The 56,419-nt window shown below is 64.8% G+C and carries 54 protein-coding genes and 2 tRNA genes (1 of these 56 cut by a window edge); 38 read left to right on the forward strand and 18 right to left on the reverse strand.

All coding sequences use genetic code 11. From position 1 onward, the window contains the following. Nucleotides 1-50 precede the first annotated feature (50 nt). A complete protein-coding gene (locus KTJ89_RS00005) occupies nt 51-764 on the reverse strand; it encodes a GNAT family N-acetyltransferase (RefSeq protein WP_310650264.1) in 714 nt (237 codons plus the stop codon). A 126-nt stretch (nt 765-890) separates the two neighbouring features. Between KTJ89_RS00005 and gdhA the strand changes: the two genes are divergently transcribed. Further along, nucleotides 891-2,237 (forward strand): NADP-specific glutamate dehydrogenase, encoded by a 1,347-nt coding sequence (gene gdhA, locus KTJ89_RS00010; protein WP_139907317.1) that lies wholly within the window; start codon nt 891-893, stop codon nt 2,235-2,237. A 279-nt stretch (nt 2,238-2,516) separates the two neighbouring features. Here gdhA and KTJ89_RS00015 read toward each other — a convergent pair whose 3' ends face one another. After that, a complete protein-coding gene (locus KTJ89_RS00015; protein ID WP_139907318.1) occupies nt 2,517-3,032 on the reverse strand; it encodes a flavin reductase family protein in 516 nt (171 codons plus the stop codon). 31 nt (nt 3,033-3,063) lie between these two features. Here KTJ89_RS00015 and KTJ89_RS00020 point away from each other — a divergent pair, with 31 nt between their 5' ends. Further along, nucleotides 3,064-3,318, forward strand: coding sequence for a DUF3039 domain-containing protein (locus KTJ89_RS00020; RefSeq protein WP_035320920.1), 255 nt, complete (start codon nt 3,064-3,066; stop codon nt 3,316-3,318). Further along, complete coding sequence (locus tag KTJ89_RS00025; RefSeq protein WP_139469693.1) at nt 3,319-5,112, forward strand: DEAD/DEAH box helicase; 1,794 nt, start codon at nt 3,319-3,321, stop codon at nt 5,110-5,112. Nucleotides 5,113-5,224: 112 nt separating this feature from the next. Here KTJ89_RS00025 and KTJ89_RS00030 read toward each other — a convergent pair whose 3' ends face one another. Then, nucleotides 5,225-6,544 carry a nicotinate phosphoribosyltransferase gene (locus KTJ89_RS00030; protein WP_139907319.1) on the reverse strand — a complete coding sequence of 440 codons (1,320 nt, stop codon included), beginning with the start codon at nt 6,542-6,544 and terminating at the stop codon, nt 5,225-5,227. A gap of 52 nt (nt 6,545-6,596) precedes the next feature. Here KTJ89_RS00030 and clpS point away from each other — a divergent pair, with 52 nt between their 5' ends. The 10 genes from clpS to KTJ89_RS00080 all read left to right on the forward strand — a co-directional run bounded on the left by clpS (nt 6,597) and on the right by KTJ89_RS00080 (nt 16,535). After that, nucleotides 6,597-6,902: an ATP-dependent Clp protease adapter ClpS gene (gene clpS / locus KTJ89_RS00035; protein WP_101545203.1), complete on the forward strand. Its 306-nt coding sequence runs from the start codon at nt 6,597-6,599 to the stop codon at nt 6,900-6,902. 3 nt (nt 6,903-6,905) lie between these two features. Further along, nucleotides 6,906-7,484 (forward strand): DUF2017 family protein, encoded by a 579-nt coding sequence (locus tag KTJ89_RS00040; protein ID WP_259356535.1) that lies wholly within the window; start codon nt 6,906-6,908, stop codon nt 7,482-7,484. Further along, nucleotides 7,481-8,302 carry an MBL fold metallo-hydrolase gene (locus tag KTJ89_RS00045; protein ID WP_259356536.1) on the forward strand — a complete coding sequence of 274 codons (822 nt, stop codon included), beginning with the start codon at nt 7,481-7,483 and terminating at the stop codon, nt 8,300-8,302. The genes KTJ89_RS00040 and KTJ89_RS00045 overlap by 4 nt, the downstream gene beginning before the upstream one ends. Nucleotides 8,303-8,360: 58 nt before the next feature. After that, nucleotides 8,361-9,083 (forward strand): ribonuclease PH, encoded by a 723-nt coding sequence (gene rph, locus KTJ89_RS00050; RefSeq protein ID WP_139469689.1) that lies wholly within the window; start codon nt 8,361-8,363, stop codon nt 9,081-9,083. Beyond that, nucleotides 9,080-9,685, forward strand: a complete 606-nt coding sequence (rdgB, locus tag KTJ89_RS00055; protein ID WP_139469688.1) for an RdgB/HAM1 family non-canonical purine NTP pyrophosphatase — start codon at nt 9,080-9,082, stop codon at nt 9,683-9,685. Before rph ends, rdgB begins: the two co-directional genes overlap by 4 nt. Before the next feature lie 126 nt (nt 9,686-9,811). Beyond that, the gene (locus KTJ89_RS00060) at nt 9,812-11,317 is read left to right on the forward strand and encodes an ABC transporter substrate-binding protein (RefSeq protein ID WP_259356537.1); all 1,506 of its coding nucleotides are present in this window, start codon (nt 9,812-9,814) and stop codon (nt 11,315-11,317) included. Between the two features lie 12 nt (nt 11,318-11,329). Next, complete coding sequence (locus KTJ89_RS00065) at nt 11,330-12,277, forward strand: ABC transporter permease (RefSeq protein ID WP_172168611.1); 948 nt, start codon at nt 11,330-11,332, stop codon at nt 12,275-12,277. After that, nucleotides 12,274-13,227: an ABC transporter permease gene (locus tag KTJ89_RS00070; RefSeq protein ID WP_172168614.1), complete on the forward strand. Its 954-nt coding sequence runs from the start codon at nt 12,274-12,276 to the stop codon at nt 13,225-13,227. The genes KTJ89_RS00065 and KTJ89_RS00070 overlap by 4 nt, the downstream gene beginning before the upstream one ends. Further along, nucleotides 13,178-15,067: a dipeptide ABC transporter ATP-binding protein gene (locus tag KTJ89_RS00075; RefSeq protein ID WP_374990240.1), complete on the forward strand. Its 1,890-nt coding sequence runs from the start codon at nt 13,178-13,180 to the stop codon at nt 15,065-15,067. The genes KTJ89_RS00070 and KTJ89_RS00075 overlap by 50 nt, the downstream gene beginning before the upstream one ends. A 49-nt stretch (nt 15,068-15,116) precedes the next feature. Further along, complete coding sequence (locus tag KTJ89_RS00080) at nt 15,117-16,535, forward strand: amidase (RefSeq protein ID WP_259356539.1); 1,419 nt, start codon at nt 15,117-15,119, stop codon at nt 16,533-16,535. Nucleotides 16,536-16,672: 137 nt separating this feature from the next. Here the strand turns inward: KTJ89_RS00080 and KTJ89_RS00085 are convergent, their stop codons facing one another. Beyond that, the gene (locus KTJ89_RS00085) at nt 16,673-18,481 is read right to left on the reverse strand and encodes a hypothetical protein (RefSeq protein ID WP_139469682.1); all 1,809 of its coding nucleotides are present in this window, start codon (nt 18,479-18,481) and stop codon (nt 16,673-16,675) included. 115 nt (nt 18,482-18,596) lie between these two features. Here KTJ89_RS00085 and KTJ89_RS00090 point away from each other — a divergent pair, with 115 nt between their 5' ends. Beyond that, nucleotides 18,597-19,931 carry a cell division protein PerM gene (locus KTJ89_RS00090; RefSeq protein WP_259356540.1) on the forward strand — a complete coding sequence of 445 codons (1,335 nt, stop codon included), beginning with the start codon at nt 18,597-18,599 and terminating at the stop codon, nt 19,929-19,931. 166 nt (nt 19,932-20,097) lie between these two features. On the opposite strand, the gene KTJ89_RS00095 is transcribed toward KTJ89_RS00090, so the two are convergent. Continuing rightward, complete coding sequence (locus KTJ89_RS00095) at nt 20,098-20,550, reverse strand: hypothetical protein (RefSeq protein ID WP_101545186.1); 453 nt, start codon at nt 20,548-20,550, stop codon at nt 20,098-20,100. A 102-nt stretch (nt 20,551-20,652) separates the two neighbouring features. Here KTJ89_RS00095 and purN point away from each other — a divergent pair, with 102 nt between their 5' ends. From purN to KTJ89_RS00115, 4 genes are all read left to right on the forward strand, one after another. Then, nucleotides 20,653-21,276: a phosphoribosylglycinamide formyltransferase gene (gene purN / locus KTJ89_RS00100; protein ID WP_259356541.1), complete on the forward strand. Its 624-nt coding sequence runs from the start codon at nt 20,653-20,655 to the stop codon at nt 21,274-21,276. Between the two features lie 48 nt (nt 21,277-21,324). Further along, nucleotides 21,325-22,869: a bifunctional phosphoribosylaminoimidazolecarboxamide formyltransferase/IMP cyclohydrolase gene (gene purH / locus KTJ89_RS00105; RefSeq protein WP_259356542.1), complete on the forward strand. Its 1,545-nt coding sequence runs from the start codon at nt 21,325-21,327 to the stop codon at nt 22,867-22,869. 1 nt (nt 22,870) lies between these two features. Next, on the forward strand, nt 22,871-23,212 hold the full coding sequence (locus tag KTJ89_RS00110) for a DUF3017 domain-containing protein (RefSeq protein ID WP_259356543.1): 342 nt from the start codon (nt 22,871-22,873) through the stop codon (nt 23,210-23,212). A 136-nt stretch (nt 23,213-23,348) separates the two neighbouring features. Beyond that, nucleotides 23,349-23,531, forward strand: coding sequence for an antitoxin (locus tag KTJ89_RS00115; protein ID WP_139469677.1), 183 nt, complete (start codon nt 23,349-23,351; stop codon nt 23,529-23,531). 189 nt (nt 23,532-23,720) lie between these two features. Here the strand turns inward: KTJ89_RS00115 and KTJ89_RS00120 are convergent, their stop codons facing one another. Together KTJ89_RS00120 and KTJ89_RS00125 are read right to left on the reverse strand one after the other, a co-directional pair. Beyond that, nucleotides 23,721-26,270 carry a UvrD-helicase domain-containing protein gene (locus KTJ89_RS00120; protein ID WP_259356544.1) on the reverse strand — a complete coding sequence of 850 codons (2,550 nt, stop codon included), beginning with the start codon at nt 26,268-26,270 and terminating at the stop codon, nt 23,721-23,723. 121 nt (nt 26,271-26,391) lie between these two features. Continuing rightward, a complete protein-coding gene (locus KTJ89_RS00125; protein WP_139469675.1) occupies nt 26,392-26,784 on the reverse strand; it encodes a hypothetical protein in 393 nt (130 codons plus the stop codon). Nucleotides 26,785-26,848: 64 nt separating this feature from the next. Between KTJ89_RS00125 and KTJ89_RS00130 the strand changes: the two genes are divergently transcribed. The 6 genes from KTJ89_RS00130 (at nt 26,849) to pth (ending at nt 32,116) form a co-directional block, all read left to right on the forward strand. Then, nucleotides 26,849-26,920, forward strand: a tRNA-Gln gene (locus KTJ89_RS00130). A 32-nt stretch (nt 26,921-26,952) separates the two neighbouring features. After that, nucleotides 26,953-28,410, forward strand: a complete 1,458-nt coding sequence (glmU, locus tag KTJ89_RS00135; protein ID WP_139469674.1) for a bifunctional UDP-N-acetylglucosamine diphosphorylase/glucosamine-1-phosphate N-acetyltransferase GlmU — start codon at nt 26,953-26,955, stop codon at nt 28,408-28,410. Beyond that, nucleotides 28,403-29,374 carry a ribose-phosphate diphosphokinase gene (locus KTJ89_RS00140; protein ID WP_025777652.1) on the forward strand — a complete coding sequence of 324 codons (972 nt, stop codon included), beginning with the start codon at nt 28,403-28,405 and terminating at the stop codon, nt 29,372-29,374. The genes glmU and KTJ89_RS00140 overlap by 8 nt, the downstream gene beginning before the upstream one ends. A 144-nt stretch (nt 29,375-29,518) precedes the next feature. Beyond that, nucleotides 29,519-30,535 carry an alpha/beta fold hydrolase gene (locus KTJ89_RS00145; RefSeq protein WP_259356545.1) on the forward strand — a complete coding sequence of 339 codons (1,017 nt, stop codon included), beginning with the start codon at nt 29,519-29,521 and terminating at the stop codon, nt 30,533-30,535. 148 nt (nt 30,536-30,683) lie between these two features. Continuing rightward, nucleotides 30,684-31,328, forward strand: coding sequence for a 50S ribosomal protein L25/general stress protein Ctc (locus KTJ89_RS00150; RefSeq protein WP_139469671.1), 645 nt, complete (start codon nt 30,684-30,686; stop codon nt 31,326-31,328). Nucleotides 31,329-31,516: 188 nt separating this feature from the next. Then, nucleotides 31,517-32,116, forward strand: a complete 600-nt coding sequence (pth, locus tag KTJ89_RS00155) for an aminoacyl-tRNA hydrolase (protein WP_172168632.1) — start codon at nt 31,517-31,519, stop codon at nt 32,114-32,116. 43 nt (nt 32,117-32,159) lie between these two features. Here the strand turns inward: pth and KTJ89_RS00160 are convergent, their stop codons facing one another. Continuing rightward, nucleotides 32,160-32,876 carry a rhomboid family intramembrane serine protease gene (locus KTJ89_RS00160; protein ID WP_139469669.1) on the reverse strand — a complete coding sequence of 239 codons (717 nt, stop codon included), beginning with the start codon at nt 32,874-32,876 and terminating at the stop codon, nt 32,160-32,162. A gap of 122 nt (nt 32,877-32,998) precedes the next feature. Continuing rightward, nucleotides 32,999-34,477 carry an arylsulfotransferase family protein gene (locus KTJ89_RS00165; protein ID WP_259356546.1) on the reverse strand — a complete coding sequence of 493 codons (1,479 nt, stop codon included), beginning with the start codon at nt 34,475-34,477 and terminating at the stop codon, nt 32,999-33,001. Between the two features lie 97 nt (nt 34,478-34,574). Here KTJ89_RS00165 and mfd point away from each other — a divergent pair, with 97 nt between their 5' ends. The 5 genes from mfd to eno all read left to right on the forward strand — a co-directional run bounded on the left by mfd (nt 34,575) and on the right by eno (nt 41,201). Further along, nucleotides 34,575-38,177: a transcription-repair coupling factor gene (gene mfd, locus KTJ89_RS00170; protein WP_259356547.1), complete on the forward strand. Its 3,603-nt coding sequence runs from the start codon at nt 34,575-34,577 to the stop codon at nt 38,175-38,177. A gap of 120 nt (nt 38,178-38,297) precedes the next feature. Beyond that, nucleotides 38,298-38,492 carry a CsbD family protein gene (locus KTJ89_RS00175; protein WP_139469666.1) on the forward strand — a complete coding sequence of 65 codons (195 nt, stop codon included), beginning with the start codon at nt 38,298-38,300 and terminating at the stop codon, nt 38,490-38,492. Nucleotides 38,493-38,555: 63 nt separating this feature from the next. Next, entirely contained in the window at nt 38,556-39,005 is a 450-nt protein-coding gene (locus KTJ89_RS00180) for a MazG nucleotide pyrophosphohydrolase domain-containing protein (protein WP_258041908.1), read from the forward strand. Continuing rightward, nucleotides 39,002-39,844 (forward strand): tyrosine-protein phosphatase, encoded by an 843-nt coding sequence (locus tag KTJ89_RS00185; RefSeq protein ID WP_139907335.1) that lies wholly within the window; start codon nt 39,002-39,004, stop codon nt 39,842-39,844. The genes KTJ89_RS00180 and KTJ89_RS00185 overlap by 4 nt, the downstream gene beginning before the upstream one ends. A gap of 76 nt (nt 39,845-39,920) precedes the next feature. Then, a complete protein-coding gene (eno, locus tag KTJ89_RS00190; protein ID WP_139907336.1) occupies nt 39,921-41,201 on the forward strand; it encodes a phosphopyruvate hydratase in 1,281 nt (426 codons plus the stop codon). Nucleotides 41,202-41,737: 536 nt separating this feature from the next. On the opposite strand, the gene KTJ89_RS00195 is transcribed toward eno, so the two are convergent. Then, nucleotides 41,738-42,745 carry a DUF559 domain-containing protein gene (locus KTJ89_RS00195; protein ID WP_259356548.1) on the reverse strand — a complete coding sequence of 336 codons (1,008 nt, stop codon included), beginning with the start codon at nt 42,743-42,745 and terminating at the stop codon, nt 41,738-41,740. Nucleotides 42,746-43,232: 487 nt separating this feature from the next. Here KTJ89_RS00195 and KTJ89_RS00200 point away from each other — a divergent pair, with 487 nt between their 5' ends. The 5 genes from KTJ89_RS00200 (at nt 43,233) to KTJ89_RS00220 (ending at nt 47,916) form a co-directional block, all read left to right on the forward strand. Further along, on the forward strand, nt 43,233-43,727 hold the full coding sequence (locus tag KTJ89_RS00200; RefSeq protein ID WP_259356549.1) for an FtsB family cell division protein: 495 nt from the start codon (nt 43,233-43,235) through the stop codon (nt 43,725-43,727). Beyond that, entirely contained in the window at nt 43,727-44,254 is a 528-nt protein-coding gene (locus KTJ89_RS00205; protein ID WP_139469661.1) for a DUF501 domain-containing protein, read from the forward strand. Before KTJ89_RS00200 ends, KTJ89_RS00205 begins: the two co-directional genes overlap by 1 nt. A gap of 8 nt (nt 44,255-44,262) precedes the next feature. Beyond that, nucleotides 44,263-45,210, forward strand: coding sequence for a Ppx/GppA phosphatase family protein (locus KTJ89_RS00210; RefSeq protein WP_259356550.1), 948 nt, complete (start codon nt 44,263-44,265; stop codon nt 45,208-45,210). After that, entirely contained in the window at nt 45,207-46,451 is a 1,245-nt protein-coding gene (locus KTJ89_RS00215; RefSeq protein ID WP_259356551.1) for a S8 family peptidase, read from the forward strand. The genes KTJ89_RS00210 and KTJ89_RS00215 overlap by 4 nt, the downstream gene beginning before the upstream one ends. Nucleotides 46,452-46,542: 91 nt before the next feature. Continuing rightward, nucleotides 46,543-47,916, forward strand: a complete 1,374-nt coding sequence (locus tag KTJ89_RS00220) for an NAD(P)/FAD-dependent oxidoreductase (RefSeq protein ID WP_139469659.1) — start codon at nt 46,543-46,545, stop codon at nt 47,914-47,916. A gap of 116 nt (nt 47,917-48,032) precedes the next feature. Here KTJ89_RS00220 and KTJ89_RS00225 read toward each other — a convergent pair whose 3' ends face one another. Beyond that, nucleotides 48,033-48,638: an NAD(P)-dependent oxidoreductase gene (locus KTJ89_RS00225; protein ID WP_259356552.1), complete on the reverse strand. Its 606-nt coding sequence runs from the start codon at nt 48,636-48,638 to the stop codon at nt 48,033-48,035. A 118-nt stretch (nt 48,639-48,756) separates the two neighbouring features. On the opposite strand from KTJ89_RS00225, the gene KTJ89_RS00230 reads away from it, so the two are divergent. Continuing rightward, nucleotides 48,757-49,152: a winged helix-turn-helix transcriptional regulator gene (locus KTJ89_RS00230; protein ID WP_219922142.1), complete on the forward strand. Its 396-nt coding sequence runs from the start codon at nt 48,757-48,759 to the stop codon at nt 49,150-49,152. A 124-nt stretch (nt 49,153-49,276) separates the two neighbouring features. Here the strand turns inward: KTJ89_RS00230 and KTJ89_RS00235 are convergent, their stop codons facing one another. Next, the gene (locus tag KTJ89_RS00235) at nt 49,277-49,720 is read right to left on the reverse strand and encodes a hypothetical protein (protein ID WP_259356553.1); all 444 of its coding nucleotides are present in this window, start codon (nt 49,718-49,720) and stop codon (nt 49,277-49,279) included. A 68-nt stretch (nt 49,721-49,788) separates the two neighbouring features. Beyond that, nucleotides 49,789-49,865, reverse strand: a tRNA-Leu gene (locus KTJ89_RS00240). Between the two features lie 90 nt (nt 49,866-49,955). On the opposite strand from KTJ89_RS00240, the gene KTJ89_RS00245 reads away from it, so the two are divergent. Together KTJ89_RS00245 and ppk2 are read left to right on the forward strand one after the other, a co-directional pair. Then, nucleotides 49,956-51,242, forward strand: coding sequence for an MFS transporter (locus KTJ89_RS00245; RefSeq protein ID WP_259356554.1), 1,287 nt, complete (start codon nt 49,956-49,958; stop codon nt 51,240-51,242). Between the two features lie 66 nt (nt 51,243-51,308). Further along, nucleotides 51,309-52,211, forward strand: coding sequence for a polyphosphate kinase 2 (ppk2, locus tag KTJ89_RS00250; protein ID WP_139469655.1), 903 nt, complete (start codon nt 51,309-51,311; stop codon nt 52,209-52,211). A gap of 199 nt (nt 52,212-52,410) precedes the next feature. Here the strand turns inward: ppk2 and KTJ89_RS00255 are convergent, their stop codons facing one another. From KTJ89_RS00255 to KTJ89_RS00275, 5 genes are all read right to left on the reverse strand, one after another. Beyond that, a complete protein-coding gene (locus tag KTJ89_RS00255; RefSeq protein WP_259356555.1) occupies nt 52,411-53,595 on the reverse strand; it encodes a TIGR01906 family membrane protein in 1,185 nt (394 codons plus the stop codon). A gap of 68 nt (nt 53,596-53,663) precedes the next feature. Next, nucleotides 53,664-54,590: an AEC family transporter gene (locus tag KTJ89_RS00260; RefSeq protein WP_172168657.1), complete on the reverse strand. Its 927-nt coding sequence runs from the start codon at nt 54,588-54,590 to the stop codon at nt 53,664-53,666. Between the two features lie 161 nt (nt 54,591-54,751). Beyond that, nucleotides 54,752-55,069: a hypothetical protein gene (locus KTJ89_RS00265; protein ID WP_229663872.1), complete on the reverse strand. Its 318-nt coding sequence runs from the start codon at nt 55,067-55,069 to the stop codon at nt 54,752-54,754. A gap of 140 nt (nt 55,070-55,209) precedes the next feature. Next, entirely contained in the window at nt 55,210-55,557 is a 348-nt protein-coding gene (locus tag KTJ89_RS00270; protein ID WP_101545131.1) for a DUF202 domain-containing protein, read from the reverse strand. Next, on the reverse strand, nt 55,557-55,949 hold the full coding sequence (locus KTJ89_RS00275; RefSeq protein ID WP_139469651.1) for a YidH family protein: 393 nt from the start codon (nt 55,947-55,949) through the stop codon (nt 55,557-55,559). Before KTJ89_RS00275 ends, KTJ89_RS00270 begins: the two co-directional genes overlap by 1 nt. Before the next feature lie 51 nt (nt 55,950-56,000). Between KTJ89_RS00275 and KTJ89_RS00280 the strand changes: the two genes are divergently transcribed. Next, on the forward strand, nt 56,001-56,419 hold the 5' portion of the coding sequence (locus KTJ89_RS00280; RefSeq protein WP_310650265.1) for a mycothiol transferase. Its footprint extends 208 nt past the window's final position; only the first 419 of its 627 coding nucleotides appear in the window; its start codon is at nt 56,001-56,003; the stop codon falls past the right edge of the window.

The raw sequence follows: 56,419 nt of genomic DNA on the forward strand, positions 1-56,419 counted from the left end.
GTGTGCATTCGTGTGTGTTCACGTGTGGGTGGGATGCCCGGTGCTTATTACTACCTGACGGGGGTACTGCTACCTGGCGCGAGGTAGCTGGGCCCCCGACAGGTAGTAATAGTGAGGAAGGTTCGGAAGGCTTCGGCGCCGGTGACTTGTAGGTCACTGTCTGTGTGGACGTAGTCCTCGGCGCGGAGCACCATGCGGTGTTCGGTCAGGACCGTGCCGTTCTGACCGACAGCGCTTCGATCACCATTGGGGGAGTAGCCGAGCTTCTCCGATACCCGCCGGCTGGCGTCATTGCCGTCGAAGTATGCTGTGTCGAATCGTGCGGCACCGAAGTATCTGGTGAAGGCTTCGATGATCATCCTTCGCATTCTGGTGCCGTATCCGCAGCCCTGTTCAGGCAGCGCCAACCATGATCCTGTCGAGACTGTCCTCGTGAGTGGAAACCGACGTCCGGTCACACCCTGAACTCCGATGGCGCGGCCATTGACCCTGACCGTGAACTCGATCGTCCACTCATCTACGGTGAAGTTCGCTCTAGTGGACCAGTGGTATTGAGCGAGGCTTCGTGCTACCTGCTCATCGGTGCCCGAGTCCCAATTGACGAGGAAGGCTTCGATTCCATCACGTCTCACTCCGCCTCGCGCGATCTGTGCGAGTTCCGGAATATCGGCCTCTCTTACGGGTGAGAGTTCCATATCATCTGATCGCAGATGAAGTGCGAACGGCGGCCAGATCTCCGAGATGTCCATGTGCCTTGTGCCCATTCTTTCGTGTTCAGTGGCCCTGGAACTGCGCGGAAGACTTATATCCCACTTGAAGTGACCGGACAGCGCTGTCCATTATCTGGTCGCTCGGATTGTTGTTATACGGGTCACGGTATGTTTGTGCGCATGAGTCTACATCCATCACTGCAGCCAATCTTCGACACAGTGCTCCAACGTAACCCTGGAGAGTCGGAGTTTCACCAAGCGGTACAGGAAGTTCTCTATTCCCTGGGCCCCGTCGTGGACAAGCACCCCGAATACCTGGAACTCTCCGCGCTCGAGCGGCTCTGCGAGCCCGAACGCCAGATCATCTTCCGGGTTCCCTGGATCGATGACTCCGGAGTCGTGCAGATCAACCGCGCCTTCCGCGTGCAGTTCAACTCGGCTCTCGGCCCCTACAAGGGCGGTCTGCGGTTCCACCCCTCGGTGAACCTCGGCATCGTCAAGTTCCTCGGTTTCGAGCAGATCTTCAAGAACGCCATCACCGGCCTGCCCATCGGCGGCGGCAAAGGCGGATCTGACTTCGACCCGAAGGGCCGCAGCGACCGCGAAGTCATGCGGTTCTGCCAGTCGTTCATGACCGAGCTGTACCGTCACATCGGTGAGTATCGCGATGTGCCCGCGGGTGACATCGGCGTCGGTGGTCGGGAGATCGGTTACCTCTTCGGCCAGTACAAGCGCATGACGAACTCCTATGAAGCAGGTGTGCTCACCGGCAAGGGACTGTCCTACGGCGGTTCCATGGTCCGTACCGAAGCCACCGGCTTCGGCGTCGTGTACTTCCTCAAGGACATGCTCGCCGCCGCGAAGAAGAACATCGACGGTCGCACTGTCTCGATCTCCGGTTCGGGAAATGTCGCAGTATTCGCCGCAGAGAAGGTCACGGCCTTCGGCGGCACCGTCATCACGATGTCCGACTCGGCCGGCTTCATCCATGACCCGGACGGAATCGACACCGAACTCGTCAAGCGCATCAAGTTCGAAGAGCGGGGACGCATCTCCGAATACGTGGAGCAGCGCGGGGGACGCGCGACCTACCACGAGGGTGGAAACGTCTGGGACGTCGAGGTCGACGTCGCACTGCCATGTGCGACTCAGAACGAGCTCGACGGGGACTCGGCTGCGACTCTGGTCAAGAACGGAGTTATCGCCCTCGCCGAAGGCGCGAACATGCCCTGCACGCCGGAAGCCGTGAAGATCTTCTCCGAGGCCGGCGTCCTCTTCGCCCCCGGCAAGGCCGCAAACGCCGGCGGTGTCGCGACCAGTGCGCTCGAAATGCAGCAGAACGCCAGCCGCGACTCGTGGGACTTCGACTTCACCGAGGCGCGCCTGGCCGAGATCATGGGCGATGTCCACGACAGCTGCGCGGCTGCGGCCGACGAGTTCGGCCAGCCCGGAGACTACGTCGCCGGTGCCAACATCGCAGGTTTCATCCGCGTTTCCGAGGCAATGCTCGCCCAGGGAGTCGTCTGATCGTCTGGTCCATCGGCGGCCGGGCGACCAAAGCGCCTGTGCACAGCCGACAGGACGGTCGCGATCAGCGCTGACAGCCGAGGCTGACAACCCAAACGACAAGACAGGCTCTGCTCAGAACCCGTGAACTTCTCCACGAAGCCGTCGGTCCTGAGCAGAGCCTCTGTCGTACGCTGTGAGCCCGCGATCGACCCCGATAGCTGTGTCCTGCCTGTCGGTCCGTGTCGACCGTGCTGGGTGGGTTCGTGATCAGGGACCGGTCAGAGCCAGACGAGAAGGTCAGCGCTTTCCGATGGTTCCGTAGCCTTTTCGCCAACGCAGCAGGGGACGACTCGTTCCCGCATCGGCGCCCGCGCCCATGGACACGACCTCCCCGACGACGAGATTGTGGGTCGCAACCTCGAGCACCTCGGTGAGCTTGAGTTCGAACCAGGCGATTGCCTCGGTGAGCACCGGCTGTCCGGCATGAGGGGCGGGAAAAGTGTCGATGCCTTTGAGCGATCCGTACAGTGGTTGGCCCGAAGCGCCGAGGCGTTCGGAGATGTCGCGCTGGTCGGAGTTGAGCAGCGAGATCGCAAAGTGGGAACTCGTCTCCAGAGTCTCCATCATCCGAGAGCCGGAATAGACGCTGACGGCCATCGTCGGGGGATCGTACGACACGTCGAGAAACGAATCGACGGTGATCGCATGCAGGGCACTGCCACGGGTAGCGGAGACCACGGCGACCGCCGCAGCGATGTCGTCGCTGAGCTCGCGGTAGCGTTCTGTGAGGGAATCGTCGTAGGCCTGGTCCATGACTCTCATTCTAGGGAACTACAATGGAGCCATGACCATTCCAGCTTCAGGCGGTTCAGCAACGATCGAGCGCGAGCAGTCCGAGCAGCTAGTCGAGCCCGGCGATCACGAGCGCTTCAGCCACTACGCGCCCAAGGACAAGATCATGGAGTCCATGGTGACCGGGACTCCGCTGATCGCCTTGTGCGGAAAGGTGTGGGTCCCCACGCGCGACCCCGAGCGGTTCCCGATCTGCCCCAAGTGCAAAGAGATCTACGAGACGATGTCCGAAGGACCGCAGGAGTAGATGTCCGCGGATCGTCTCCCAACAGCACCAGGGACCTCCGCGGCAGAACAGCTTCCACCGGCATTCCCCGAGCGCGCAGCATGGGGAACGGCGGGAAAGCTGCGTGCCTGGCAGGCTGAGGCTCTCGAACTCTACTTCCAGAAGCAGCCCAAGGACTTCCTCGCGGTCGCGACCCCAGGAGCAGGTAAGACCACCTTCGCTCTGCGGCTGGCGGCCGAACTGCTGGCCCAGCGAGTCGTCAACCGTGTCACAGTCGTCGCTCCCACCGAACACCTCAAGGTGCAGTGGGCCGACTCGGCAGCACGCGTGGGCATCAAGCTCGACCCGCACTTCAAGAACTCCCAGGGCAAACACGCACCCGGCTACCACGGAGTGGCTCTGACCTACGCGCAGGTCGCTGCCAAACCCGTTCTCCACCACAACCGGACGGCCGCCGGCCGCACTCTGGTCATCCTCGACGAGGTCCACCACGGAGGTGACGCCCTGTCGTGGGGCGATGCCGTGCGAGAGGCCTTCGGCCCCGCGGTCCGTCGGCTGTCCCTGACCGGAACACCGTTCCGTTCCGACACCTCACCGATCCCATTCGTCACCTACGCACCCGACGAGAACGGCATCCGCACCTCGGTGGCGGACTATTCGTACGGCTACGGTCGAGCGCTCAAGGACTCCGTCGTCCGCCCCGTCCTCTTCCTCGCCTACGCCGGCGCCATGACCTGGCGGACCAAGGCCGGCGACGAGATGTCGCACGTCCTGGGCGAGGAGACGACGAAGGACATCAACTCGCAGGCCTGGCGCACGGCCCTCGACCCGAAGGGCGACTGGATCCCGGCGGTCCTCAAAGCCGCAGATATGCGATTGACCGAGGTCCGACGCACCGTCCACGACGCCGGCGGCCTCGTCATCGCCACCGACCAAGAGGCGGCCCGAGCCTACGCCAAACGACTGCACGAGATCACCGGTGAGAAGCCGACCGTTGTGCTCTCCGATGAAGCGGGGGCCTCGGAGCGGATCGAACAGTTCCAGAACTCGACCGACCGGTGGATGGTCGCCGTGCGGATGGTCTCCGAAGGCGTCGACGTTCCCCGATTGTGTGTCGGCGTCTACGCGACCTCCTCGTCGACGCCGCTGTTCTTCGCGCAGGCCATCGGGCGCTTCGTGCGTGCCCGCAAACGCGGCGAGACCGCCTCGGTGTTCCTGCCCTCGGTGCCCGTGCTGCTGGCCCTGGCGAACTCGATGGAAGCCGAACGCGATCATGCCCTCGATCGCCCGAAGAACGAGGACGAGAACGATGTCGTCGTCTTCGACGATCAGGCCATGGAGCAGGCGAACCGCAACGAGGGCGCCTCGTCGGACCAGCTCGGCTCCTTCGAAGCCCTCGGCGCCGAAGCCCTGTTCGACCGTGTCCTCTACGACGGCGGTGAATTCGGCACCGGCGGAGCCATCGGCTCCGAGGATGAACTCGACTTCATCGGCATCCCCGGCCTGCTCGAACCCGATCAGGTGCGTGAGCTGCTGAGCACTCAGCAGGCCCGGCAGGCGAAGCGCAAGACCGCGGCGGCTCCTCCGGCCCCTGAGACGGAGACGAGCGAGCTCGAGCACCGAGCGATGAAGGAAGAGCGCAACCAGCTCCAGAGCCTCGTGGGCGCTTGGTCCAGACGTACCGGAACGCCGCACCAGAACGTTCACGTCGAACTGCGCAAGGCATGTGGGGGACCGGCCGTCGCTCAAGCCACGCGGGAGCAGATCCAGGCTCGGATCAAGAAGCTGCAGGGCTGGTTCGTCGGCAAGAAGTGAGCACCGGATGTCGGCAGGGGAGACCCTGTCGGCATGAGGCTGACGAAGCCGCCGAGGCAGACGCACTGTCTGCCTCGGCGGCTTCGTCGATTCGCGGTGGGCCGGGTGCGGATCAGGCGGAGTAGAACACGGTGGGAATGGCGGGCTCGCCGTCCTGCAGGCGCCTGGCCGAACGCGGCAGCTCCGCCAAAGACTCGTCATGTCGGGCGCAGGCCTTCTTCACTCCTGCCGCGCCGATGAACGACTCATCGACCTCACCGTCGACGACGAGATCGACGCTGAGCCGACGGCCTTCGCCGAGATCATCGGGCAGGCTCGGAATGCCGACGGCTTCCTCCACGGCGATCGGACCGTCGATGAGGCGCAGCGCTTCCTTGTGTCCGCCGCGTGAGGGCTTGCCGGAGGAGTTCTTGGCCACCGAGGTCCATTCGCCGGCCTCATCGGCACGAGCCACGAGCTTGTACACCAGGCCGGCGGCCGGGGCACCTGAACCGGTGACCACCCGCGTGCCGACACCGTAGGAGTCGACGGGGGAGGCGGCCAATGCGGCGATCGCATACTCGTCGAGATCGCTCGTGACGGTGATCGTCGTGTCGCGGGCGCCGAGGCGGTCAAGGCTCTCGCGCACCTCACTGGCCTGTTCGATGAGATCGCCGGAATCGATGCGCACTCCGCCGAGGTTCGGCCCGGCCAGCTCGATCGCCGTGGTCAGCGCCTCCTCGACGTCATAGGTGTCCAGGAGCAGAGTCGTATCGGTGCCGAGCGACTTCAGCTGAGCGGCGAAGGCCTCCCGCTCGGAATCGTGGAGTAGGGTGAACGAGTGGGCCGAGGTGCCGATCGTGCGCAGACCGTACTGCAGACCGGCGGCCAGGTTCGACGTCGAGGCGAAGCCGCCGATGACCGCTGCCCGAGCCGCAGCCACGGCCGCATGCTCGTTCGTGCGTCGCCCGCCCATCTCCGCGCAGGGGCGATCGCCGGCCGCCTGAGCCATTCGGGACGCCGCCGAGGCGACCGCACAGTCATAGTTCATCGCCGAGAGGATGAGCGTCTCCAAGATGACGCCCTCGGCGAACGTCGATTCGATCGTCAACAGCGGTGAGCCGGGGAAGTAGATCTCCCCTTCTGCATAACCGCGGATATTGCCGGAGAACCGATAGTCGGCCAACCAGTCGATGGTGCGCTTGTCGACGATGTTCTCCCTGCTGAGGAACGAGAGCTCGGCATCGTCGAAGCGGAAGTCGCGGATCATCTCGAGGATCCGACCGGTGCCGGCGACGACACCGTAGCGGCGACCTGCGGGAAGGCTGCGGCCGAACACCTCGAAGAGGCTCTTCCGGTGAGCGGCACCGGATTCCAGGGCCGCCTGCACCATCGTCAATTCGTACTGATCCGTGAAGAAAGCCGTCGAATCGGTCCGTGTGAGATCACTCATAGGCGCGATCTTACGTCACGACAGCGTCAGTGTTCTGCCGTATGGTGGAAACGTGAGCAACCCAACGACACCAGTCCTGGAGCCGGAGGTCGACGTCCGACCCTCCGAGAACCTGGCCAAGCCCTGGCGGACCGTGGTCTTCAACGACCCGGTCAACCTCATGAGCTATGTCAGCTTCGTGTTCCAGACCTACTTCGGCTACTCCGAGGAGAAAGCCCACTCACTCATGCTCGAAGTCCATGAGAACGGGCGCTCCGTCGTTGCCACCGGAGGCCGCGAAGCCATGGAACGAGACACCCAAGCGATGCACGAATACGGCCTGTGGGCCGCGTGCCAACCCGATTCAGGATCCGACTGACACATGGCCGCTATCGACGCACGAGGGGACGATGTCGTCCTCACCCTGCAAGACAACGAACGCTCGCTCATGCTCACGGTGTTCACCGATCTTGCGGCTCTGCTGGCCGAAGACAGCGACAGCGATGACGACCGTCCGGACTCGGAGAACTGGGAAGCCCGGCTCGGACTCGTCGACCGTCCCCGTCCGGAGGACCCGGCGCTGCTGCGGCTGCTGCCCGACGTCGATCCCGAGGACGATGAGCGTTCAGCGGAGTTCCGCCGCCTCACCGAGTTCGATCTCAAACAGGCCAAAGCGCACAATGTGCGCATCGTGCTGCTGGGACTGAGCAAGGGCAATGACATCTCCCTGACACGGGACGAGGTGCTCGCCTGGATGAAGGGCCTCAACGATCTGCGACTCGTCCTCGCTGTCCGCCTCGGGATCGACACCGAGGAGGCGCAGGAGGAGAAGTACGCCCGCCGTGAGGACCTCTCCGAATCCGAAGACCTCACCCTGACCCTGTACGACTTCCTGACGTGGATTCAGGACCGACTGACGACGACCTTGCTCGACCAGACGCAAGGGGATGACGAGATATGAGACTCACCGCAATCGGCACCGCAGGCTCCTTCCCGGGGCGCGGCGCCCTCGCCAGCTGCTACCTCATCGAAACCGATGAGGACACACCCACTCGCATCATCCTCGACCTCGGGTCCGGTGCGCTCAGCCCCCTGCAGGAGACGGTCGACACCGATCGTCTCTCCGGAATCGTGCTCAGCCACCTCCATCCGGATCACTGCATGGATATGACCGGCCTCTACGTCAAACACTGCTTCGACCCGAAGTTCTTCAACGGCGACATCTCCGACACGGGAACGATCCGCACGCGCACTCCGGTGTTCGCGCCGGCCGGTGCGAAGGAACGCCTGTCCAGGGCCTATTACACGGATCCCGGAAAGTCCCCGGTGGCCAACGGGGGAGACGACTCGGACTTCGACCACGCCTTCGAATTCACCGACATCGACCACGGCAGTCGTCACCAGATCGGCTCCCTGACCATCGAATCCTTCCTCGTCGACCACCCCGTCGAGGCCTATGCTCTGCGGATCACGGATGCGGCCGGCAGGGTCATCACGTATTCGGGCGACAGCGATGAGTGCGACAACCTCGTCGCAGCGGCGAAAGACGCCGACCTCTTCCTCTGCGAAGCCGCTTTCCAGGAAGACCGCGACACTGCGCGCGGCATCCACCTCACCGGCAAGCGCGCCGGGCGAGTGGCGCAGAACGCCGCGGCGTCCGCGCTCGTGCTCACCCACATCCCGGTCTGGACAGACTGCTCCATCGTTCGCGGTGAGGCGGCCGGGGAGTACCGTGGACCCATCGAGCTGGCGAAGCCCGGAGCCACCTGGACAGTGTGAGCCGGCGACGATCGCCGGCGACCAGCAGACACCACCACCGAGACGAAAGAGGCAGACAGTGCGAGCAGACGGCCGTGCAGCAGACGAACTCCGTGAAGTCCGGATCACTCCGGACTGGATCAATACAGCCGAAGGGTCCGCGCTGGTGGAATTCGGCAACACCCGCGTCCTCTGCGCGGCCTCACTGACCGAAGGCGTGCCCCGTTGGCTCAAGGGCCAGGGCCGCGGCTGGGTCACCGCCGAATACGCCATGCTCCCGCGCGCCACCGATTCCCGCAGCACCCGCGAATCGGTCAAGGGCAAACAGGGCGGACGCACTCACGAGATCTCCCGTCTCATCGGCCGCAGCCTGCGCGCCGTCATCGACATGGACAAGCTCGGAGAGAACACCCTCGTCCTCGACTGCGACGTCCTCCAGGCCGACGGCGGCACCCGCACTGCCTCGATCACCGGTGCCTACGTTGCGCTGGCGAAGGCCATCGACAAGGGGCGCTCGACCGGGCTGATCCCCGCCGCCCACCAGCCGCTCATCGACTCAGTGGCGGCCGTCAGCGTCGGCATCATCGACGGAGAACCCCTCCTCGACCTGCCGTACGTCGAAGACTCCCGCGCCGAGACGGACATGAACGTCGTCATGACCGGGTCCGGAAAGTTCATCGAAGTCCAGGGCACCGCGGAGGGCGCACCGTTCGACCGCGATGAGCTCGGCAAACTGCTCGACCTCGCCGGCCACGGGTGCACCGAACTCACCCGCATCCAGTCCGAAGTGCTCGCCGGATGACGACCTTCGTCCTCGCCACTCACAACGAGGGCAAGAAGCGCGAGCTGCTGACCATCCTCGGGCCCGTCCTCGGTGCTGACACCCAGGTGCTCACCGCCGCCGAGGCGGGACTCGGCGATGTCGCCGAAACCGGAGTCACGTTCACCGAGAACGCGCTCATCAAGGCGCGTGCCGCGGCCGCTGCGACAGGGCACACCGCCATCGCCGACGACTCGGGAATCAGCGTCGACGTGCTCGGCGGTGCACCGGGCATCTTCTCCGCTCGCTGGTCCGGCCGGCACGGAGACGATCGTGCGAACCTCGAACTCCTGCTCGCTCAGCTGGGCGACATCGCGGCCGAACACCGCGGAGCGCAGTTCCGCTGCGCGGCGGCCGCTGTGACCGCCGACGGACGTGAGTTCACCGCCGAAGGAGTCATGCCCGGGCGCCTGGCCACCGAACCCAAGGGCGAGAACGGCTTCGGATATGACCCGATCTTCGTCCCCGAGGGTTCCGAACTCAGTGCCGCCGAGATGACGCCTGAGGAGAAGAACTCACGCTCCCACCGCCGATTCGCCTTCGACGCACTGGCCGCGATTCTCGCCGACGAATCGAATCTCTGAACCTCCTCCTCGAAACGCTCAGCATCTGAACGCAGCCGCCTCACCAGCTGAGAACTTCGGATACACTGACGATGCTTGAGTGTTGGCGAACGACCCTCTTCGTGGTCGGCGAAATCGAGGAGAACAATGAAGACTCCGCGCATCATGACGTGGGTGGCGGCAGCGGCCGCCACGAGCCTGCTGATCACAGGCTGTTCGGCCGGAGCCTCCGACACCGGAGGCGATGCGCAGAAGAAGGACTCGATGACGATTGCCTTCACCGCCGAACCGGTCAACCTCGACTTCACCTCCACCTCGGGAGTCGCCATTCCCGAAGCGCTGATGGAGAACGTCTACGAATCGCTCGTCCGGTTGGACGGCGAGGGGGAGATCCAGCCCGCACTGGCCAAGGACTGGACACTGTCCGATGACCGCAAGACCTACACCTTCGAACTCCAGGATGGTGTGAAGTTCTCTAACGGTGCGGACTTCACCAGCGAAGACGTCAAGTACTCCTATGAACGAGTGCAGAAGGACTGGAAGAACGCGCTGAAGTCGAAAATGGACATCGTCGAGTCCATCGAGACCCCGGACGACTCCACCGTCACGATCGAACTGAAGAAACCGTCGAACACCTGGCTGTTCAACCTCACCAGCCTCGTCGGAGCCGTCTTCGACACCGAAGGCACCGACGACCTGGCGAACGAAGCCGTCGGCACCGGTCCCTTCGCGATCGAGAAATTCACACGCGGACAGTCCATCGACTTCGCCGCCCGCGACGACTACTGGGGCGAGAAGCCGTCCCTGAACTCGGTCCAGTTCAAATACTTCAAAGACGCGGTTTCGGCCTCGAACGCCCTGAAGTCCGGAGAGATCGACCTCGTCTCCAACCTCCAGGCCCCCGAACTGGCCGGAGAGTTCCAAAGCGACGACTATCAGATCGTCTCCGGCACTACGAACGGCGAAGTCGTGCTGTCGATGAACAACGCCGAGGGCATCTTCAAAGACAAGAAGGCCCGTGAAGCCGTGATGCATGCGATCGACCGCAAGGCCGTCCTCGACACGGCCTGGGCGGGCTACGGCGAGCTCATCGGCTCGATGGTTCCCCCGACCGACCCGTACTACGAAGACCTCACCGGGGTGTGGAAGTACGATCCGAAGAAGGCCAAACAGCTCGTCGACGAAGCCGGGATCAAAGGCGAGGAATTCGCCTTCACCGTGCCGAATCTGCCGTACGCGAAGGCGATCTCCGAGATCGTCTCCGCGCAGCTCGAAGAGGTCGGACTCAAGGCGAAGATCTCGACTCAGGAGTTCCCCGCCGTGTGGTTGGACAAGACCTTCACCGAACACGACTACGACATGTCGGTGATCAACCACGCAGAACCGCGCGACATCCTCACCGTGTTCTCGAAGGACTACTACATCGGCTACGACGATTCGACGATCAAGGAGCTGGCAGACAAAGCCGATACCGGAACCGAAGACGAGTACATCTCGGGAATGAAGAAGATCGCGCGGACGATCACCGAGGATGCCGCCTCGGACTTCCTGTTCCTGTTCCCGAATCTCGTCATCGCCAAGTCCGGAGTCGAGGGGATACCCGCCAACCGCGTCTCCGACGCATTCAAGATCGCCGACCTCAGCTGGTCCTGACCGCGCACGTCGATGCTCACCTACGCAATCAACCGCGCGATCCAGTTCGCGCTTTCCCTCCTCGTCGCCTCGGTGGTGATCTTCGCCCTGATGAGCCTGCTGCCGGGCAATGCGGCACAGGTGGCGCTGGGAACGAACGCCACCCCGGAGGCAGTAGCGTCGCTCGAAGCCCAATACGGGCTTGATCGGCCACCTCTCATCCGGTACTTCGACTGGATGGGAGGAATGCTCACCGGAGACTTCGGCACCTCCTACGTCACAGGTGCCGAGATCACTCCCGTCATCGTCGACAGCGTCCAGGTCACGGCGATCCTCGTCATCGCCGCCATCGCCGTGTCCATCCTCATCGCCGTGCCCCTGGGCACCTTCGCCGCCCTCGAGCAGCGCAACTGGATCGGCGTGACGATCTCGGCGATCAGCCAGGTCGGCATCGCGATCCCGAACTTCCTGGCCGCGATCATCCTCGTCATCATCTTCTCTCTGACCCTCGGATGGTTCCCGTCCCAAGGCTGGATGGCTCCGATCGAGGGCCTCGGCGGCTTCCTTCTCCGCCTCGTCCTGCCGGTCGTGTCGCTTGCTCTCGTGCAGGCGGCGATCCTCACCCGCTACGTTCGTTCGGCCGTGCTCGATGTGATGCGGGAAGACTATATCCGCACCGCCCGGGCCAAGGGACTGACCAAGACGAAGGCGCTGTTCGCGCACGGACTGCGCAATGCGGCGATTCCCGTCATCACCGTCGCCGGAGTCCAACTGGCCACCCTGCTGGTCGGGGCCGTGATCATCGAACAGATCTTCGTTCTGCCCGGAATCGGCTCCGAACTCGTCCGCGCCGTCGCCAACCGTGACCTCGTAGCGGTGCAGGGCATCGTCATGGTCCTCGTCCTGCTCGTGCTCATCATCAACCTCATCGTCGACATCCTCGTGCCCATCGTCGACCCCCGGATCAGGAACGCCGCATGAACCCGACCCCGACCAGTGCCCAGAGCCCCAGCGACCACGTCGATCCCGTCGCTCTAGACGCGACCGACGCGACCGCCTCGGCGAAGATCGGGCCGGGCCGGTCCCGCAGGAGCGGACGGCGGGCGAACGCATCGATGATCATCGGCGCGGGCCTCGTCGTGCTCATCGTCGGACTCGCTCTCATCTCCTTCGTGTGGACCCCGTACGACCCGACCACGATCGACCCCGCCGCCCGATTGCAGAGCGGCAGCCTCACCCACCCGTTCGGCACCGACACCTTCGGACGGGACACGCTGACCTGGGTGATGGTCGGGGCGCGGATCACGCTGCTCGTCGGGGTCGTCGCCGTCGGCATCGCCCTGCTCATCGGCACCCCGATCGGAATAATCTCCGCCTTCTTCGCGAAACAGCCGTGGGGAATGTGGCTCGACGCGGTGATCATGCGGGCCAACGACATCCTGTTGGCCTTCCCCGCGCTGCTGCTGGCGATCATCTTCGCTGCCGTCTACTCGCCGGGGACGGGACCGGCCATGGTCGCCGTCGGCATCGCCGCGATCCCCGGCTTCGCGCGCGTCGCACGCTCCGGCACGCTGCAGGTGCTGGGCTCCGAATACGTCCGCGCCGCGCGAGCTTCGAACCGTCGGATCCCGGCCATCGCCGTCGTCCACGTGCTGCCGAACATCGCCGGAATGGTCATCGTCCAGGCGTCCGTGGCCTTCGCGATCTCCGTCCTCGCCGAGGCGGGGCTGTCCTTCCTCGGACTCGGCACCCAGGCCCCGACCCCGTCGTGGGGCCGGATGCTGCAGGAGTCCCAGCAGTACCTGTCCACCCACCCCGAGCTCGCTCTGTGGCCGGGAGTGTTCATTGCACTCGCGGTGCTCGGATTCAATCTCTTGGGCGATGGGCTGCGCGACCGGTTCGACCCGAAGATGGAGGCGCGAGGTGCCTGAGAACCTGCTCGAGGTCCGTGACCTCACCATCACCCCTGCCGGAGCGGACGCTCCGGTGCTCCACGATGTCAGCCTCAGCCTGGCGCCGGGCGAGCGGGTCGGACTCATCGGCGAATCCGGGTCGGGGAAATCGCTGACCGCCCAGTCCGTGATGGGTCTGCTGCCAGAAGAGCTGCACGCCCGTGGCCAGGTGCATCTGCAGGGGCACTCCGGGAACCTTCTCGAGGCGAACGAGAAGACCCTGGCCGGGCTGCGCTCGGACATCGTGTCGATGGTGTTCCAGGAACCCATGAGCGCCCTCAATCCGCTCATGCGCATCGGCGACCAGATCGCCGAAGTGCTGCGCCTCCATGGCAAGGCGCCGCGGGGGCAGATTCCGACGCGTGTGCGCGAACTGCTCCGCGACGTCCACATGCCCGACCCCGACAGCGCCCGGTTCGCCTACCCGCACCAGCTGTCGGGCGGGCAGCGGCAGCGGGTCATGCTCGCGATCGCCCTGGCCAATTCGCCGAGGCTGCTCATCTGCGACGAGCCCACCACCGCCCTCGACGTCACCGTGCAGAAGCATATGCTCGACCTCATCGCCGAGAGGGTCTCGGCGGTGGAGGCTGGACTGCTGTTCATCACTCACGACCTCGCGGTCGTTGCCGGAGTCTGCGATCGGGTCATCGTCATGTACCGCGGCCGCATCGTCGAGTCCGGCAGCGTCGACGAGATCTTCACCGCGCCCAAGCACGAGTACACGCGAGGGCTCCTGGCATCCTCGGATCTCGAAGCCACAGATGACCGCGGCCGACTCTTCACACTCAAGACCGCGCTCGCCTACTCGGGGCCGCAGATCGGCGAAGCAGAGGCTTCGGTCGATGTGGGGGAGCCGGGGGATCTTCGCGACGAACCGCAGATCTCGACCCGACCGGATCACACCGGCATGTCCGTCGCGGGGTCGACGGACGAAGACAGCGTCAGGACCACCTCGGCGAGGGAAGGGGCCGGAGCCGCCTCGGTGAGGGATGACCACCGAACCCCCTCGGTGAGGGAATCGGCACCGCTCATCGAGGTCTCGGACGTCACCCGGATCTTCCGCGGACGCGGACTCTTCGGTCGCAGACGATCGGACGTCACCGCCCTGGGCGGGATCGACTTCAGCGTCGCGGCCGGAGCCCGCCTGGGCATCGTGGGGGAGTCGGGATCGGGGAAGTCAACGCTGCTGAACATCCTCTCCGGCCTCGACCGACCGACCACCGGGCATGTGCGCGTCGGCGACATCCGGGTCGAAGCCGCGAGCTCACAGGCTCTGCGCCGCCTGCGCGAGAACCTGCAGATCGTGTTCCAGGATCCGTTCGCCTCGCTCGACCCGCGGATGCGCATCGCCGACATCGTCGCCGAACCGCTCATCGCCGCCGGAGTCGACAAGGACGAACGCGCAGCACGGGTCGAGGAGATGATCGCCGCCGTCGACCTCGACCAGGACTCCCTGCGCCGGTACCCGCACCAGTTCTCCGGCGGGCAGCGACAGCGCATCTCGATTGCCCGGGCCCTCGTGACCAGACCGCAGATCCTCGTCGCCGACGAACCGGTCTCCGCCCTCGACGTCTCGGTGCGTGCGCAGGTCCTCAACCTGCTCACCGACCTCGTCGACGAGTACGCGCTGACTCTCCTCTTCGTCTCCCACGACCTCGGCGTCGTCAAACACCTGTGCTCCGAGGTCATCGTCATGAGAGCCGGACAGATCGTCGAATCGGGTGCGACGGAGGACATCTACGCGAACCCGCAGGACGAGTACACGCGGCGCCTCATCGCCGCCACCCCGAGCCTGGCCGAAGCACTCGCGGCCGGATAGACCGGCTCGCGCGCGGGATGCGACGAACCATCGAGAGAAAGGGCAGCATATGACCACATCGCTTGCCGACCGCAGCGCGGCCGAAATGGCAGCCGGATTCGCCGGCGGGGACTTCGACCCGGTCGAGGTGCACTCCGCGGTCGTCGACCGCATGGACGACTGCGAACCGACCATCAACGCCCTGTTCCACCGCGACGACGAACGCTCCCGGGACGCCGCCGCTGCCAGCGCAGCACGCTGGCGAGAGGGACGACCGTTGAGCGACCTCGACGGGGTGCCCGTGACGATCAAGGAGAACATCGCCCGCCGCGGAGTTCCGCTGCCCAGCGGCCACGCCTGGGTGGAGATGCCGGTGGCCGGCCACGATGCCCCGATCACCGAGCGTCTCGAAGAAGCCGGAGCCGTCATCCTCGGGTCGACGACGATGCCCGACTGGGGAATGCTCTCCTCAGGAGTGTCCTCTCTGCACGGAATCACCCGTTCACCGCTGGACCCGAGCCTGACGACCGGAGGGTCGAGTGCCGGAGCCGGAGCCGCGGCAGCCGCCGGATACGGACCCATCCACATCGGCTCCGACATCGGCGGATCCATCCGCCTGCCATGCACGTGGCTCGGTCTGGCCGGGCTCAAGCCCAGCTTCGGCCGCGTGCCTCTCGACGCCCCCTACCTGGGCAGATGTGCGGGACCGCTGGCGCGGACGATGGCCGACGTCAAAGCCGCCATGGACATCATCTCCGCCCCGGACGATCGCGACTATTCGCGGCTGCCGCGCTTCGCCGCCGATGATGCGCAGTCTCTGCCGGGCAGCGACTCGGCTGGAGCCTTCGACCCGCGGGGACTGCGCATCGGCGTGCAGCTCGACGCCGGGTGCGGGGTCGCCGCAGCGGCGCAGGTGCGCTCGGCCGTCACCGAGGCGGCAGAGAGGTTCTCTGCGGCCGGTGCAGAAATCGTCACGGTCGATCCTTTCATCGACGATGATCACCTCCGCGACATGGATCTGTTCTGGCGGGTCCGGTCGTGGGCCGACCTCAAGGCGCTGCCTGTCGACGAACAGGCGCTCATTCTGCCTTATATCCAGCAGTGGGCACAGGACGGAGCCGATACCAGCGGAGTCGACCTGATGCGCTGCTATCACAGCGTTCAGGAGATCCGGCGGCGGACGATCGAAGCAACTGCCGAGTTCGACCTGGTCATCTCGCCGACAGCTCCGGACGCGGCATTCCCGGCCGAGCAGCCGATGCCGTACCCGCAGGTGCACGAACCGATGGGGCATATCGGGTTCACCATGCCGTTCAACATGTCAGAACAGCCTGCGGCGACGGTGTTGGCCGGATCCATGGACGACGGTCGGACCATCGGAGTGCAGATCGCCGGACGACGGTTCGCCGACGAACTCGTCATGGCCGCCGGTGCCTGGTTCGAAGCCGCGGCCGACCTCGAGCTGCCGACTCGGTCGGTCGGAGTCTGAGAGAACGACGACAGCGGGCCTGCGACGACCGGGAATCGGTCGTCACAGGCCCGCTGTGACTTGGACGTCGCCTCGGTGACGGTGGGTGTCTCACCTCGGGGAGGTGAGGTGCACCGTGTCGGCGGTGGACCCTGGGGTCAGAAGTCGAAGAATTCGACCGAGAGCTTGTCTCCGTCGATCTTCACGCTTCCGGACACCGACAGGGAGTTGCCGTTGGAGAAGTACGAGGAGCCGGCCCTCTTGCCGTCGACGGAGAAGTTGAACTTGCCTGGCTTCTCGGTGAAGAACGAGCCGGTGTTCGTGTCTCCGGCGCCGAAGCTGGCCTTCACCTTCGGCATCTCCTTCATGTCCCATTTGGCGGTGTTCTTCTTCGCCAGATCATCGAGCTTCTTGTCCGAACCGCCGACTGGGATCTCGGTCGGGTCGTACTTGATGAAGTCGCACTTCGGCTCGATGCTCTTGTTGTCGAAGCACTTCTTGAGCTCCTTCTCGACCTGTTTCTGAACTTCCTTGTCGAAGGCGCCGGTCGGGGACAGATCGAGGTTGAGGGTGGTGGGGGACACCTGGCCCTTGTTCGGCTGTCCGCCGGGGGCGAAGGCCTTCGGGAAGTTCACCTTGGCCGTATCGGAAGCTTCGGAGATCCACTTGCTCTTCGGAATCGTGAAGTCGTAGCTGCCGGGGTAGACAGCGAACGACGTGGTGCCCGACTTCGCCTTGTAGTCCTTGCCGTTGACGGCGAGACCGTCGGCAGCGGGGATATCGAGGGAGATGACGTTGAGGTCGGGGCCCTTCATCGTCCACTTGTCGAAGAACAGGTCCTGTTTGCCGTCCTTCGTCGCAGAGAGCTCCACATTGTAGGGGCTGCCGTCGAGCTCGTAGGACACGACGACGGTGCCCTTGTCCCCGTCGGTCTTCGACGATTCGACCTTGGCCTTCTCGATCTTCGCCGATGAGGAATCGGTGAATTCCTTCTGCAGCAGATCGAGGTTCGTGCCCTCAGGCCGTGTCGAGGGGGCGATCTTCTCCGCGGCTGCGAAATCACCCTTGTTCAGGGCTTCGACGTAGTCCTCTGCGACCTTGTCGGGTCCGTACTTGTTCTTGTTCACGCTGCCGATGACGAAGAACCCGACGAGGACGAGGATGATGACCAGCGCGACCGCACCGAGGGTGATGAAGAGCGGAAGTTTGCTCTTCTTCTTATCGGGGCGATTGTCGGCACGCGTCGCGGTGCTCTGACCGCCGGCGAAACCCGGAGCCGGTGCAGGCTGCGGAATCGCCTGGGATGGACCGGAACCGGTCTGTTGGGCGTTCGGACCCGACCCCGTCTGATACTGCCCGGACTGGTTCTGGGCGGAGTTAAACTGGCCCGGCTGGTCCTGAGCGCCGGGGTACGGCTGATTAGACGCCCCCGGATATGCCGCATTCGAATACTGACCGCCTGGCTGTTGGACGCCCTGCGGCTGAGCGCCTTGCGATTGAGCCCCGGGGTAGCCGCCGTTCGGCTGCTGCGGGCTCTGGTACTGGTTGTTCGGATACTGCCCGTTCTGAGGCTGGTCACTCGGAGACGGGGCACCGGGATAGGGACCCGCCTGTGGGCCGCCCTGAACGTTGGCTCCGCCTTGCTGGCCGGAGTTGAAGGACTGATCGTTCTGGGCGCCGGGGCCCGAATACTGAGGCGGTTGGTTCTGCTGAGAAGCAGCCGGAGCGACCGTCGGTCGTTCCGGCGCATCGTTGCCCGGAGCTCCCAAGGGTGGTGCCTGGTCATCGGGCACCGAGGAACCGCTTCCGGACTGAGCCGAACCGCCGGTTGCGGTGGGGGCGTCATCGGAGACCGAACCCGGAAGGCCCTCATCCGTCGGCAACTCCGACTCGGGCTTCGACCCGCCGTTCTCCGGAGGCTCGCTGGGTGGTGGCGGGAAATTGGGGTGATCGTTCCCGTTGCTCATCGTGGGGTCATCCTTTGCGTGTACAAGCCTGTCCTGGCGCAATTGTACTTCCCGGAGCAGGGAATCGCGTGGTCAATACCGGGAAGCCGAGCCGGGTTAGGCGAAAATGGTCCTGATGCACACTTCTCCTCACCCTCAGCCCTACCGTCGGACGATCTTCGCAGCCCTCATGGAAGTCGTGAAGATCGACCTCATCGTCGTTCCCGCGGGATTCGTCGTCGCCATCGTCTTCTGGATCATCGGGCTCGGCTCGCAGCTGCCGTACTCGGCGATTCCCGAATGGGCGTTCGCACTGTGGGCGACGGTGTCAGGACTGAGTGTCTCGACCCTCGGATTCGACTTCTCGCTGGCGCCGAGCCTCGTGACTGTCGGCCTGTGGCTGCTGGTGGCAACGGGGGCCAAACGAGTCGCCCGCAGCACGGCAGCGGACAGCCCGGCCGAGAGCGACGACGATCCCGGCGGATGGTGGGCGCTCATGGGTACAGCTCTGGGCACCTTCGTCGTGGCCTACGCCGCTCCTCTGCTCGTCGCGGCGGTCCTGGTCGGCCAGGCCACGGTGACTCCGCTCGGATTCCTTCGGCTCTTCCTCTTCCTCGTCACGGCTGTGGCGTGGGCCTTCATTCGGGTGCGAGGAATCGGTGACATCCCCGGACTGGCCGTGATCGCCGATGACACCTGGACTGTCTCCGTCGGACTCGCACGCCGTCTGCTGTGGGCCGCTGCGGCACTCGGTGCGATCGTGCTCGTCGTCGGAATCGTGATCCGCTGGAGCGATGTCGCCGACACTGTGCAGGTCTACAGCTCACCGGTCGCCGCAGGCATCGGCCTCATCGTCGTTCAGGCGCTCTTCGCCCCGAGCATCCTCTTCTCAGCCCTGTCGTGGACCGCCGGTACGGGAGTGAGCATCGGCGGGGCCGGGACGAGCTCTGCATTCACTTCGACCTCAGCGCCCGTGCCCGATGTGCACGTGCTGCAGCTGTTGGACGGTGACTATCCCGCCTGGACGGCCGCCGCACCGGCGCTTCTCGTGCTGCTCGGTCTGCTGTGCGTCATCCTCGGCCGCGACCGAGCCCGCGACATCGCCGCACAGTCGTGGATGGGACTGGGGCTTGCAATCGGGATACTGTTCGTCGCCCTCGAGGTGCTCGCACTGTTCGCCGGTGGGGCCTTGGGCCCGCTGGGTCTCTCCGGGTTCGGACCCTCGGCCCTGACGTCGGCGCTGGCGATCACCGGGTGGATCGGTGTGGGAATGGCCGCCGGCCTTCTGCTGATCAGACTCTCCGGTCTGCACGCCGAGTATTCCGAATTCGCCGAGGATGACGAAGAGTACCCCGACGACGAGGATGCCACAGCGGGCGCTTTCGAAGAGGACCGCACAACGGATGCGTTCGATGAGGACGAACCGGAATCGCTCGCCGACGACATCGTCGACGAAGACGAACCGCGTTAGACGAGGGCGCCGCCTCGGTGACGGATTGGGCTGCCTCGGTGAGGCAGCGTACTCACCGCGGCTGTGGCGCGAACGGAAGTCCGCCTCGGTGACGGGTCAGGCGTGAACCGAGGACATCCTCGGTGAGGGGATCAGCGCTGAATGACCTGGACCGTGGCCCCGTGGATCACTTGGTGCCGGGCAGGTCGAGATCCTGGCCGGTGACCTGCTTGAACCAGTCACCCAGACCCGACTGATACTCACTCGAGCATGAGAGCTGCGCCTGCTGCGTGATCGCGTCGCGCAGACATTCCTCGTACTTCGACTGCACCGGCCAGAGGATGACCGAGGACATCGTGGAGAAGATGAGGTAGATGCTGAGCAGACCACCGAGGATGCCCAAGGACATGTTCCGGCGCTGCTTGGTCTTGACGACGGCGACGATGTACTTCACCGACCAGACGACGGCAGCGATGGCAAAGCCGATGGCGGCGAGCTTGAACGGCAGCTGATACGTGAACGTCAGCACCGAGGCGAGGATCAGCAGTATCAGGACGAGCCCGTGTCGTGCCGGTGCGGCCTGTGCCTCCTCTTCGGGAGTCGGCGCCTTCTTCTCTTCGGTATTCTGCGGTGACGTCACTCGATCAGTTTCTCACAGTCGACTGACAAATGCCTCGGCGGGCCGTGTCCGCACGATGACAGCAGGGCATCGTCCATGTGCTGCAGACGTTAGACTGTGCGGGTGCGCATAGTTCTTCTGGCATCAGGATCCGGTACTCTCACGCAGTCCGTCATCGACGCTTTCGCCGACGGGACCCGTGGAGTCGACATCGTCGCCATCGGGGCCGACTCGGACACCGCAGGGGTCCTGACCCGAGCCGAACAGCACGAGATTCCCTCCTTCGTCGTCCGGCCCAAGGACTTCGCCGACCGCGACGAGTGGAACCTGGCGCTGAAGGACACGGTGGCCGAGCTCGCCCCGGACTGGGTGGTCTCTGCCGGTTTCATGCGCATCCTCGGTCCCAGCTTCGTCGCGGCCTTCCCGTCCCGGATCATCAACACCCATCCGGCGCTGCTGCCGTCGTTCCCGGGTGCACACGGGGTCCGCGACGCGCTCGCTCATGGGGTGAAGCTGACCGGCGGAACCATCCACCTCGTCGACACCGGAGTCGACACCGGACCGATCATCACTCAGTACGCGGTGCCCATCGGCGATGACGACACCGAGGAGACCGTGCACGAGAACATCAAAGCCCGGGAACGCGAAGAGCTCGTGCGTCTGCTGGCACATCTGGCCCACACCGACCTCGTCGTCGAAGGGCGACATGTCCGCGGATATGTCGCCTCGGCGATGACCGCCCACTGACCCCGCCGTGAGAAGAACCGACCGGCAACCGAACCTCGAGGAGGATCTGTGACAGGAACCCGCGCGATCAAGAGAGCGCTGATCAGCGTCTACGACAAGACCGGGCTGGAGGAGCTGGCTCGCGGCCTCCACGCCGCCGGAGTCCAGATCGTGTCGACAGGATCCACGGCAGCGAAGATCGCCGAGGCGGGAGCCGCGGTGACGAAGGTCGAAGACCTCACCGGGTTCCCCGAATGCCTCGAAGGGCGGGTCAAGACCCTTCATCCGCGCGTCCACGCCGGCATCCTCGCCGATTCCCGCAAGCCTGAGCACCTGGAACAGCTGTCCGAACTCGAGATCGAGCCCTTCGACCTCGTCGTCGTCAACCTCTATCCGTTCGCCGACACCGTCGCGAGCGGAGCCGGCTTCGACGACTGCATCGAACAGATCGACATCGGCGGACCCTCGATGGTGCGTGCGGCGGCGAAGAACCACCCCACGGTCACCGTCGTGACCGATCCGGCCGACTACTCGGCCGTGCTCGACGCAGCCGCCGGAGACGGCTTCGATATCGATGCCCGCCGCATCTTCGCCGCCCGCGCCTTCGCCCACACTGCGGCCTACGACGCGGCCGTCGCCTCCTGGTTCGCCGCGGAACTCGCCACCGATGAGAAGGCCGAATTCGCCGGCCTCACCGGAGAGAAGATCGCCGACCTGCGCTATGGAGAGAACCCGCACCAGGCTGCTGCCGTGTACTCCGACGGCACCGCCGGAATCGCCGGTGCGAAACTGCTCGGCGGCAAAGCGATGTCGTACAACAACTACACGGACACCGATGCCGCGATCCGCGCGGCATTCGACTTCGAGCAGCCGGCCGTCGCCATCATCAAGCATGCGAACCCCTGCGGAATCGCCGTCGGTGAGACCGCTGCCGCTGCGCACAAGTCCGCCCACGAATGCGATCCGCTGTCGGCCTACGGCGGTGTCATCGCCACGAACCGCGAGGTCGACGCAGAGCTCGCAGCATCGATCAAGCCGATCTTCACAGAATGCCTGGCCGCTCCGTCGTTCAGCGCCGAGGCACTTGAGATCCTCACGACGAAGAAGAACCTGCGACTGCTCGAACTCGGCGACATCGATGTGCCCACAGACGAGGTCAAGCCGATCAGCGGTGGGTTCCTCGTACAGGACCGCGACGCCTTCCAGGCGGACGGCGACTCCGTCGAGAACTGGACCCTGGCCGCTGGTCCGGCAGCTGCACCCGAGGTCCTCGCGGATCTCGAATTCGCGTGGAAGGCCGGACGGGCTGTGAAGTCCAACGCGATCCTGCTCGCCAAGGGGGGAGCCTCGGTGGGTGTGGGCATGGGTCAGGTCAACCGCGTCGACTCGGCCAAACTCGCTGTCGAACGTGCCGGAGCCGAACGCGCCACCGGTGCGGTCGCAGCCTCCGACGCCTTCTTCCCGTTCCCCGACGGTCTGCAGATCCTCATCGACGCAGGAGTCACCGCCGTGGTGCAGCCCGGCGGATCGATCCGCGACGATGAGGTCATCGCGGCCGCGGAGGCGGCAGGGATCACGATGTACCTGACCGGGAGCCGCCATTTCTTCCACTGAGATGAAGCGGCCTCACCCCCGCCACGCACGGCGGGGGAGAGGGCCGATCGCGAAGCGATGGATCTACTGGAAACGGCGATACGCGCATCCCACTCGGCGTGACTGGGTGCTGCTCGGCTGTCTCCTGGGCGTCGCCGCCGCCGCGGCGTGCTCCGTCATCGATTTCCGCCTCGGTGCTGTCGTCCTCGCGGTCGTTCCTGCCGGTCTCGCCGGGTTCCGAGCGATGCCGCCGCCGTGGACCGAAGTGTGGGCGAATCGGTCGAAGGTCGTCGACATCACGACCTGTCTGGTGTTCGCCGGACTGCTGGTCGGGCTTGCGTTCCTCGTACCGCTGACCCGCTGAGTAGTCGGTCTCGGCGACGTTCTTTATGTGCATTCGCTGAGAAATGGGACGCGCAGGTGTCGTCACGTCGACAATAGTGGCAAGGTGAGTGGCGTCAGAGGTTCGCTTCGAACCTTTTCCGATGAAAGGAGACAGCATGGGACTCGACGATCTTACTAACAAAGCCAAGGACGCCTTGAATAGCGATAAGGGTGAAGAGATCAGCGACCAGGGCCTGGACAAGGCCTCGGACGCAGCCAACAATGTCACCGGTGGAAAGTTCGAAGACCAGATCAATCAGGGTCGCGACGGAGCCGATGACAAGCTCGGCAACGAATGATCTTTAATCCATAGCCGCGTCCGGCATGGATGAGCGCCGAGGAGAATGTGATTCTCCTCGGCGCTTTCTTGTGTTCTGGCTAGCCGTCAGTCGATACCAACTATCGGGGCACGAGTGGCTTCGCTGCGCGAGAGAACGGCTCAGTGCAGTGGATGCACGGCTTGGCCGTGCATCCACTGCACCATTGCCTCAGCTGAGTTTTTCGATCGGGGCGTAGCGCAGCAGCAGCCGCTTCGATCCGGCCGAACCGAAGTCGACGACGGCCACGGTCTTGTCTCCGACACCGTTGACTTCGGTGACGGTGCCGAGCCCGAAGGACTCGTGCGAGACCTTCTCGCCGACCTCGACGGAGATGACCTCACGATTGGGTCGGATCCGATTGGGGAATCCGGCAACCGGTGTCGACGAACTCGCACTCGAGCGTGAGCGGGAGCCGCCACCGGACGACCGTGATGACCCGAAGCCGCGTGATCCTCCCGAGTATCCGGACGAATAGCCGCCGGAGCCGAAACCTCCGGAACCGAAGCCGCCCGAAGCGAACCCGCCGGAGAAGCTGCCCGTGTTCTCCCAATTGATGAGGTTCTCCGGGATCTCGGACAGGAACCGGCTCGGCGGATTGTATTGAGGCTGACCCCACATGCTCCGGGTCTCGGCGCGAGTGACGAGCAGACGCTGCCGTGCACGCGTGAGCCCGACATACGCCAGACGCCGCTCCTCCGACAGCTCCTGCGGATTCTCGAAGGAACGCGAATGCGGGAATCCTCCGTCTTCGAGCCCGGTGAGGAAGACCACCGGGAACTCGAGTCCCTTAGCCGTGTGCAGAGTCATCAGTGTGACCTGACCGAGTTCGGCATCGGGGATCTGATCAGTGTCCGAGGCCAGAGCCACCTGCTCGAGGAACTGATCGATGGCCGCCGCGCCGACGCCCGGCGCAGCGGAGGCGTCTGCGGAACCGACGTCATCGACGTCGGGGTCGACCGCCTCGGCGGCGGTTTCGGTCTCTGTGCCTCTGGGCTCCGGGGCGGCGGTCGCCTCGGTGTCGGTGCCGTCGTCTGTGTCGGTGTCATCCGGGGTGTCCGGTTCCGCAACTGCGGCAGCCTCCCGAGTGGCGACGAAATCCTCGGCCACGGCGACGAGTTCGGCGAGGTTGTCGACACGGGACTCGTCCTGCGGATCGGTGCTCTTCTGCAGCGATTCGAGGTACCCGGACTGTTCGAGGATCGCCTCGATGACCCGGGAGAGCGGGGAGGATTCGGCGGTGGAGCGCAGGTCCTGCATGAGGTCGTAGAACTTCTGCACCGAGGTCAGGGCGCGCGAACTCAGGTGAGGGATCTCGTCGAGGCGGCCCAGGGCGGTGAAGAAGCTGATGTTCTCCCGGTCGGCGAAGTCGGCGATGATGCCCTCGGTGCGGTCGCCGATGGAGCGTTTGGGCACATTGAGGATGCGGCGCAGATTGACGTCGTCATCGGGGTTGGCGACGACGCGCAGGTAGGCGAGGGCGTCCTTGATCTCCTTGCGCTCGTAGAAGCGGGTGCCGCCGACGACCTTGTACGGGATTCCGGACCGGACCAGCGCATCTTCGATGGCGCGCGACTGAGCGTTCGTGCGGTAGAACACGGCGAAGTCACCATAGGTGTACTTCTCCTCGTCGATGAGGTCATCGATGCGATCGACGATGAAGCGGGCTTCACCTTGTTCGTTCTCGGCCACCCAGCCGACGATCTGCTCGCCGGAACCCTCCGAGGTCCACAGCTTCTTCTCCCGGCGGTCGTCGTTGTTCGCGATCACGGCATTGGCGGCGTCGAGGATGTTCTGCGTCGACCGATAGTTCTGTTCCAACAGAATGGTGTCAGCGTTCGGGAAGTCCTTCTCGAACTCGACGATGTTGCGCACCGTGGCGCCGCGGAAGGCATAGATCGACTGGTCGGCGTCGCCGACGACGGTGAGCTCGGCACCCGTCGGCCCTCCTGCGCCGTCACCGGCCAGGGCTTTGATCAGCGCATACTGTGCAGGGTTCGTGTCCTGGTACTCGTCGACGAGGATATGGCGGAACCGGCGACGGTAGGAATCGGCCACCTCGGGGAAGGCGCCGAAGAGGTGGACGGTCTCTGCGATGAGGTCGTCGAAGTCGAAGGCATTGGCCAGGCGCAGACGGGAGGTGTAGCGCTTGAAGACGTCGGCGAGCACCTCGTCGGCGGGATTGTTAGGCCGCGGGATGAAGTCGTCGGGGGTCTGCAGGTCGTTCTTGAGGTTCGAGATTCGGTGCAGGATGGCCCGCGGGGCGTACTTCTTCGTGTCGAGGCCGAGCTCCTTGAGGATCTGGGCGACGAGGCGCTGGGCGTCCTGGGCGTCGTAGATCGTGAAATTCGACTTCATGCCCAGCACCTTCGCCTCGCGGCGGAGGATGCGCACACACGAGGAGTGGAAGGTCGAGACCCACATGGCGCGGGAGGCAGGGCCGACGATCGAGGACACGCGTTCGGCCATCTCTTTCGCGGCCTTGTTCGTGAACGTGATCGCCAGGACTTCGCCGGGGTGGGCGCGACCGGTGGCCAAGGCGTAGGCGATGCGTCGGGTGAGCACGGTCGTCTTGCCCGATCCGGCTCCGGCGACGATGAGCAGCGGGGATCCCGTATGGATTACGGCCTCGCGCTGCCTGGGGTTGAGTCCGGTGAGGAGTTCGGCCGCTCGGGAGTCGGCGCCGGCGGCATGGTCGGTGTGTTCAGCTGCAGCAGTCATGTCGCCCCCAACGATACCGTCAGCCTCGGACACGAGCTCACACCCCTCAGAACTACCTGACGGCGGCTCAGCAACCTCGCGCGAGGTTGCTGAGCCGCCGTCAGGTAGTAATTGGGGAGGGTCAGTGGATGAAGACGGCCACGATGACGTTGATGACCGCGAAGGCCACCACCAGGTGTGCCATGGTCGCCGACGGGTTCGCCACCTTCACGCCTGCCCCGCCCTCTGCAGGCGCAGAGGCGGCGAAGGCCTTCTGCTTCTTGTTGCCGATGAACGCGAAGACAGTGACGAGGATCGCCACGACCAGTTTGATGCCGAGCTTCATATGGTTGACGTCGCCATCGCCCATCTCGGCCAGCCCCATGAGCAGCAGGCCGGTGACCAGCTGCAGATAGGCGCCGTGGAGCATTCCGGGCATCACTTTGGGGGAGCGGATGACGGTGAAATAGCCGCCGACGATGATGGCCATACCCAGCAGATGCAGGGTCAGAAGAATCTCGCGTAGAATTTCCATACAGTTAATCGTAGTGGCATGATGGTGTCTCGTGAGCGCGGGCCCCTCTACTGGTGCACGCTGTTCCGCCCTGGTGTAATGGCAGCACGCCGGCCTTTGGAGCCGTGCAGTATAGGTTCGAATCCTATGGGCGGAGCTGGCCCAACCCGACATGCGAAGGATTCAACTATGTCGCAGACTCATCCGACCGCCGTCATCGTTCTGGCAGCGGGCCAAGGCACTCGAATGAAGTCGGCTCTTCCCAAGGTGATGCATCCCATCGGCGGACGCTCCCTGCTCCATCACTCCGTCGCCGCGGCGGCCGGAACCTCTCCCGAGCACCTCATCGTCGTCGTCCGCCATGAGCGCGATCAGCTCGTCGCCCACCTCGACTCCCTTCCCGTGTCCTCCCAGAGAACCCTGCTCATCGCCGATCAGGATGAGGTTCCGGGCACCGGCCGCGCCACCGAATGTGCGCTCACCCAGTTGCCCGAGGACCTCAGCGGAACCGTCGTCGTCACCTACGGCGATGTGCCGCTGCTGACGACGGAGACCATCAACGGCCTCGTCGAGATCCACGAATCCAACGCCAACGCCGTGACCGTCCTGTCCGCCGAGGTGAACGACCCGACCGGGTACGGCCGCATCGTCCGCGACGCGAACGGATCCCTGCTGCGCATCGTCGAGCAGAAGGACGCCGGCGACGAAGAACGGGCCATCCGTGAGATCAACTCCGGCATCTACGCCTTCGACGCCGCGGCGCTCAAGGAGGGCCTGGCCTCACTGACGACCGACAACGCGCAGGGTGAGAAGTACCTCACCGACGTCATCGGACATTCCCGTGAGGCAGGCCGCCCCGTCGCCGCCACGGCCACCGACGACCTGTGGCAGGTCGAGGGAGCCAATGATCGCGTGCAGCTGGCGAACCTCGGCAAGGAGCTCAACCGCCGGCAGTGCGAGAAGTTCATGCGTGCCGGTGTCTCCATCATCGACCCCGACACCACGTGGATCGACGTCGACGTGTCCATCGCCGCCGATGCGACGATCCTGCCCGGCACCCAGCTGCTGGGCGCCACCGACATCGGCGCCGGCGCCGTCGTCGGCCCCGACACCACCCTCAAGGACACCGAGGTGGGGGAGAACGCCAAGGTCGTGCGCACCCACGGTGAACTCGCCGTCGTCGGCCCGGAAGCCAACGTCGGACCGTTCGCCTACCTGCGTCCGGGCACCAAGCTCGGCGAGTCCGGAAAGATCGGCACCTTCGTGGAGACGAAGAACGCCGATATCGGCAAGGGTGCGAAGGTACCCCACCTCTCCTACGTCGGCGATGCGGAGATCGGGGAGGGCTCGAACATCGGAGCCGCCTCGGTGTTCGTCAACTACGACGGCGTCAACAAGCACCGCACCGTCATCGGCAAGCATGCACGCATGGGCTCGGACAATATGTATGTCGCCCCTGTCACCGTGGGCGACGGCGCCTATTCGGGTGCGAGCACGACGGTGCGCAAGGATGTCCCTGCAGGAGCGCTGGCCATCTCGGTGGCCCCACAGCGCAACCTGGAGGGCTGGGTTCAGACAAACCGTCCGGGCACGCCTGCAGCGCAGGCGGCCGAAAACGCATCCGAAGGGGAACGGATCAGTGAATGAGATAACGACGGCGGGCGATAAGAAGCTCGTCCTGGTGAGCGGTCGGGCAAATCCCGAACTCGCCGAGCAAGTCGCGGAGAATCTGGGGACCGAACTCCTCCCCACCGACATCTACAACTTCGCGAACGGCGAGATCTACGTCCGCTACTCCGAGTCAGTGCGCGGCAGCGACGTCTTCGTCCTCCAGTCCCACTGCGCTCCCATCAACGAATGGCTGATGGAGCAGCTGATCATGGTCGACGCCCTCAAGCGTGCATCGGCCAAGCGCATCACCGTCATCGCACCGTTTTTCCCGTACGCCAGGCAGGACAAGAAACACCGCGGACGCGAGCCCATCTCCGCTCGGCTCGTCGCCGATCTGTACAAGACCGCCGGTGCCGACCGCATCATCACCGTGGACCTGCACACCGCGCAGATCCAGGGCTACTTCGACGGTCCCGTCGACCACCTCATCGCGATGCCGATCCTCGCCGGCTACGTCAAGGACAAGTACCCCGGCGACCTCGCCGTGGTTTCGCCCGACGCCGGCCGCATCAAGGTCGCGGAGAACTGGTCGAACTCGCTGGGCGGAGTGCCGCTGGCCTTCATCCACAAGACCCGCGACATCACCCGACCGAACGAGACCAAGGCCAACCGCGTCGTCGGTGAGGTCGAGGGCCGCACCTGCGTGCTCGTCGACGACATGATCGACACCGGCGGCACCATCGTCCAGGCCGCCGACGCCTGCATGGCCGCCGGCGCGAAGGGCGTCATCGTCGTGTCCACCCACGCCGTGTTCTCCGGCCCGGCCGTCGAACGCCTGTCGAACTCCGTGGCCGAAGAGGTCATCGTCACGAACACTCTGCCGCTGAGCGAAGACAAGATCTTCGACAAGCTCACCGTGCTCTCGATCGCCCCGCTCATCGCTCGTGCCGTGCACGAGGTCTTCGAAGACGGATCGGTCACGAGTCTCTTCGAGGTCTGATCCCGAAGGCTGAGGCCCCGTGATCCGCGCAATCGCGCCGGATCTGATGCGAACCCCGAGTCGATGCGGCTCGGGGTTCGCATCGTCTGGACTGCCGTGAGGTCCTACACTGGAGGCAAGACTTCGGCGAAGGGATCAGGGACGATGTCCTCACACGATTACAACCGGTACCGCGTGGACGTCCCCGGCGGGCAGCTGTCCGTGGGAGTGTGGGAGCCGGTGGCGAGCGGCCCCGGGCGCGTGCCCACCGTGTGCGTCATCCACGGCATCACCTCCAACCACCTGTTCTTCGCGGGCCTCGTCTCCGCACTGCCCGGCGTCCGCATCATCGGGCCCGACCTGCGCGGACGAGCCGACTCGCGCACCCTGCCCGGCCCGTTCGGGATGGCCGCCCACGCCGAGGATGTCACCGCCGTGCTCGATGCCTTCGCCCCGGAGGGGCCGGTCACCCTGGTTGGTCATTCCATGGGCGGTTTCGTCGCTATGACCCTGGCCGGAATGTCGGCTGAGCCGAACGTCGACACCGGCGCCGAGGCGGCCCGCCGTTTCCGTGGCCCTGTCCTCATCGACGGGGGACTTCCCCTGCCAGTGGGGCAGCCCCACGGAGACGGCCCCGTCGACGACCTCAACGATGAGGACCTCGACACCGATGATCTCATCGCCGCCGTCCTCGGCCCGGCCGCCGAGCGGCTGTCGATGACCTTCGGCAGCGTCGAGGAGTACTTGGCGTTCTTCGCCGCTCACCCCGCTTTCGTCGACGGCCTCGACACCGTGGCGACCGAGAGCTTCGTCTACGATCTGGCGGCCAAGGACGACCATTCGTTCCAACCGTCGACGTCGGTGGAGGCGATGCAGGCCGATTCGGCCGACATGTACACCGGCTCCGCCTACCGTGATGCCCTGGAGACGATCATGGGCAGTGACGGAACCCAGTCCGAAGTGGTCTTCCTCTTCGCCGAGCGCGACCTCGTCGCCGCCGAACCGGGCCTGTACCCGCCGGAGACGACCAACGACTTCGCTCGGCAATGGCCGCAGATGGACATCGTCGATGTGCAGGGGACGAACCATTACGACATCCTCCTCACCGAAACCGGAATCGATGCGTGCACTGCAGCCGTGACCTCTCGGATTGGTGCCGAAACGGACGGTGCCGTAGACTAGTCGGGTTGCCTCGGCGAGGGAGACTGATGTCTCCGTGATCGACGCGGTCCTGCCCCACGAAACGAACCCATCGGGTTCGTGATTCGCGTGGGTGCTCAGGCTGTTTCGCCGTGGTGCTCGAAGGTAAGTTCACCACGAAGGAGAGAAAATGGCTGACTTCAAACTTCTGGCCGAAGCTCGCAACGAGTTCGGCAAGGGCGCAGCGCGCCGCATCCGCCGCGCAGGACGCATCCCCGCTGTCATCTACGGCCACGGCGGAGACCCCGTGCACGTGTCCCTCGAGGGCCACGCCACCATGCTGGCTCTCAAGCACGCCAACGCGCTGCTCGAGATCGAAAGCACCGACGGATCGAAGAACGTCCTCGCCATTGCGCGCGACGTCCAGATCGAGCCCGTCCGTCGTGATATCGAGCACCTCGACCTCATCATCGTCAAGCGCGGCGAGAAGATCGAGGTCGACGTGCCCGTCCACGTCATCGGTGAAGCCGCCCCCGGCACCATGGTCTCGCAGGAAGAGTCGACCATCGCCGTCAAGGCCGATGCGACCAAGCTGCCCGAGCTCATCGAGGTCTCCATCGAAGGCCGTCCCGCCGGCGAGCACGTTCTGGCCGGTCAGGTCGAACTGCCTGCAGGCGTCGAGCTCATCGCCGACGAAGAGCAGCTCATCGTCAACGTCTCCGAAGAGATCGAGATGGACACCGAGTCCGACGCCGAGGAAGAGACTGCTGAAGAGTCGACCGAGGAAGAGGCCGCTGAGGAGTCCGGTGAGGAAGAGACCTCCGAAGAGGAGTGATCTTCTCTCCTCCCGGCACTCAACGTGCCGTGAGGAGCACTGACTGACTACGCTGTTCGGTGGGCCGCCTGTTGGGCGGCCCACCGAATGCGTTTCTCAAGAGCGAACCCGGCGCACCTCTCGCCCCGCGGCGAGCAGAAGCCCCACCACTCGGTCAGCGGGCGCGGACAGGACGGACAAGGACGGCAATGTCGAACGAAGCATGGTTGGTCTTCGGACTGGGCAATCCCGGCCCCAAGTACGAAACGACACGGCACAACATCGGACAGATGGTCATCGCCGAACTCGCCTCCCGCATCGGAACCACGCTGACGCGGACGAAGCTGCGTGCGAACGTCGGCACCGGGCGGCTGCCCGGCGGCAGCGTCCCGGGACTGCCCGGTCCGCGGGTGGTGTTGGCCACCTCGACGGGATATATGAACGAATCCGGCGGACCGGTGCGCGCGCTGGCTGACTTCTACGGAATCGCCACCGACCGGATCATCGCCGTCCATGACGATGTGGACATCCCCTTCGATGCCATCAAAGCCAAGCTCGGCGGGGGAGAGGGCGGGCACAACGGTCTGCGTTCGATGACCTCGGTGCTGGGGACGAAGGACTATCTGCGGGTGCGAGCGGGAGTCGGACGCCCTCCGGGGCGACAGGACACCGCCGATTATGTGCTGCGCCCGTTCTCGAAGGACGAGCGCACGACCCTGCCGATGTTCGTCTCCGACCTCGCCGATGCCGTCGAAGAGGTCATCGTCAACGGGCTCACCGACATGCAGCAGAAGTTCCACTCCCGCTGATCGCACCTCGGGTGCTGACCAAGCAGCGGGCGCTGCCCGGGACTCAGGCCGTCTTCTGCTTCTCCGGGCGACGGTGCAGCCACCATGCGGCGAAGATGCCGCCGGCGAATCCGAACAGGTGGCCCTGCCAGGAGATGTCGTTCGTCTGCGGCAGCATGCCGAAGATCATCGATGCGCCGTAGGTGACGAAGATGAACAGGCCGATGGTGAAGTAGATGATCTTGCGCAGCAGGTCATCGGTGAACCAGGTGCGCAACGCGAGGTAGCCGAAGAATCCGAAGACGATGCCGGACGCACCGACGATGTGCTGGCCGGGCAGCGTGGTCAGCCACGCCCCGAGCCCGGAGCTCAGCGCGGTGATGCCCGTGACCGTCCAGAAACGACGCTTGCCTTCGAAGGCGATGACGATGCCGAGGACGAGGAACGGGAAAGTATTGGCCAGCAGATGGCCGAATCCCGAATGCAGCAGCGGCGAGGTGACCAGGCCGTAGAGCGAGAGCGGATTCCATGACTCCAGACTGAAGACGTCGAGGTCGACGGGGAGGATCGCATCGACGATCTCGATGACCCACATGACGGCCAGGACGATCAGCACCGGAGCGAACCGGGAAAGCAGATGCGGCCGGTCGACGGTGGTGTTCAGGTGCGCAACCGGGGGATTCGCGGAACGGCCGGAGTGGGGAGATCCGGAGTCGGTGGAGTCAGGGCCGAAGAGGAGTCGGGATTCCTCGGCGGAGAAACGGGGGGAGTGGTCGGTCATGTTCCAATTGTGGGTGATGAAGATTGGAGAACCCCGAACATCCGGGCCTTCCGGGCAATCGTGATCGTTCCGTTAGGCCCGTTATCGCCTCGAAATATTCACGACCGGTCCAACTCCAGAAACTATCTGTTTTGAGGCTCCGCTCTGGTCGACCCGAGGGACTTGCCGTCCGCGTCGAGAGCTTCGACGATGATCGTCGAACCGTTCGGGGTGATGTCCGCCGCCGTCTCGAAACCGGTGCGCTCGACCTCGGTGTTCTCAACGAGGTGCTCCTCGTCGTCACCGCTGAGCACCCTCCACGAAGCCACCTCGGTGGCACCGTTCCAGCTCATGTGCACCCGAGTGATGTCGGACTGCGGCTGTGACTTCGTGGCCGTCGGGGGAGCAGTCGGCTGGGCATGCCAGTCGAAGCGGTAGGCGCGGTAGTTCGATCCGCCGGTGAAGGTGAGGTCGGCGAGCAGCTTTCCGTCCTTGGAGAACTCGGAGATGTAGGGCTCCGAACCCCAGCCGAGGACGACGTTGCCGCCCGGCAGCTCCTGGAAGTTGCCCTGACTGCCCGACGAACGGTCGTCGGGAGCGGGATACTCCGTGACCACCTCGGCGCGCTTCTTCTTCTCATCGACGTCGAGGCGCAGACCGCGGGTGTCGCCGAGCCGAGGCGCGGCGTGGTTGTCGAACAGGGTCAGCGTCCCATCGGAGCGGCGCTGGGCATCGTGCTGCCAGGCGAACTGTGCGCTCTCGCCCATCTCGAAGTCCGAGGCCTTGCCGCCGAGGACCCAGTTGAGATCGGCACTCTTCCGGTCGAGCTGGTAGACAGCGTGGGTATTGCGCGCCGAGACGAGGAGAGCCCTGCCGTCATCGTCCTCGGACACGGAGTTGAGGTGGATGTAGTCGAAGGGCTCGTCCTTCGTGCCCTCACCCTCCTTGAGCTCCGTCTCGGTCTCATCGATGGGTACGGCATCGAGGGAGCGCCATTCGAACAGGGGATCACCGCTTGCGATGTCGACCTCCTGGACGATGCCCTCCCAGGCCCAGCCGTCCTCGGCTCCGCCGACTGAGCTGAGATCCGTCTGCGTCTTCACATAGGAGATGAGGAACATGGTGTCATCGGCGGTGATCGTCGTCTCGTGCAGGTCGGACGTGTCCTTGGGCAGCTCGCCGCCCATGCCGACACGGGCGATCTCCTGATACGAGTCGTCGAGGATGACGACCTCGCCGGCGGTGTGCGGGGTCTCGGCCAGTCCCTCCCACCAGGTGAGCACCGGCTTCCCCTGATATTCCTGGACGCGCAGATCCCACAGCGCTTCGGAGTCGTCTCTGATCCACACCGGGTCACCGGCGGAGTCGAGGATGAGCCCGCCCACCCAGGACGTGTCATCGGTCTGCGTCTGTCCCTTCGGGGCGAGGAAGGTCTCCAGGTCTCCGTTGTCGTCGGGGAAGGCCCCGGAGTCGATATCGACCTTCGGCGGGGCGAGTTCGGGGCGGGAATGGAAGTCCCACCGTTCGGCGACAGCGATGTCGTCATCGGCATCGGCCGTGCACCCTGCGAGCAGGAGCGTCGCCGCAGCCAAACCTGCAAGGACGGTTCTCTTCATGGCCATATGCTCATCCTCACACGTTTTCGACTCCCGTGGTCCTCGGGCCTTGCCGAGAGGGCGCCGAATGGGTCGTGTCAGCCGCGTGGCCTAGACTGTTCGGGTGCTCAACGGACTCGATCTCACCCGCCGGAATCCCACCATCACCGAACTCGTCGCGGCCTTCAACGACGCGAACACCGACGGTGGCACGATCGATGCGATCAAGGGACTGTGGCCGTCGATCCTGCGCCGCACCGTCACCACCGACGGGGCCGCCTCGGCGCCGCAGCTCATCGTCACCGCCACGACACGTGAGGCAGAAGACCTCGCCCAGGCGCTGGCCGACTGGGTGCCGTCGGCTTCGATCGCGATCTTCCCCAGCTGGGAGACCCTGCCGCACGAGAAGCTGTCTCCGCGGTCGGACACCGTCGGCCAGCGCCTTGAGGTGCTGCGCCGCCTCGCCCACCCCACTCCCGGCCGGGAACTGACCTTCATCATCGCGCCCGTGCGCGCCTTCCTCCAGCCCCTGGCCAAGGGACTCGGCGACATCGAGCCGGTCGAGCTCGCCGTCGGCGACGAATACGAGATCGATGATCTGGCCGAACGGCTCACCGAACTCGCATACTCCCGAGTCGATATGGTCTCCAGACGCGGCGAATTCGCTGTGCGCGGCGGAATCGTCGATATCTTCCCGGCCACCTCGGAGCGAGCGCTGCGTGTGGAGTTCTTCGGAGACGAAGTCGACGAGATCCGCGAATTCTCCGTCAGCGACCAACGCTCGATCCCCACCGACGACGGTGACGAACCCCTGCGCCTATCGGCACCGCCGTGCCGGGAGCTGCTCCTGACCGATTCGGTGCGGAAGCGGGCCGCGGAACTCGCCGAGGATGTGCCCAGCGCCGCCGATATGCTCGACAAGATCGCCGGCGGAGTCGCCGTCGAAGGAATGGAATCGCTCTCCGCCGTCCTCGCCGACGGAATGGAGCCGATGATCGCCCTGCTGCCGGCCGGATCGAAGATCATCATCACCGAACCCGAACGCGTCGACGCCCGCGCCGCGGACCTCGTGGAGACGACGAACGAATTCCTCGAAGCCGCCTGGACCGGAGCCGCCGGCGGGGGAGAGACCCCGATCGACCTGTCGGCCGCCAGCTTCCGCACCGTGGCCGAGATGGCCGAAGGCGCTCGCCTCATCGGCCTGGCCTGGTGGGAGATCGGCGGATTCGCCACCGACGAGGAGCTCGCCGGTCCCGAGGAGAACATCTTCTCCGTTCCTGCCCGCATCCCGAAGGGCTATGCCGGAGACGTCGAAGCGATCCTCGCCGACGTCAAGGGACTCATCCACGACAAGTGGCGCATCCTCGTGCTCACCGAAGGCCAGGGTCCGGGCCGACGCATGGTCGAGGTTTTCTCCGAAGCCGGAGTGCCCGCCTCGTTCGTCGACGACCCGACCGATCTGCCCGAAGCACTGGTGACCGTGACGACGGCCGCGTCCTTCGGCGGCTTCGTCTTCGACGATCTCAAACTCGCCGTGCTCACCGAGGCCGATGTGCTCGGTCGGGCGGCGGCCACCTCGACGCGGGATATGCGCAAGCTGCCCACCCGCCGTCGACGCAACCAGGTCGACCCGCTCAATCTGGCCCCCGGCGACTACGTCGTCCACGATCAGCACGGCGTCGGACGTTTCGTCGAAATGACGCAGCGGACCACGGGCCGAGGTGCGAACAAGCACACTCGCGAATACCTCATCATCGAATACGCGCCTGCCAAGCGCGGACAGCCCGGCGACCGTCTCTACGTTCCCAGCGATGCTCTCGACCAGGTCACCCGCTATGTCGGCGGGGAGAGCCCGAACCTCAACAAGATGGGCGGCGCCGACTGGCAGACGACGAAGGCGAGAGCCCGCAAGGCCGTCAAGGAGATCGCCGGGGAGCTCATCCGACTGTATTCGGCCCGCCAGGCCACCGTCGGCCACGCCTACGGGCCGGACACTCCCTGGCAGCGTGAACTCGAAGACGCCTTCCACTATGTCGAGACGGCCGATCAGCTGACCACCATCGACGAGGTCAAATCGGACATGGAGAAGACTGTGCCGATGGACCGTCTGATCTGCGGCGATGTGGGCTATGGGAAGACGGAGATCGCGGTTCGTGCCGCGTTCAAGGCGATCCAGGACGGCAAGCAGGTCGCCGTGCTCGTGCCGACCACTCTGCTCGTCCAACAGCACTATGAGACCCTCGCCGAACGCTACTCGGGATTCCCCGTCACCATCGGCGCCCTCTCCCGGTTCCAGACCAAACAGGAATCGGAGAAGGTCAAGGAGGATCTCGCCGACGGCAAGCTCGACCTCGTCATCGGCACCCACCGACTGCTCAGCGGCGAGGTGCGGTTCAAAGAACTCGGACTCGTCATCATCGACGAGGAGCAGCGTTTCGGCGTCGAACACAAGGAGACTCTCAAGGCGCTGCGGACGAACGTCGACGTCCTGGCCATGTCGGCGACCCCGATCCCGCGCACCCTGGAGATGGCGGTGACCGGCATCCGCGAGATGTCGACCCTGGCCACACCTCCGGAAGAGCGGCACCCGGTGCTGACCTATGTCGGCAAACGCGAAGACAAGCAGATCAAGGCTGCGATCCGACGCGAGCTCATGCGCGAAGGACAGGTCTTCTACATCCACAACAGGGTCCGCGATATCGAAGCAGTCGCCGGACACATCGCCGAAATGGTGCCAGAGGCGCGAATCGCCATCGCCCACGGCAAGATGAATGAGACCCGACTCGAACAGGTCATCGTCGACTTCTGGGAGAAGAAATACGATGTGCTCGTGTGCACGACGATCGTCGAAACAGGAATCGACATCGCGAATGCGAACACGCTGATCATCGACAACGCCGACAAGTACGGGCTCTCCCAGCTGCATCAGCTGCGCGGACGCGTGGGACGTGGACGTGAACGCGCCTACGCCTACTTCCTCTACCCGCCGGACACTCAGCTGACCGAGACCGCACACGATCGTCTGACGACTCTGGCCGCGCACACCGAACTGGGTGCCGGAATGCAGGTGGCGATGAAAGACCTCGAGATCCGCGGGGCCGGCAATCTGCTCGGCGGCCAGCAGTCCGGCCATATCGAAGGCGTCGGCTTCGACCTCTACGTCCGACTCGTCGGAGAGGCCGTGGCGAAATTCCGCGGCGAGGAGACCGAACCCGAGGCGGACATGCGCATCGAACTGCCCGTCGATGCCCACCTGCCGGCCGACTATGTCGATCACGAACGACTGCGTCTCGAGGCCTACCGAAAGTTGGCCGCGGCGACCGACGAAGCACAGCTGCAGGAAGTCCTCGACGAGCTCATCGACCGCTACGGCCCCTACCCGGAACCCGTCGGTGTCCTTGCCGATGTCGCCCGGCTGCGCATCCGCGCCCGCGCTTCCGGGGTCAACGACATCGTCATGCAGGGCAACTTCATCCGCTTCGGACCCGTCGAACTCTCCGACTCCCAGGTGGTCAGGCTCAAGCGTCTGTACCCGAAGTCTCTGCTCAAACCGGCGCTGCGTTCGGTCCTCGTCCCGAAGCCGATGGCGGGCACCGGATTCGATTCCAAGGAGATGACCGATTCGGACATCCTGCGGTGGGCGCACCAGTTCCTCGACGCCATCCTGCCTGTCGTCGAGTCGGATGCCACGGAAGTCACGGAGGCCGGAGCTGCGAAGGACGGTTGAGAACTCTCCGACTGTTCACCGCTGTTCGGCCCACGAGCCAGGGCGGTGGCGTAGAGTGCGAAACGCGGAGACATCCGCAGCAAGTGCAAATCACGCAGCTGTCTACTAAGGAGAATCCCCATGGGTGTTGACGACAAGTTCGAGAACAAGGCCGAAGACCTCGGCGGCCGTGCCAAGGAGACCGTCGGTGATGTGACCGGTGACGACCAGCTCAAGGCCGAAGGTGCCACCGATCAGCTCAAGGCCAAGGCCAAAGACGTCGGCGAGTCGGTCAAGGACCTCGGTGCCTCGGTCAAGGACAAATTCTCGAAGTGACCGACGAATCGGCCCTCACCGCTTCTGCGGTGGGGGTCTTTCGTGCCGGCAGGAGGATATTTCGTGGGTGAACGTGACGAACCGGGACTCCAAGCGGTGATCGAAGCCATGGCGACTCTGCGGCGACGGTGCCCCTGGTCGAGCCGACAAGATCATCAGAGCCTCGAGAAGTACGCACGGGAAGAGACCGACGAACTCATCGTCGCTCTTGAAGACTTCGCGACAGAACCCACTGCGGAGAATCGGGCGGCCGTCGTCGACGAGCTCGGCGACGTGTTCTACCAAGTGCTCTTCCACTCCGCCCTGCTCGATGAAAGCAGCGGGCGAGACTACGGTCACAGCCTCGGCGCCATCATCGATGGTCTCGAGGCCAAGCTCATCCGTCGTCACCCCCTGGCTTTCACCGACGATCCCGGAGATGAGATGGCATCGTTGGACGACGTCGAACGCGAGTACCGCCGGATCAAAGCGGAAGAGAAGGCCGCAGCGCGAGGAGAGGACGGAAGTCGATGAGTCTGGAGAGGCTCGAGATCGAAGGCACGTTCAACTTCCGTGACCTCGGAGGGCCCGCCGCCGAGGCGGGGGAGAGCCGAGTGCGATCCGGGAAGGTGTTCCGCGCCGACGGTCTGGCGCAGCTGAGCGATCGGGCGCGCGCCGATATCGGCGAACTCGGCATCGGCACCGTCATCGATCTGCGCGATATCGGCGAGAGGGCGAAACTGCCGGATGCGCTCGACGGCCTCGACATCCGACATATCGAGCTGCCCGTCTTCGACGACCACTTCTTCCCCAGCCGACCATTGAGCAGGGAAGAGATGAAAGCCGCCGCCGAGGCGACAGGAATGGATCTCAGCGACCGGAGCCTCGGCCGCATCTACGAACTCATGATCACGCACTTCGGTCACCGGCTGGCCGCCGCCGTCGACCTGATCGCCGAACACTGCGCTGATGGTGTGGTGTTCCACTGCTCTGCCGGGAAGGATCGCACCGGTGTGATCGGGGCATTCCTGCTCGACCTCCTCGGTGTGGGACGGCAGGAGATCGTCGACGAATATGCGATCACCTCCACCCACCTGTCCGGGGGTTTCCTCGAGGCGATCACCAGGAACTTCTCCGATGCCGGGATCTCCGGCAACCTCGCCCAGACCGCCACCGCTGCTCCTCCCGAACTCATGCACGAGGTCCTCGATCGGATCGAGGCCGAGCACGGGACCGCCTCGGCGAAGGACGGGGGACAGCCAAGGGGAGTCGAATCCTACCTGCTCGCGCACGGGATGGACCCGGCCACGCCCGGGCGACTGCGGCAATGCCTGCTCGAATCCGAGCCCAACAGGGGCCCGGACCGAGGGTGAGCCTGGACGCGCGGTGCATTAAGCTGTCCTCCAGGCACATGTTCCCCATGTGAAACCAAACGCTAAGGAGTACTCAGTGGCCGAGATCGTTGCCGCAAACGCCCGTGAAATCCTGGATTCCCGGGGAAATCCCACCGTCGAGGTGGAAGTGCTGTTGGCCGATGAGTCCGTCGGTCGTGCCGGCGTTCCCTCCGGTGCCTCCACCGGAGAGTTCGAAGCCGTGGAGCTGCGCGACGGAGATCCCGAGCGCTACCTGGGCAAGGGCGTCACCCAGGCCGTCGACGCTGTCGTCGACGAGATCCACGAAGTCATCGTCGGACTCGAAAGCGACGACCAGCGTCTCGTCGACCAGGCGCTCATCGAACTCGACGGCACCGACAACAAGTCCCGCATCGGCGCGAACGCGATGCTCGGCACCTCGCTGGCCGTGGCCCGCGCGGCAGCGGTCTCGGCGGATCTGCCCCTCTACCGCTACCTCGGCGGACCGAATGCGCACGTCATGCCCGTGCCGATGATGAACATCCTCAACGGCGGATCCCATGCCGACTCGAACGTCGACATCCAGGAATTCATGATCGCCCCGATCGGCGCCGCCAGCTTCCACGAAGCGCTGCAGTGGAGCGTCGAGGTCTACCACGCGCTCAAGGGAGTGCTCAAGGAACGCGGACTCTCGACCGGACTCGGCGATGAGGGCGGATTCGCTCCGAACCTCGACTCGAACGCCGCGGCGCTCGACCTCATCATCGAGGCCATCGACATCGCCGGGCACCGTCCCGGACGCGATATCGCCGTCGCCCTCGACGTGGCGTCCTCGGAGTTCTACGCCGACGGTGCCTACGAGTTCGAAGGCAGCAAGAAGACCGCCGAGGAGATGGCCGCCTACTACGAAGAGCTGCTGGCGAAGTACCCGCTCGTGTCGATCGAGGACCCCCTCGATGAGAACGACTGGGACGGCTGGGCGACTCTGACCGAGACGATCGGCTCGAAGGTGCAGCTCGTCGGCGACGACCTGTTCGTGACCAACCCCGAGCGCCTGCAGCGCGGTATCGACAACGCCACGGCGAACTCGCTGCTGGTCAAGGTCAACCAGATCGGTACCCTGACCGAGACCCTCGACGCTGTGTCTCTGGCGCAGACGAACGGCTACACCACGATGATCTCGCACCGTTCCGGCGAAACCGAGGACACGACCATCGCCGACTTGGCCGTGGCGACCAACGCCGGTCAGATCAAGGCCGGCGCCCCGGCACGATCGGAGCGCGTCGCGAAGTACAACCAGCTGCTGCGCATCGAAGAGCAGCTCGGAGATGCCGCACGCTACGCGGGCCGCAGCGCCTTCCCGCGCTTCGAAGCCTGAGGCGAGCAGGGCTCTGAACTCCCCGAGGCGGGGCCGGACGATCACAATGATCGCCCGGCCCCGCCTCGGGGTTTCCAGCTTCGGACCTCCCTCATCCGAGGCTTCTCGTCTCTAGTCTTCCCGCCTTCGGGCCTTCCTCCATCCGGGGCCGCATTTCTCACCGCGAAGTCTCCTCGTCGCGACGATTCTCCGTTGCCGGGCCCGGTTCACTGCGTCACCATTTGTCACCGGTGGTCTCATATCCGCCCACCGGCGACTATCCCTCGCGTTCCTCGTAATTTGCACCGTTGCACCACTCTGACGAGTCTCTATGGGTGAGGGACGGTCGAGCACCTGTAGGAGTTGCCGGCAACGGTGCGGGATGAAACTCTGCCAATCGCACCATGGGAGACGGTGTGCTCGACGAAATAGGGGTGAACGACAGCCGCGGTGCGGGATGCCTCGCCCTATGCAGCGATGTGCCGCCTGGTGCGGCGGTCCGCGGCGGTGCGCTGCGGTCCGCGATGCATCTGCGGCACAGATGCCCGCGGTGGGGATCAGGCGGTGGCGTTCTGCGCACGGCGGATGAACCGGAGGATGTCATAGAATTTCGCCTCCTCGAACAGCTCCTTCCAACTGATCCGAATCACCTGCCAACCTTGGTCGCGCAGCCACTGCTCGCGGCGGCGTTCCTGTTCGAGCTCCTCGCGGGGGACACCTGAACCGAGATAGAGCTTGCCGATGCCGTCGATCTCGATGATGAGACGAGCCCGGCGGTGACAGAAGTCGACGCGGATATCGCGCCTCAATGATTCGGCGTGAAACGTGACCTGCGGTTCCATCCCCGTGATCCCGTGTTCGTAGAATCGCACCGCGGCGACAGCCTCGGCGGGGGATTCGCGGCGAGAATCGGACAGATCGATGGCCAGTCGCACTTTCGCGGAATTGCGCTTCTCCAAGCATTGAGCGAGTTTCGTGAGGGTCTTCTCCCTGGTGGTCAGCTTTCGGTGCAGCGCATCATCGATCATCGGCACAGAGACGTCGAGGTTGTAGCTGCGGGCGACGTCGATGAGTGTGCGTTCGAGTGTGGTCACCTCGGCGCCGTTGATCGTTGCGCGGTGGTTCTGCGGGATGATGCTGCCGCGGACGTGGATAGTCTTGAATTTGCGGTTGGTGCCCCGCCGGACGACCTCGACCTGGTGGGTGACAGGGTGGGAGATGGGCAGATTGTGGATTAGTGCCGCAGAGATGTGCGAGAAGATCTCCGCCGGTGGGTTCGACTTCGCGTCGTCGGTTCTCCGATCGGCACGTTGTGCGAAGTGAGCCATCACCGAGGCGTTGAGATCGTTGATATCGTCGCGGATGTCTCCGTGCTCGATGAAGACCTGGTGGACCTGTTCGGCGATGCTCGCCCAGAGCGGGCGATGGAAGTCCAGTTCGCAGACGTGGCGGACGAGATATGTGCCCCGCGACAGCCGTCGGAGGCAACATCTGCGGGCGCGCCTGATGTCGCCATGGTTGAATCCGAGCCGAAGGATGTCATCGGTGCTCAATAGTTTATACATGCATCTAAAATGCAATAAACGCAACCAAACAGCAATGAGCGCTCTCTTGTCTGTGGATAACTCTGTGGATAGGGCATTGATCGGGCGGAGCTCTCGCAAGATGACTGGTCGCAGGCCAGGTGATCGACGGCGGCGATCTTCGGACATCCGTCACCCCGAGGCGCATAACGCACCGCAGGAGCGAGGTGGTTTGCTGCCAAGAGTGAGGGGTGCCGTCGTGGGTGTAGGAGTTGGGGCTGCGGGGAGGGGGAAGCAGTAGTGGTGTGAGATGCCTGCGGGAGGCGAGGCTGAGATGGCTCCTGGGGCGGGCACGGGCTGAGGTGAGAGATGCTCGCGGGGGAGGAGTGGGCGGGACCGGACGTGACGGAGGATACGTGAGAATCGAACACGCCACGAGCTCGAAATCCTCGCGCAGGGAATGCGGACACGGCACACTTGGAGATGTTGCGACACTCTTCCCCGATCCCCAGTCGCAGAGGAAAGAAGCATGGTCCCGAGCAAGCCCAGACGAAGTGCCCCGAAATCGGCTCCTGGCAAAGCCACCCCTCGTCGACGCCCGAAACCGGTCATCGAAGCCGATGCCGGCACGGACGCCGAGGCGCGTGGCCGCCGCATGTCGGTGCGCACGGGCGTCTTCCTCCTCGTCGTCGCAGCCGTCCTCCTCGCGTTCCTCTCGCCCCTGAACTCCGCACTCAAACAGGCCCAGCAGATCGCGGCCCTGAATAACGAGATCGAGACGACGAAAGCCGAGGTCAAGAGCCTCGAAGAGAAGAACGAGAACCTCAGAGACCCCGCCTACATCAAGCGCAAGGCCCGCGAAGACCAGTACTACGTGGAAAAGGGCAAGAACGCGGTCATCGTCACGAATCAAGAGGCCGTCGACGAGGAATCCGAGCCCGAACGGCCGGTTCGCAAGCAGGCCTGGTACCTTGAGTTGCTGGAGTCCATTCAGGAGACCGGCAACACCGTGGAGAATAGCTGATGATCACAGAGTGCACCGAGGCGGATTTCGCTGTCCTCCAAGACCAACTCGGGCGCATTCCCCGAGGCGTCGTCGGCATCGCCGCCCGCAGCGCATCCGGTGAACCCCTCGTCGTCGCCACCGCTCCGCGCCTCGAGGACGGCACGCCGTTCCCGACGACCTTCTACCTCACCCATCCTGCCTACGTGGCCGAATGCTCGCGGCTGGAAGCCTCGGGAATCATGGCCGAATGGACTACGGAGATCGGCGAAGACGAAGAGCTCGCTGCCGCCTACGCCGCCGCACACCGGGCCTACCTCGACGTCCGCTCTGAGATCGGCTCCGCAGCGGGCCTGGCGGAAGTTGAAGAGATCAAGGATTACTCCGCAGGCGGAATGCCGAACCGGGTCAAATGCCTCCACGCCCTCGTCGGCCACTCGCTGTCCGCCGGGCTCGGCATCAACCCCATCGGCGACCGCGCACTGTCGTTCATGAACGATGTGCCTCCGCTGGCCGAGACCGCTGCCACCACCGAATCCACCGACTAGGACCTGCCATGCGTGTTGCTGCCTTCGACTGCGGGACGAACTCCCTGCGCCTGCTCATCGCCGATGTCGCCGCCGACGGCACCCTCACCGACCTGCGTCGCGAAACCCGGATCGTCCGTCTCGGCCAAGGTGTCGACGCCACCGGCGAGTTCGCACCTGAGGCGCTCGAGCGCACCTTCGCCGTGGCGAAGGAATTCGCCGAGGTGGCCGCCGAGTACCAGCCGGAGAAGCTGAGGTTCGTCGCGACCTCGGCCAGCCGCGACGTGAAGAATCGCGATGAGTTCTTCGCCGGGATCTTCTCGATCCTCGGCGTCGTCCCCGACGTCATCGCCGGTGAAGAAGAGGCCCGGCTGTCCTTCCTCGGCGCCACTGTCGGCCTCACGGATGCTGACGGACCTTATGTCGTCATGGACCTCGGCGGCGGCTCGACCGAGCTCGTCCTCGGCCGAGACGATGTCCAAGCGGCCGTGAGCATGGACATCGGGTCGGTGCGTCTGACCGAACGGCACATGCCGGTCGAAACTCCCAGCCAGGACCAGATCCAGGCAGCTCTGGCCGATATCGACGGCCAGCTCGACCAGGCTGCCCGTATCGTCGACTTCGCGGCCCCGCGTACTTTCATCGGAGTCGCCGGCACCGTCACCACCATCACCGCGGGCATCCTCGGACTCGAAAGCTACCAGCGAGAGCGCATCCACGGAGCACATATCAGCGTCGCCGACGTCGCTGACGAATCCCGAAAGCTTCTGGCCATGGACCGCCAGGCACGCACGGACCTGCCGTATATGCATCCCGGACGCGTCGACGTCATCGGCGCCGGATCGCTGCTCTTCGCCAGGATCGTCGCCCGCTTCGACCAAGCCGTGACAGCCGCCGGGGGATCGCTGGATATTCGGATCTCCGAAACCGACATCCTCGACGGGACCGCGCTCGACCTCGCGCTGACGAGCTCGTGAGAGCCGCCGCGCGACTCCTCGCCGTCACGACCGTCGTCCTCGGACTCGTCGTCGGTACCACCCAACCCGTCATGGCCGCGCCGAAGGCCGGACCCGGCCAGTGGTTCATCAAAGACTACGGAATCGACAAGGTCTGGAAGAAGTCCACGGGCAAGGGAGTCAAGGTCGCAGTGATCGACTCCGGCGTCAACACCGACCACGAAGACCTCAAGGGCGTGGTGAAGAAGTCCAAGGACTTCAGCGGACTGGGCAAGGACGGAAAGACCCCGCTGGGAGGGAAGACCACGATCCACCACGGCACCGCCGTGGCCGGAGTCATCGCCGGCCGAGGAGTCGGTGCCGGGCCGACCGGCGTCGCCCCGGACGCAGAGATCCTGTCGGCTTCGATGTGGCTGGGCCCCGATCGCCCCAAGGAATCCGGATCGACTCGAGAACAGGCCGATGAAGCCATTCGGTGGGCTGTCGACTCCGGAGCGAAGGTCATCAACATGTCCTTGGGATGGGACGATCCGGGCTGGCCGGAGAGCTGGGACGAATCCTTCGCCTACGCGTACAAAAAGGACGTGCTCGTCGTCGCCTGCGTCGGCAACGCCTCGCAGGGAGCGACCCAGGCATGGTCGCCGTCGACGGTTCCGGGCGTCATCGGGGTGGGCGGACTCGACCAGAACGGGAAGGTCCTCGACGACTCCACCGCCCCCGGCACCGCCGTCGACCTCATGGGTCCGGCCAAGGACATTCCCATTCCGTACTACAGCGGCGGCTACGCCGAAGGCCAGGGATGCTCCTTCGCCTCACCCGTCGTGTCCGGTGTGGCAGCGCTCATCCGCTCCGAGAACCCCGACCTCAGCGCCGACGAGGTGCGAGCCATACTGCAGTCGAGTGCCGAACCGGTGGACGGTCACAAGGGCGTGAGCAAGAAGGGCAAGCCCGACCCGATCGTCGGCTGGGGGCGCGTCGACCCGCAGAGCGCCATCAAGGCGAAAGCGCCCAAGAACGTCTCCTCCGCCGAGGATGAGCTGGCGGATTGGGTGAAGATGCATCGTCGCGGGGATGCGAAGTCAGAAGAGACCGAAACCGCGGCGCCGGATGAGACCGAGAGCCCGAAGGCTCTCGCGCCGACCGATATCGTCGCCACGCAGTCGACACCGACACTCGGCTTCGCCGTCCTCGGGGCCGGAGCCCTGATCGCCGTGGTCCTCATGATCATCTCGATCGTCTCCTTCGCCCGCCGTCGCCGCTGAAGTCAGGTGCAGAAACTGCTCTGATCTGGGGCGTTCGAGTCCGTGGGACAAACAATTAGTGAAAGTTTTCACAAGGGTCTAGCATGGGATTATGGCACTCATCAGAAACTCAAAACTGCGTCCACGAATCCTCGTTGTCGGTGGCGGCTCGGTCGGCCTGCTCGCCGCTCAGAATCTGCTGAAGAACCTCGGTCGGGGCGAAGCCACCGTCACCGTGGTCGATCCCAACCCATACATGACCTACCTGCCGTTCCTCCCCGAGGTGGCAGCCGGGTCGATCGAGCCTCGTCACGCTGTGGTGCCGCTGCGCCGCAACCTGCCGGGTGCCGAGGTCATCACCGCGAAGGTCACCTCGATCAACCACGCCGAGAAGTTCGCCACCATCGAACCCGAGAACGATGAAGCATTCGAACTCGACTACGACCACATCATCCTCGCCTCCGGCTCGGTTGCCCGTGCGCTGCCGATCCCGGGCCTGAAGGAGAATGCGATCGCGCTCAAGCGCATCGAGGAAGCCGTCGCTCTGCGCGACCACCTCCTCTCCCGCCTCGCCGACGCCGCACTCATGGAGGACGACGAGGAACGCCGCAAGGCTCTGACCTTCGTCTTCGTCGGCGGCGGATTCGCCGGCATCGAGCTGCTGACCGAACTCGAGGACATGGTCCGTTCGGCCATCGCCCAGTACGAGACGCTGACCGAAGCCGATGTCCGCTTCGTCCTCGTCGAGGCCCTCGGCCGCGTCATGCCCGAGGTCGGCGAAGCTCAGGCCCGCTGGGTCGTCGAACACATGCGCGAACGCGGAATCGACGTCTACCTCGAGACCTTCCTGCAGGACTGCACCGACAAGCACGTCAAGCTTTCGAACGGCGAAGAGTTCGACGCCGACACTATTGTGTGGTCCGCCGGTGTCAAGGCCAACCCGATGCTCATCGACTCCGACCTGCCGATCAACGAACGCGGCAACGTCACCGTACGCGCCGACCTGCGGGTCGAGGGCGATGACGGTGTCGTCGAGGGCGCTTGGGCTGCCGGCGACAACGCCGCGGTTCCCGACTTGTCCGGCGGCGGAGTGGCAGGCTTCTGCGTGCCCAACGCTCAGCATGCTGTGCGTCAGGCTCCGGTGCTGGCTGCCAACGTGCTCGCCGCACTGCGCGGAGAGACCGAGTTCAAGCAGTACTTCCACAAGACCATCGGTACGGTCGCAGGCCTGGGCCTGTACAAGGGTGTTTCGCAGATGGGTGACTTCGAAGCCCGCGGACTCCTCGCCTGGCTCATGCACCGCGCCTACCACGGCTACGCGATCCCGACCATGGACCGCAAGGTCAGGGTCTTCGGCAACTGGTTCGTCAGCGCCGTCCTCGGCCGCGACGCCATGCCGCTGGCAGACCTCGATGTTCCGCGCAAGAACTTCGTCGAGGCCGCCAACTCGAAGCCGGCTCCGAAGAAGGAGCCTGCCAAGGCCTGACTCGAGGCAGCCGGTGCCATCCGGCGACAAGCCCTGATGAGACGACTGACGCCGGGGATGCAGATGCATCCCCGGCGTCAGTCATATCTGCAGGCCCTGCTGCGAGTGCGTCCTGCTCAGTTCGCCACAGTGAAGCGGGCGTCGATGTGCGCAGGCTCGGCGATCTCATCGACCATGGCTACGGCGAAGTCCTCGGCCGAGATCGAGTCGCCCGCGGGCACCTCGAGCTCGACATTGTAGGAACCGGTGCGCTCACCCGGAGCGATCTCCGGGGCGGGGGAGATGAGCGTCCACGGGGACGGGTTCGCGGCACGAAGAAGCTCGAGGGCCTTCGTGCCGGTCTCTGCCTCAGCCTTGTACGCGGGAGGAAAGCCCTCGGTGTCCTTGAGCATCGTGTCCCCGGCGAACAGGGAACCGGCACCGCCGACGACGAACAGTCGCGTATCGCCGCTGGCCTTCGCCAGGGCCGACAGAGCGTCGAGCCATTCCTGGTGGTCCCCGCCCGTGCGGCTGGGTCCGGTGGTGGAGACGATGACATCGTGATCGGCGGCCATGCGTGCTCCGAGCTCCGCATCGGCCATGTCACCGGCGATTGAGCGGGTCGCTCCGGCCACCTCGGTGCCGGAGCGGGTGATGGCGGTGACCTCGATCCCGCGAGAGGCCGCCTCGGCGACGACGCGAGAGCCGATCATTCCCGATGCTCCAAAGAGTGCGATCTTCATAAGAGTCCCTTCGTTCTTCGTGCGGCGCGACTGCGGTGCACGGTGGATTTCGTAGTCTGACTTTCCTAAGGTATCTTTTGGATATCGAGTACCTCAAGGATACTATTGGGCTATGAGTATGAAAGTTCGCTGGGAAGGCGATGCCTTCGACCCTGAATGTCCGACCCGAGTGGTTCTCGATCGCGTCGGAGACAAGTGGACGGTGCTGATCGTCGACATTCTCGATTCCGGTCCGAAGCGTTTCAACGAGATCCGGCTGGCCATCGGCGGGATCACCCCGAAGGTGCTGACCTCGACCCTGCGATCGCTTGTCGCCGATGGCCTCATCGAGCGCGAGGTCTTCGGCGAGGTGCCACCGCGGGTGGAATACTCGCTCACCGATCTCGGGCGATCGCTGCAGGATCCTGTGGCCGCGCTTCGGAAGTGGGCGGAGGCCAACGTCGCGGAGATCGTCGAGAACCGGGACCGCCATGACGAGGCACATGCGTCCGCGGGATTGCGAGCGTTCCGGTGACCGGAGCCTAACGGTCAACCGGCGGCTGGTGCGGGCGTTTCGGCAGAGACGATGGGTCGCATGTCGACCAGTCGAGTGTGGCGGATGCTGTCACACTCGTACTGCGGAGGAGCAGCAATAGGGATCAGCCGCGGGAGAGCTGTCCGAGCACGGTGACGAAATCACGCAGCTCTCCGGCGACGCGATAGACCCGAGGTGAACCGGAGTAGACCCAGTTGTTCGTGATGATCGAGGCGCTGCCGCCGTTCGTCGCCTGTTTGAACTCGGCGACGTTGAGCGTCGCAAGATGATCCTCGACGAGGCGGCTGCGCAGGTCCGAACCCATCTGCACCCATTGATCGGCTGCCTCGAAGCCGATCTCCGTCCAGTCGCCTCCAGCTTCACGGAAGGCGACCGGGCGACCCAGCGGAGGGAAATCGGCTGCGGTGGAGTCGTCTGTCGCGGTGGGGGAGGCCGCCTCGGTGGCGGTGATGATAACGGCGGGACCGTGCTGGCTGCGGGCGAGATCATCGTCGACGGAGGCGATCGGCAACGGTGCCTGACCTGGGCTGAGAAGAAGGAACGGCATAGGACGATCATGCCGCACTCGACGCGATTCGGCGATCTCGGTCGGTACTCGACGACGACGACGAAGAATGGTCCCCCCAGTGGGACTCGAACCCACACTGAATCGATTTTAAGTCGACTGCCTCTGCCGATTGGGCTATAGGGGGAATGCTCAGAACACACTTTATCGGCAAAGCCCGGCCACCGCGATCTGAGACATTCCGCGGACGATCCGGGCACACGGCTAACCTGGAACGATGAGGACGAACGGACCCACCCGGCAGGCCTGGGTGATCCTCGTCGTCGGCGTCCTCACGCAGATGGCGGCGACCATCGCGATCGCCGGACCCGCCTTCCTCATCCCCTATATGCACTCCGACCTCGGGTTCACACTCACCCAGGCCGGCACCGTCGCGGCCGCACCGAGCTTCGGACTCATCCTCACCCTCATCGCCTGGGGCGCATTCGCCGACCGATTCGGCGAACGTCTGGCGATGACATTGGGCATCGGACTGACGGCTGCCTTCTCGGCCGCCGCCGTGCTCGTCGTCGACTCGCCGATCTGGATGGTCATCGTCATCGCCGCCTCCGGTGCCGCGGCCGCCTCGGTGAACTCTGCATCCGGCCGCGTCGTCATGGGCTGGTTCCCCCGCCACCGCCGAGGACTGGCCATGGGCATCCGCCAGATGTCCCAACCCCTGGGCACGAGCGTGGCCGCCGTGACAATCCCGGGTATCGCCGCGGCCGGCGGTTTCCCCGCCTACCTCTGGTTCGTCGCCGCCGTGACCGGCGTCCTCGCCCTCGTCTGCTTCGCCCTCATCCGCAACCCACCGGACCCGACCCCCGTCCGCGCCGAGGTGGCCGACCGCGACCGCGACACCCTATCGGAGGCGGAACGCCACGGACGGAACGAACCGGGCACCGCCTCGGTGGGGGAGGAGAAGCCCAGCGCCGCCTCGGCGATCAATCCCTACCGCAGCGATTCCTTCCTGTGGCGCATCCACGCGGTCTCCGCGCTCCTCGTCGTCCCGCAGTTCGCGTTCTCCACCTACGGACTCGTCTGGCTCATCGTCGTCCAGGGGATCGGCGCGGGCGCCGCCGGAGCGATCGTCGCGATCGCGCAGATCGTCGGGGCAGTCGGCCGCATGGTCGTCGGCGCGCTCTCCGATCGCACGGGATCCCGTGTCGGCCTCATGCGCATCGTCTCCGTCGCAGCCGTGATCGTCGTCGTGGCGATCGCCATCCTGTCGCTGACGGAGCTGCCCGCCGTCGCCGCAGTCGTCTTCATCCTCGCCTCAGCCGTCTCCGTGGCCGACAACGGGCTGGCCTTCGCCTCGGTCGCCGAAGCCGCCGGACCACGATGGTCGGGCAAGGCGCTGGGAGCTCAGAACACGGGACAGTTCGTCATGTCGGCCCTGCTCGGCCCCGGATTCGGTGCCCTGGTGACGGCATTCGGCTATCCGCTGTCCTTCGGACTCATCGCCATCGCCCCACTGTTGAGCGTCGGAATCATCCCGCGACGCGACGTCGATCGCATAACCTGATATTCATCTCGGCACATTATCGTGCACGAGGCACAACCGGTGTCGACAGCGAAAGGGAAGGATCTCGTGAACAATCTGTTCCAAGAGAATCTGCGGGAGTACATCGACAAACTCCGTCTCGAAGGGTACACCGTCGAGGACAGTCAGACCACGGATCCGCACCTCATCGACCCCATGGGCCGCGCCGTCGAAACGTGGCGGGAAGGATACCCGTACGACGAACAGATGGACCGGGAAGAGTACGAACTCGAGAAGTACAGACTGCAGGTCGAACTGCTGAAATTCCAGTACTGGGGTCAGGACACGGGCGCCAAACACGTCATCGTCTTCGAAGGTCGTGACGCTGCAGGCAAGGGCGGAACGATCAAACGCTTCACCGAACACCTCAACCCGCGTGCCGCCCGCGTCGTCGCACTCAACAAACCCTCCGACCGCGAAGCCGGACAGTGGTACTTCCAGCGCTACATCTCCCACCTGCCCACGAGCGGGGAGATCGTCATGTTCGACCGCTCCTGGTACAACCGGGGCAACGTCGAGAGGGTCATGGGATTCTGCACCGACGACGAATACGAGACCTTCATGGAACAGGCTCCGGTGTTCGAGAAGATGCTCATCGACTCCGGAGTCCACGTCACGAAGTTCTGGTTCTCCGTGACCCAGAGAGAGCAGCGGACCCGGTTTGCGATCCGTCAGATCGACCCGGTGCGGCGGTGGAAGCTCTCACCGATGGATCTCGAGTCCCTCGATCGCTGGGACGACTACACGGAGGCGAAGGAAGAGACGTTCCGCCGCACGGACACCGACCACGCTCCGTGGATCACGATCAAGAGCAATGACAAGAAACGCGCCCGCCTCAACGCGATGCGCTACTTCCTCAACCAGTTCGACTATGAGGACAAAGACCCCTCGGTCGTCTACGAAGCCGACCCGCTTCTGGTCCGCCGCGGCCGCGACGCCGTCGACGACTAGTCAGCAGTCGTCCACCGTCACCGAGGCGGGGGCTCGGAGATCGCTGGTCTCATACGCGGATGATTTCGGACAGAAATTCGGCCGGGTGGAAGGGGAAAGACCACCCGGCCGGAACCGTGGAGCGGGACTCGAACCCGCTGTGCAATGACGCGCCGCTGTGCCGCCGGAGGCCGATGCTCCGGACTGCGGCGAAACCGAATCAGATCTCTGCGGCGGCGTCCTTCCGTGCCTTGCGCAGCGCCCGGCGCTTCTTGTGCCCGGTGAAGCTGAGCAGGAAGAGGAAGATCGCCAGGAGCACGAAGAGCCCGCCGCCGGCGATGCCCGCATCGACCCAGAACTGAGGCGGGAAGAGGCGGATGAGCGAATCATCGGCGTAGAACTCCCAGGTCCCATCGGCGAAGAACACCTTGTGGAACCCGCGGAAGAAGCTGTCCCAGCCGAGGACGGCGACAACGGCGACAGCGGCCATGAAGATGATGCTGAAGATCGACCCCAGACGCACGCCTGCATGGATGCCCGATCCGTTCTTGCGGCACATGTAGATGCCGAACAGCACAGATCCGATGATGCCGACGAGAGCCACGAGGTAGAGCAGCGAGATCAGACCCTTGACGTCAGCCATATGGCTGAGCTCGTCGGAGATGAAGATCGGCTCTCCGTTGGGCATGACGATATCGGCGAGGTAGCGCCGGGAATCGAAGTTGTGCAGGTAGTCGATGACATAGGTCCCGTAGTGCTCACGGTCGGCGGCACTGAAGCCGAACCGATCGGCCGGGAAGCCGGGCCGGAAGTACTCGAACTTGAGGAAGATCCCCGAGGCGACGAAGCGCACTGCCAGAGCCAACAGGACGAAGGGGGTGGCGAGCATGATCCAGATCGTGCCGATGACATCGAGCACGGACCGACGTCGTTCGGGCACCTCGGGATCGCGGGCATCGGTCGACGTCGCCGCCTTCGACACGGCGGCCCAATCGGCTTCGCTCATCACTGCGGTGCGCGCATTCTGCGGCACCTCGCGTGTGGTCCCGGTATCGGTCGAGGATGATGCCCCGGCTGTCGATGCAACGGCGGCCGAATCCGTGCCGGCGGACTTCTGCGCGGCAGTGTGATCGGCGGTACGCGTGCTCGCGGGCTGAGAGGCCGGATTCGTCGAGTGGGCGGGAGTCACCCTCACCGGGCCCGTCGAGGGCTTCGCATCCGCGGAATGCTTGGGGGCATCCTCGGCGATGGGATCCGTGATCGGATCGAACGCCTCGGTGTCGGTCGAGGGATCATTGGCCGCCTCCAGAGGGGCCTGCGACTGCTTATCGGCAGCATTGGCAGACCCTGAACTCATCCGCCTGCTCAGGAGGTCTTCGGTCTCGTTCTTCTCGTCTCTGGACACATCCCCATTGTCAGTGACCACAGGGTCCTAGCCCGGGAGGACACGCCACGGCGGCCGATTTCGCGGAGTCAGCCGAGGAGGGCGGCGATGATGACGAGAGCCGGAACGGAGAGCACGGTGGTGATGAAGACGGCATCGCGCATGAGCGCCTCGGATTGTCGGTACTGCATCGAGTAGATGTATACGTTCTGCGCGGTCGGCAGCGCGGAGGTGACGACGATGGCGAAGAGGTCGACCCCGTCGTAGCCGAGCAGAGGGCCGCCGATGGCCCAGGCGATGACCGGCTGAGCGATGAGTTTGGCGCCGGTGATGTAGCTCAGCTGTGCGCGGCTGCCCTTGACGGGGATTCCCCACCCGTCCTTGAGCGAGATGCCGAACGCCAACAGGGCACCCGGGACCGCGGTGGCGCCGATCATGTCGATGGGCTCGAAGACGAAGCGCGGCAGCTCGAAGCCCGTCGCCGATGCGGCCACACCGGCTGCAGCACCGAGGACGATGGGGTTCTTGAGGACTTGGAGGATCGCGGAGTACCAGTGCGAATCATGCTGCTTCTTGCCCGCTCCGTCGAGCACGGCCATGCCGATGGGGGCGAGGACGAGCAGCTGGAAGAGCAGGACCGGGGCGACATAGCCGATGTCGCGGAGGACATAGGCGGCGATCGGGATGCCGAGATTGCCGATGTTGACGTAGCTGGTCGCCCACGCGGAGAACATCGCCTCCCCGGTGCTGCGCTTTCTGATCCACTTAGTGAGGACGAAGAGAGCGGCACCGACGATGAGCGCCGAGCCGCCGGTGGCGAAGAGCGCGGTGTTGAAGATCAGCCCGAGGTCGGTCTCGGAGACTGTGACATAGAGCAGCGTCGGGGTGCCGGCGTAGAAGACGAGCTTCGCGATGACCTGCTGACCGTGCGGACCGAGAACGCCGGAGCGGCCGAGGACGAACCCGACCAGAATGACTCCGGCGATGACGGCGAAACCTTCGAATACGGCCAGCATGGGCTGCTCGGCTCCTCGCTTCCTGCGTCTGGGAGTGCCGCGGTCAGTCTGGTGCGGCTGGTGTCAGTCCCGTAGAGCGGGTATCAGTTCGGGACGGTCGGGATCGTCGCCGGGCGGAATCCGCGGCGGGGTGCGGAGGTCGGGCCTCCTCGGCGGTGGGGTCAGTCCGCCTCGGCGATATCGGAGACGACATAGGAGGCTGCGGCGCTGACCGCACTGACGGCGAACACGGCCGGCCATGCGCCGATCTTCTTCGCCAGGGGATGGGAGGCACCGAACCCGCCGAGGTAGGCCAAGCTCAGTCCGGTGGCGGCGGGCCACCCCTTCTTCACATACCAGGAGCGGGCGGCGTAGGCACCCGCTGCGGCGAGGACGACTCCGCCGAGGGGGCGGATCCCGGTCTCGCGGGCGGTGAGGAAGCCGCCGATGAGGCCGACGGCGACGAGTGGGGCGGTGGAGACTTCGCGTGCATCCTTCATACGCACCAGTTTAGGCGTGCAGTTCAGCGGACCGGACGGCGGTCTCATAACGCGGCATGCGCAGCAGGTGTGCGCGATGTCGGGCGGGAGCAGGTGGGATGCCGATCAGGAGGTCTGGGAAGTTGAGCGGGTGGAGAGCCTCAGAACAGGCTGATCTTGATGACCGAGGCGATGCTCAGCACCGAAATGAGGCACACCGAGGTGGTGAGGAAGATGACCGCCCACGGCGACGGCCGACCGCGTTCGGCCCGAATCGAGACCGAACCTAGCCGGTAGCGTCTGACCTGCATGGCGATGGCGACGATAGCCATGCCCATGCACACGACGAAGAGCGCCACCGACCAGCCTTGGAAGACGTGGATGAAGCGCATGAAGATGAGGCTGACGACCGTCATCGTCAGACTCGTGCGCAGCCATGATTGGACGGTGCGTTCCGGCTGCAGAGCCGGATCGTCATGCGGCTGCGGTCGCGGTGAGCGGGTCGGCATCACAGTAGGCCGGCGAACACCAGGACGAGGAGACCGGCTCCCAGCGCCGAGGCGAGGCTGACGATGGGGATGATGAGCGGCAGCGGCAGCGAGGTCTTGCGACGCATCGCCGATTCGATGCGATGCCAGCGGACGGCGGCACCGGCGGCGAGGATGAAGCCGATGACCATGAGCACGATCGACAGGGTCGCCCGCAGACCGGTGCCGAAGATCTCCGAGGTGAAGGCCTCGACGGCGATTCCGCCGCCGATGAACGCCAACGCGGTGCGGATCCAGGACAGGAAGGTCCGCTCGTTGGCCAGGGTGAAGCGAGGATCGGGGTCGACTCCGTCGGGGAAGACCCGTCGGGCGATGCGGCTGCGGGAGTCCTGCGACGAATTGTTCTCACTCACCCTTCGAGGATAACCGTAGACGGCGCAGAGATGGTGTGGAAGCCTATGCTCATGAGCGACGACGAGACGATGAAGTCCTTCCTGCAGCAGTCCCTGCGCCGGGGTCGGACGAACCTGCGATGGAAGCTGTCCGGACTCGATGAGAGGTCCCTGAGGTGGCCGCGCACCCCGACCGGATTCAACCTCCTCGGCGCACTCAAACACATGGCACAGGTCGAGATCGTCTACTTCGGCGACACTTTCGGCCGAACCTGGCCGAACCGGGAAGAGGTCGTCAGCGACGCGGACATCGACCTCGATCCGCAGGCCGACTGGTGCGCGACCGAGTCCGAGACGACCGCGTATCTGCTCGACTTCTACACTCGCGTCTCAGACTTCGCCGACGAGACCATCGACTCGCTCAGCCTGGATTCGCCGGGACGGGTGCCGCATTGGCCCACGGGCCGCGACGAGACCACCTGGGACAGATC

It is taken from the genome of Brevibacterium sediminis (genome assembly GCF_024895295.1).
GTDB classification, from domain to species: domain Bacteria; phylum Actinomycetota; class Actinomycetes; order Actinomycetales; family Brevibacteriaceae; genus Brevibacterium; species Brevibacterium sediminis.

What these genes read in the sequence shown, in the direction of transcription:
- KTJ89_RS00030 (WP_139907319.1), bottom strand. Translation starts at nt 6,544, where the DNA reads ATGAGTGATCTCACACGGACCGATTCGACGGCTTTCTTCACGGATCAG.
- pth (WP_172168632.1), top strand. Translation starts at nt 31,517, where the DNA reads ATGTCGAACGAAGCATGGTTGGTCTTCGGACTGGGCAATCCCGGCCCC.
- KTJ89_RS00070 (WP_172168614.1), top strand. Translation starts at nt 12,274, where the DNA reads ATGAACCCGACCCCGACCAGTGCCCAGAGCCCCAGCGACCACGTCGAT.
- KTJ89_RS00150 (WP_139469671.1), top strand. Translation starts at nt 30,684, where the DNA reads ATGGCTGACTTCAAACTTCTGGCCGAAGCTCGCAACGAGTTCGGCAAG.
- KTJ89_RS00210 (WP_259356550.1), top strand. Translation starts at nt 44,263, where the DNA reads ATGCGTGTTGCTGCCTTCGACTGCGGGACGAACTCCCTGCGCCTGCTC.
- KTJ89_RS00060 (WP_259356537.1), top strand. Translation starts at nt 9,812, where the DNA reads ATGAAGACTCCGCGCATCATGACGTGGGTGGCGGCAGCGGCCGCCACG.
- gdhA (WP_139907317.1), top strand. Translation starts at nt 891, where the DNA reads ATGAGTCTACATCCATCACTGCAGCCAATCTTCGACACAGTGCTCCAA.
- KTJ89_RS00145 (WP_259356545.1), top strand. Translation starts at nt 29,519, where the DNA reads ATGTCCTCACACGATTACAACCGGTACCGCGTGGACGTCCCCGGCGGG.
- KTJ89_RS00120 (WP_259356544.1), bottom strand. Translation starts at nt 26,270, where the DNA reads ATGACTGCTGCAGCTGAACACACCGACCATGCCGCCGGCGCCGACTCC.
- KTJ89_RS00065 (WP_172168611.1), top strand. Translation starts at nt 11,330, where the DNA reads ATGCTCACCTACGCAATCAACCGCGCGATCCAGTTCGCGCTTTCCCTC.
- glmU (WP_139469674.1), top strand. Translation starts at nt 26,953, where the DNA reads ATGTCGCAGACTCATCCGACCGCCGTCATCGTTCTGGCAGCGGGCCAA.
- KTJ89_RS00085 (WP_139469682.1), bottom strand. Translation starts at nt 18,481, where the DNA reads ATGAGCAACGGGAACGATCACCCCAATTTCCCGCCACCACCCAGCGAG.
- KTJ89_RS00025 (WP_139469693.1), top strand. Translation starts at nt 3,319, where the DNA reads ATGTCCGCGGATCGTCTCCCAACAGCACCAGGGACCTCCGCGGCAGAA.
- KTJ89_RS00205 (WP_139469661.1), top strand. Translation starts at nt 43,727, where the DNA reads ATGATCACAGAGTGCACCGAGGCGGATTTCGCTGTCCTCCAAGACCAA.
- KTJ89_RS00195 (WP_259356548.1), bottom strand. Translation starts at nt 42,745, where the DNA reads ATGTATAAACTATTGAGCACCGATGACATCCTTCGGCTCGGATTCAAC.
- KTJ89_RS00080 (WP_259356539.1), top strand. Translation starts at nt 15,117, where the DNA reads ATGACCACATCGCTTGCCGACCGCAGCGCGGCCGAAATGGCAGCCGGA.
- KTJ89_RS00245 (WP_259356554.1), top strand. Translation starts at nt 49,956, where the DNA reads ATGAGGACGAACGGACCCACCCGGCAGGCCTGGGTGATCCTCGTCGTC.
- KTJ89_RS00220 (WP_139469659.1), top strand. Translation starts at nt 46,543, where the DNA reads ATGGCACTCATCAGAAACTCAAAACTGCGTCCACGAATCCTCGTTGTC.
- KTJ89_RS00075 (WP_374990240.1), top strand. Translation starts at nt 13,178, where the DNA reads ATGGGCTGCGCGACCGGTTCGACCCGAAGATGGAGGCGCGAGGTGCCT.
- KTJ89_RS00160 (WP_139469669.1), bottom strand. Translation starts at nt 32,876, where the DNA reads ATGACCGACCACTCCCCCCGTTTCTCCGCCGAGGAATCCCGACTCCTC.
- KTJ89_RS00115 (WP_139469677.1), top strand. Translation starts at nt 23,349, where the DNA reads ATGGGACTCGACGATCTTACTAACAAAGCCAAGGACGCCTTGAATAGC.
- KTJ89_RS00235 (WP_259356553.1), bottom strand. Translation starts at nt 49,720, where the DNA reads ATGCCGTTCCTTCTTCTCAGCCCAGGTCAGGCACCGTTGCCGATCGCC.
- KTJ89_RS00265 (WP_229663872.1), bottom strand. Translation starts at nt 55,069, where the DNA reads ATGAAGGATGCACGCGAAGTCTCCACCGCCCCACTCGTCGCCGTCGGC.
- KTJ89_RS00225 (WP_259356552.1), bottom strand. Translation starts at nt 48,638, where the DNA reads ATGAAGATCGCACTCTTTGGAGCATCGGGAATGATCGGCTCTCGCGTC.
- KTJ89_RS00005 (WP_310650264.1), bottom strand. Translation starts at nt 764, where the DNA reads ATGGGCACAAGGCACATGGACATCTCGGAGATCTGGCCGCCGTTCGCA.
- KTJ89_RS00090 (WP_259356540.1), top strand. Translation starts at nt 18,597, where the DNA reads ATGCACACTTCTCCTCACCCTCAGCCCTACCGTCGGACGATCTTCGCA.
- KTJ89_RS00015 (WP_139907318.1), bottom strand. Translation starts at nt 3,032, where the DNA reads ATGGACCAGGCCTACGACGATTCCCTCACAGAACGCTACCGCGAGCTC.
- KTJ89_RS00040 (WP_259356535.1), top strand. Translation starts at nt 6,906, where the DNA reads ATGGCCGCTATCGACGCACGAGGGGACGATGTCGTCCTCACCCTGCAA.
- KTJ89_RS00230 (WP_219922142.1), top strand. Translation starts at nt 48,757, where the DNA reads ATGAAAGTTCGCTGGGAAGGCGATGCCTTCGACCCTGAATGTCCGACC.
- rdgB (WP_139469688.1), top strand. Translation starts at nt 9,080, where the DNA reads ATGACGACCTTCGTCCTCGCCACTCACAACGAGGGCAAGAAGCGCGAG.
- KTJ89_RS00110 (WP_259356543.1), top strand. Translation starts at nt 22,871, where the DNA reads ATGAAGCGGCCTCACCCCCGCCACGCACGGCGGGGGAGAGGGCCGATC.
- KTJ89_RS00200 (WP_259356549.1), top strand. Translation starts at nt 43,233, where the DNA reads ATGGTCCCGAGCAAGCCCAGACGAAGTGCCCCGAAATCGGCTCCTGGC.
- KTJ89_RS00175 (WP_139469666.1), top strand. Translation starts at nt 38,298, where the DNA reads ATGGGTGTTGACGACAAGTTCGAGAACAAGGCCGAAGACCTCGGCGGC.
- KTJ89_RS00260 (WP_172168657.1), bottom strand. Translation starts at nt 54,590, where the DNA reads ATGCTGGCCGTATTCGAAGGTTTCGCCGTCATCGCCGGAGTCATTCTG.
- KTJ89_RS00185 (WP_139907335.1), top strand. Translation starts at nt 39,002, where the DNA reads ATGAGTCTGGAGAGGCTCGAGATCGAAGGCACGTTCAACTTCCGTGAC.
- KTJ89_RS00270 (WP_101545131.1), bottom strand. Translation starts at nt 55,557, where the DNA reads ATGCCGACCCGCTCACCGCGACCGCAGCCGCATGACGATCCGGCTCTG.
- KTJ89_RS00165 (WP_259356546.1), bottom strand. Translation starts at nt 34,477, where the DNA reads ATGGCCATGAAGAGAACCGTCCTTGCAGGTTTGGCTGCGGCGACGCTC.
- KTJ89_RS00125 (WP_139469675.1), bottom strand. Translation starts at nt 26,784, where the DNA reads ATGGAAATTCTACGCGAGATTCTTCTGACCCTGCATCTGCTGGGTATG.
- KTJ89_RS00045 (WP_259356536.1), top strand. Translation starts at nt 7,481, where the DNA reads ATGAGACTCACCGCAATCGGCACCGCAGGCTCCTTCCCGGGGCGCGGC.
- KTJ89_RS00020 (WP_035320920.1), top strand. Translation starts at nt 3,064, where the DNA reads ATGACCATTCCAGCTTCAGGCGGTTCAGCAACGATCGAGCGCGAGCAG.